Here is a 48,079-nt window from a genome sequence, read left to right as displayed (position 1 = left end):
CGCTGCCTATTTACTGCATTAATAGACGCATTGATAACACTACGGTACAAATAGGGTTTTAAAGAAATTATAGTAGGTAACAGGGCTTTATCTTCCCACAATTTAAGAAATACATCCTGCACAATTTCTTCGGCAATGGCTACGCTCTTAACATACTTATCAGCAGCCAGGATCAATTTTTGAAAATATTCCGAATAAAAATCAGTAAAAGCAGATTTGTCATTTTGCTCAATAAGGTCGAGCAAATCATTCCCTGATTCAATATGTGCTGCTGATTCTTGTGTTTGCATTAATCCCCCCTCCGAAACTATAGGAATAAAGCCTAATAAATTTAGAAAGACTAAAATAGCATTTAAGAATCAACTTTAAGCAAGATATTGTTAAGAATATTATATTCTTGATTTAAAAGTTATAATATGGGGAAATCATTAGATAAACAATAACTCCTGTTACCGCCACATACAACCATACTGGATAGGCCCAGCGTACAATTTTCTTGTGTCTTTCTACCTGCATGCTGAATCCTCTTAAAAAGCTGATCAGAATAAGGGGCAAAACCACAATGGCTAAAAGAATGTGCGTAAATAGGATAAAGAAATAAACATAACGTAAGCTCCCCACGGCAGCAAGTTCAACTGCTGAAAGTATGCCATTATGGTCAACATCACCAAATTTGGTGTCCTTCTCATAAAGATGAAAAAGGATATAGAAGATTAAGAACACTGCCGATAACATAAATGTAATGACATTGGTAACCTTATGGGCCTGGATTTTCTTTTGTTTAATGAAAACTAATGACAAAATGAGCAACAAGGAACACGTTGCATTGATACCACCAATAAGATGCGGCAGGAGATAGATAAATGAAGGTTTGTTGGCCGGAGGTGGAACCAGCTTCAGTATAATAACGACAACTAAAACTACTGCAGAAACGATCCAGATTAACCTGGAGAAAAATTTATCATTTAAAGTCATGGTGTATATTATCTACCGTCTGTATTGTTACGTAATTCTTCTACAATAAGGACTTTAATCTCCTCATCTAATTTGGTATAGTCTTCCTGAGCGGAAATATCATAAAAGCCTCTGATATGTTGACGGGGGTCTATCAGGACAAATAAATTATTATAAGCGAAAGTGGTTTTGCCATTTTCAATTTTTTGAACGGCATCAAGAAGTAGTCCTTTATAAATAAGGTTATAGACCTGGGTACTATCACCGGTTAACAAGTCCCACTTGCCCGGTACGGCTTGGTGTTTGGCAGCATATTTAGCTAAAACATCAGGGGTATCCCTTTTAGGGTCGATGCTTAAGCTAACGAAACTAATCACCTTATTTTTACCATAGGTTTTTTGCAAAACCTTCAGTGCATTATTGGCTGTAAGTGTAGCCTGGTTATCGCTGGTATAGAAAAGGTTTAATACCACAATCTCCTTATCGAAGTTTTTCCAGCTCACCGTATCTCCCTGCTGATTCAATAATTTAAAATCACTGATCTGGTGGAAATTTGTATCTGGTATTTTAGTGCCCTTTACAGAATGAAAAGTTGACGCAACAGTTTTCGGTCCAAAATAAGGAAGTGGCTTATACCGGTTCTTTCCTTTGTCTTGTAGCTGATAATATAAAAATCCTGGTACCGCTAATATGGTGACCAGGATTAATATTTTTTTAATAGGAAATAATTTCATGTATTTAAACAGCCATGTGCAAATGCAGGAAGTTTCCTTCAATAAGCATCAACACAATGAAGTAAATGATGAATATAAAGGTGACAGATAATGATAACTGTAAGCCTAGTTTCTCATACTTCAAGTGCATAAAATAAGCAACAATATAAAATGCTTTAAGTAATGTTAAAGCGATGTAAATAAAGTTACCAACTGCATGAGACATATAACCATGTGGAAGAACCCATAAGGCAATGATGAATTCGATAACTGTAATCAATAACAGGATACCGAAAACCTGCCATATTTTTTTCTTACTTAAACCAGCATGGTCATCGTGCGCGTGTCCTTCTGCTGTATGTATGTTATGTTCTGACATTATATTTTTTATAAAAAGATTAAACCAAATAAAAGAAAGTAAATACGAATACCCATACTAAATCAACAAAGTGCCAGTATAAGCCTACTTTTTCTACCATTAAATAAGAACCGCGTTTTTCAAAAACACCATTAATCGTCATACATAAGATGATGATGTTAATGATGACACCTGTAAATACGTGGAATCCGTGGAAACCAGTGATGGTGAAGAATAAGTTAGAGAACTGTAATGCAGCTACCGTAGATACAGGACCATTAAAATAATGTTGAAGTGCTGCGGGATCAGGGTAAGAGGCAAACCAAAAGCCTTCATGATGTAAGTGTGTCCATTCTAATGCCTGGCAACCTAAGAACATTAAACCACCAATGATGGTAGCAACCATCCACCAGATAACTTCTTTTTTAGCTCTTCTATGACCAGCTTCAACAGCAAGTACCATAGTTACTGAACTCATGATCAAAATAAAAGTCATGATACCTACAAACACCAGAGGTGCTCCTGAATCTGTAATGCCTGGAATTGACTGGAAAACTAAATCCGGATCTGGCCAGGTAAACTTAGTAAACCTTTGTGCACCATAATACACGAGTAATGAGGAGAATGTAAATGCATCAGAAAGCAAGAAAAACCACATCATTATTTTGCCATACTCTACGGACCATGGTGAACGTCCGCCGCTCCATGCAGTAGTTTTTACCTGATCTAATTGTGATAATGAATCCATTTTATTGATTGTAATAGTTTGTTAAAAAATCTAACTGTTCAAAAGTAAAAAAACATACAGATATATCCATAATATATCTATAAAATGCCAGAATATGGAAGATATTTCCATTCTAAATTGTAACCTATCCTCAGATATATGGCCGTAAGCACCAACTAAGGCACCAGCAATAATGGATAGCCCGGCAATAATGTGCAGCAAGTGAAATCCAGATACTATATAAATGATGGAAATTGCAGCATTATTATTCAACAATACTGCACCACTGTGGTATAAACTCGACCATGCTTCAATTTGAAGATAGCCAAAAGAAACACCCAATAAAAGCGTTAACCACAAAAATACTTTCTGCTGTTGAAATTGTTTATTTCTGAAAGCCCTTGAAGCAAGAAATAAAGCAACGCTACTGCATAAAAGTACGAGTGTGCTGTACATAAAAACATCTGGCAACACCAAACCATGTCCTTTGCCTTTTGATGCGGCAAAAACAATGTAATAACTCGTCCAGCCACCAAACATGATGGTTGAGGAAACTACAAATAACCAAATAATAAATTTCTTTGGCTTGAAATCAGACTTTTCGCGCTGCTCTCTATCCTTAACTGATTGATCCATTAATGGTATAATTATTTAGTTATAAAATCAAATAACAGTACTACCTGTACTATCGGTAAATAAAAGAAGGAACAAAACATCAACTTCTTGGCACTCGGCAAATCAAGGTTAAGGTATAGCTTTAAAGCATACCATGCAAAAACCAAACCTGCAATTAAGGAAATGCCTCCAATGTAATAACCACCGAAACCATAAAACGTAGGTAACAAGCTGATCGGAATTAAAATGATGGCACTTAATAAGGTTATCAATGCACTTATTTTATCTCTTTTAGTGGTTGGTAATAAGCGGAAACCTGCTTTTTTATAGTCATCATCTAGTACCCATGCAATAGCCCAAAAGTGAGGGAATTGCCATGCAAACTGTACTAAAAATAAAATAACAGCGATGGTATAGTCAATAGGATAAAAAGTAGTTGATTTACCTAATGCTGCAAGGTAACCAATAAGGGGTGGCAAGGCTCCTGGTATAGCCCCTATAAAAACAGCTATTGGAGATTTACGCTTCATTGGCGTATAAGCGAATGCATAAAGCAAAATAGAAAAAACAGATAATAAGCCTGTTTCCAGGTTAAGTTTTCCCAACAGCCATGTACCAAACATACCCATTACAAGGCCCATTACTAACCCCTGCCCGGTAGTCATTCTACCAGCAGGCATAGGCCTGTCTTTAGTTCTGGTCATGAGCTTATCTAAATCCTTTTCGATAATTTCATTAAAGCAATTGGCTGCTGCTGTAACAAAAAATCCGCCTGCAATTAAGATCAACCAGCCATTCCAGTCAATTCCAGGGATATCACCTCTGGAAACTTGCATCTTAGATCCCATCAAAAATGTAATAGACGCAGAAAATACAACTAGAAATGTAAGTCTGAATTTAATAAGTTTTGAAAAATCTGCTAAATATGGTTTCAAATTATAGTTTTTAATTAATGTTTATACGTACTTGTCCTATACACCAACAGATATAAATAAAATTGCAGCGTGAATAATACCATGGAGAACAATATGTGTATTGCTTGTGCATATGGAGGCAGAGCAAAGTTAGATAATAAAATGCCACTTAAGACCTGCACAATTAAAACAATTACAATAGAATTACCTACCCAAAGCTCCGTGGCTTTACCACCAAATTTATCCATCACCAACTTGTAGAGCATTACATTAGCCACTGCTACCAGTATGGCTAAATCTCTGTGGTAGACGAATATATTGCCAACGTTGCCTACCCAAGTTTCCCTCGCAGAATAAAACAAGTTTTTAGAAATTATATCAATAGCTTCCCTTACTTCTGTACCCAGAATAATTTGAATAATACTTAATATGATGGAAGAAATGACAACTACTTTTAACCATACCATCGAAGAGATCACGATTACCTTTTCTTTATGGAGTTGTTGTGCATATTCATAGGTGTACACTTGGATAGCTAAAATAACCAGGACTAACAACATATGAACCGTAACAACCCATTGTAATAAATTGGTGGAAACAACAATAGATCCTAACCAGGCTTGAAATGCGACAATAAAAAGATTAACGATGCTGAGTATTAAAATACGTTTAGCAATTTTACGATAAGCAAATGAGTAGGCAGCGACAGCCAGCATAAAGAAGCCTGTTAATGCACCGGCCAGCCTGTTGAGGTATTCTGTCCAGGTTTTTGCTACATTAAACTCTTCATGTTCTAAAATGGACTGATCATGGCGAATTTGATCTGCGAGGTGTTTTTTACCGAGTTTATCTAAGGAACGTGCAAAGCGCTCATTCTTAGCCATACGTTGTTCAACATATTTAGCCTTATAATCTGCGGGTAACTGATCCACCGAGGTTGGTGGTATATACTGACCAAAGCATTTAGGCCAATCCGGACATCCCATCCCTGAACCCGTGCTACGCACAATTCCCCCAGCAAGAACGACCAATAAAGTCACTGCAATGGTGATAAGATTAAGCCTGATAAATCTGGCCTGTGATTTAGGGATCATGGATGTTTTTTAAAAGAAATGAGGTACCTGTTGTAAGTATTTACTCACTGCAGATACCCCATCTTCTATATAAAACTAAAATTAGTCTTGTGTACTTTTTGCTTCAGCTTCTTGTTTCAAGAACCATTCTTTTTGAATACGCTCTGATTCGGCATTACCTTCAAAATCATGTGGCATGTTTGAATTCATTGTTTCAGAGAAAGGTACTGTTTGAGGAATGAAATCTTCTTCAGCACCTGGTTTGCTATAGTCATATGGCCAACGGTATACTGTTGGCAATTCTCCTGGCCAGTTACCATGTAGGTGTTCAACTGGAGCAGTCCATTCTAAAGTATTTGCACCCCAAGGATTCTGATCAGCTTTTTTACCTTTGAAAATCGAGTAAAAGAAGTTGAATAAGAAAGCAACCTGTGCTAATGCAGCTACAATTGCTGCCCAGGTAACGAATACGTTAACTGTAACCCATTTTTGCATGAACTCAAATTCAGTGAAGGCGTAATAACGACGCGGCACACCATCTAATCCCAAAAAGTGCAATGGGAAGAAAACAAGGTAAGCACAGATAAACGTTATCCAGAAGTGTAGGTAACCTAATTTAGCGTTCATCATTCTTCCGAACATTCTAGGGAACCAGTGATAAACCCCAGCCAGCATACCAAAGATGGCAGCAGAACCCATTACAAGGTGGAAGTGGGCAACAACGAAGTAAGTATCATGTAAGTTGATATCCAGGGAAGCATTACCCAAGAAGATACCTGTTAAACCGCCAGAGATAAAGAAAGATACTAAACCAATAGCAAATAACATACCTGGTGTAAACCTGATGTTACCTCTCCATAATGTAGCCAGGTAATTAAAGGTTTTTACAGCAGATGGTACCGCAATGATCAATGTAGTGATCATAAATACACCACCTAATAAAGGATTCATCCCCGTAACAAACATATGGTGACCCCATACGATAAATGACAATACGGTAATACCAATTAATGAATAAACCATGGCATGGTAACCGAAGATAGGTTTTCTAGAGTTAACAGAAATCACTTCAGAAGAGATACCTAAGGCTGGCATAATAACAATGTATACCTCAGGGTGACCTAAGAACCAGAATAAATGTTGCCATAAGATCGGCGATCCACCTTCGTTAGGAAGTACTTGAGTACCCATAACGATATCAGACAAGTAGAAACTTGTACCGAAACTTCTATCAAATATTAAAAGAACAACACCAGCAACTAATACAGGGAAAGATAACACACCTAGGATGGCAGTTAAAAAGAAAGCCCAGATAGTTAAAGGCATTTTCCACATATCCATACCTTTAGTACGCATGTTTAATACAGTACTTACATAGTTGATACCACCCATTAATTGAGAAGCAACAAAAAGAACCATACTGATTAACCACATCGTCATCCCTAAACCAGAACCTGAAATTGCCGTCGGCAATGCAGATAATGGAGGGTAAACTGTCCAACCAGCACTTGCCGGTCCGGTTTGTATAAAGAAAGAGCCCATCATCACGATACAAGCGATCAGGAAGAACCAGTAAGATAACATGTTCAGAAATGGCGAAGCCATATCTCTTGCACCGAGTTGCAAAGGAATAAGAAGGTTACTAAAAGTACCACTCAGTCCTGCTGTTAATACAAAGAATACCATGATGGTACCGTGAATGGTAACCAGGGCAAGGTAAAAATCGGGTTTAATTCTACCACCTTCAGCCCATTTACCTAAAAACGTCTCCAGAATCGGGAAACTTTTATCTGGCCAGGCTAACTGCAGACGAAAAAGAATAGACAAGCCCATGGCAATAACGGCCATGATAATCCCTGTTATCAAAAACTGCTTAGCGATCATTTTGTGATCTTGACTAAATACGTATTTTGACCAGAAAGACTGCTCGTGATGACCATGTGAATGATCCTCGTTGTGCGTATTGTGTAAAGTTATAGTTGACATAATGCTTTATTCCTGTATTTTTAATTTTTTAAAGCCAGTTGATTTGTTGTAACTGCAGCTGAATCTTTAACCGTTGTATCTGCAGGAGCAGTAACAGGCTCAGCTACTAAAGGCAGATTAAATTCTTTCCTTAAGTCGTTATTGATATAAACAGGCTGTTTTTTAATCCACTCATTATATTCTTCCTGAGAAACAACTCTTACTGTTTTTTGCATGTTAAAGTGACCTTGACCACAAATCTTAGCACATAATAAAACATATTTAAATGCAGGATCATTGACTTTGGTTTGCATCTCAGCCGTGGTGATGGTTGGCGTAAATTCAAAATACGAAGCCATACCTGGAACAGTATTCAATTGTACCCTGAAATGTGGCATGTAAAAACTGTGAAGCACATCCTTACTGGTTAAAGTGAACCTTACTGGTTTATTTACCGGAAGAACGATTTCATCTGCCATTTGATCATCCAGATTATTTTTATCTGTAAAATCCATTCCTAAACCATTCTGAGAAGTAATCAGTTTAAAGTTTTTACGACCAACAACACCATCAGCACCCGCATAACGAATAGCCCATGAGAATTGTGAACCTGTAACTTCAATACTTAATGGCTTATTGTTTGGATCTTCAACTTTGTAGAAAATTGATCTCCATGTTAAAAAGCCCATCAATACTAAAACTGTCAAAACCAATGCTGGTGTGATTGTCCAGATTTTCTCAATGGTATTGTTGTGAGGATAGTAGTAAGCTTTTCTATCACCTTTATGTCTGTAGATATAAGAGAAAGCGAATAAAAAGATGTGGGTAAGGATAAAGACAATAGTTGTGATAATTAAAGTGATGTTAAACATCTGATCAATTTTCTCACCATGTTCTGATGCTGCTTCCGGCAAGATCATCTTTCCATGAACTGTATATTCCCAATATACGCCATAAAGACCTACAATAAGGAATAAGGCAAACAGCACCGCATTGACCGCGTTCCAGTTAATGCCAATAGGTTTGTCTTGTGCTTCGCGGGTAAGTTCATAAACACGCATGGCCTTTCCTACTATCGCTATAAATAAGCACAGCAATAAAAAGAGCATCGCGTAAAAAATTGCCGATTTATAGATCGGCCCCATGTCTACAGGTTTTGCTGCAGCCGTGGCGGCAGCACCTGCGGCAGCTTCCTGAGCATAGGCGCTGGTACTTGCAAACGCAGTTACCATTACCGCTGAAACCGCCATTGTTTTATTACTTATAAATTTTCTTAAACTCATTTTCTTAAAGGTAGTACGCTGTACTTCTACACAATTAATTAATTCTTATTATAATCACCAGTTACAAATGGTGATTCAAACTCTCCTGTAAAAAAGGATGGTTTTTAGCTATTAATGGCTTCTTACTTAAAGCAGTTAACACGGCAAAGGTAAACAAACCTACGAAACCTACCGCTGTACCAACTTCAATAAATCCAAATCCATTATGTTCTTCTACGGCACCTGGCATAATCATTTGGTAATAATCAACCCAGTGACCTAACAATACAAGGATAGAAACGACTAATAATGAATTTTCTTTTCTCTTGTTATCACGGTCCATCAATAATAATACTGGTGCTAAGAAGTTCAATACCAGGTTTAACCAGAACCAGAACTTATAAAATTCAAAACGTTTATAGAAATAAACGGTTTCTTCCGGCATGTTAGCATAGTAGATCAATAAAAACTGAGCAAACCATACATAAGTCCAGAAAATAGAGAAACCAAAGATGAATTGACCAAGGTTATGCAAGTGACTGTTGTTAACCCATGGCATATAACCTGATTTTCTTAACAGAATCAAGATGATAGCGATGATTGCTAAACTGCTTACCCACATTGCTGCGAAGTTGTACCAACCAAACATGGTAGAGAACCAGTGTGCCTCTAAAGACATAATAGTATCAAAAGCAAAGATTGGTTGTGTAAAACCGTAGATCACTAAAAATATACAAGAGTATTTAAAGCTTTTGCGGTAAGAATTTAAACCACCTTCTAAATCTTCATTGTTAGACAACCTGCTTAATAAAACAGCGAAGAAGCTATAAAGCGCAAGGAAGATAATCTGACGGGCCATAAAGAATGGCGCGTTTAAAAAAGCAGACTTTCCCTGAATAAGTTTATCAAAATTAGGACTGTTCGGATCAGTTAATCCTGGAGCATACCAGTGGTGATAAAGATTGTGTGAATATAAACCTGAGCCTACAATAACAACTAAGATAACAGCTGCGATAGGCAGTGTCTTTGCCATTGCTTCTGGCACACGTAAAATAGAGGCAGACCATCCTGCCTGTGCAACAAATTGAATTGCTAAAAAGAAGGCCCCTGACATACATACGCATGCAAAGTAGTATCCCATTAGTAACAGGTTTGCAAAAGTCCGCTCATGAAGATCATGATTAGAAAAACCATATGCTATAGCCGCTATACCAATAACGATAGCGATTACACTCAAAGTTTTTGCTTTTCCTGTAAACTCAAACTGCTCAGTAAAATTATAATTATGAGTTCCCATTTATTCTTGCTTTTCTATTGTATTTTTTGTAATTGTTGAACATACATCACTACTTTCCATCTTTCTTCAGGAGTTAACTGGGATGCATGTGAACCCATGTTGTTTAATCCATACATAATGGTATGATAAATCTTTCCAGCAGATAAATCCTTCATTAGACCACCACGTGATGACGCTGCATCTCCATGGTATGACGGTACACCAGTGTATTTCTCAATCTGTACCAGGTGGCCTTTTCCATCACCATTATCACCATGACAAGGTGAGCAGAAAACAGTGTAGTAATGTTTACCTGAAACCAGGTTTTTTTCTGTTAAAGCCAATGGGTTAACCAAGGCTGCACCAGCAGCTTCATAACCTTCTTTGGTATTTGCATACTCATACTTTACAAAACCTATTGGATCCGTATTTGGAGGAGGTGTTTGTGCGGTCTGCCCGTTTGCAAAATTCTTGTTAGGCTGATCTGGATTATAAGCAAGAGGATCATACATATTTCTTGAATACTCCAATCCCGGACTGCTTTTATCGCTGCATGATGAAAAAGACACAGCTACAGTTAATGCAAATAATGCTACATATACTATTTTAGTCTTATTCATAGCTAATATATTTCCTTTCATTATATTTTACTTCTAAAGCCCCTGCGTCTTTTAACAGGTTGTCTATTTTGCTATGTTCAACATTTTCTTTCGCATCAATAGCGATGATAAACCTGTCGTCAGTAGCTCTTAAATCCATTACTCTTGGTGCTCTTCCTGGGAACAAATGTGTAGATGCATAATAAGAACCTACTAAACCAAAAGCACAAAATAAGATCGTTAACTCAAATGTGATTGGTATAAAATCTGCCAAAGGAAAGTGTGGCTTACCACCTATGTTTATAGGCCAGTCAACAGACGTTGCCCAGTATACAAACGAAAGCATGGTGATGGTACCGGTTATACCGAAGCAAAATGCTGCAATATCTAACCTTGAACGTTTCACTCCTAATTTGGCTTCGATGCCATGTATAGGCATAGGCGTATACACATCATGTATCTTAATGTTATTTTCCTGCAACTTGTCGATGCCATGCATCATTTCGTCAGGATCACCAAAACTGCCTAAGATATATTTGATATTACTCATGGTTATATTTTTGCGTATTCTTCTTGTTTAACACTATCGAACTTATCTAAAGACTCTACATATTCATCTACTTGTTCTTTATCAAGATGTCCTTCTTTAATCAACTCTAATTTTCTTTGCTCACTTGATGTTTTCAACAATAGTTTAACCTCTGCGATAGCGATTGAAGGAAGAACCCTTAGGAATAATAAAAACAAAGTAAAGAAAAGACCAATAGATCCAACAAATACAGCTACATCTACCCATGTTGGATAAAACATCGCCCAACTTGATGGTAAATAATCACGGTGAAGGGAAGTCACGATAATTACAAAACGCTCAAACCACATACCTATGTTTACAACAATAGATAGAATCCAGGTTGCAGGTATACTAGTACGGATTTTTTTGAACCAAAGTAATTGCGGTGAGATCACGTTACAGGTCATCATCATCCAGTATGCCCACCAGTAAGGACCAGTAGAACGGTTGATAAATGCGTATTGCTCATATTCAGAACCTGAATACCAGGCAATAAAGAACTCCGTTAAGTAAGCCACACCAACGATAGATCCTGTTAAGATGATGATTTTATTCATCGACTCAATGTGGAACATTGTGATGTAGTTTTCTAAGCCCATTACCTTACGTACAACCAATAACAGGGTTAATACCATGGCAAACCCAGAGAAAATAGCTCCGGCCACGAAATAAGGAGGGAAAATTGTAGTGTGCCATCCAGGAATTACAGATGTTGCAAAGTCCATGGATACAATAGTGTGTACTGAAAGTACAAGTGGAGTAGAGATACCGGCAAGGATTAAAGACACAGCTTCAAAACGTTGCCATGTTTTAACGTTACCATTCCATCCGAAGGAAAGAACTGTATATACTCTTTTCTTAAAGCCTTGTGCACGGTCACGAATGGTTGCAATATCCGGAAGTAAACCTGTGTACCAAAATAATAAGGATACAGAGAAGTAAGTGGAGATGGCAAACATATCCCAAACCAATGGGGAGTTAAAGTTAACCCATAAAGAGCCAAACTGGTTAGGTAAAGGTAAAACCCAATAAGCTAACCATGGTCTTCCCATGTGGGATACTACATATGTAGCGGCACAGATAACGGCAAAAATTGTCATTGCCTCTGCAGATCTGTTAATGGAGTTTCTCCAGTTTTGACGGAAGAGTAAGAGTACCGCTGAAATTAACGTTCCAGCATGTCCAATACCTACCCACCATACGAAACCGGTGATATCCCACGCCCATCCTACAGTTTTGTTTAATCCCCATGCACCAATACCGGTCCAGAAGGTGTAGCCCACAGCGAATACCCATAAAAGGGCACCCAATGCTGCTACAATAAATCCTATCCACCATGCCTTATTCGGCTTGTTTTCCACCGGTGTTAAAATATCATCCGTAATTTTTTTATACGTGATATTATTACCGGTGATTAGTGGTTCTCTTAATATTGATTCGTTATGTCCTGACATATCATTTTTTATTTAATATCAGCTTACGCTAGTATTGTATCTGTATTCCTAATTTTTGTCATATATCCGATACCCGGTTGTACGTTAATTTCTTCTAAAACGTAGTAAGTACGCTCACCACGTAATGCTTTAGAAACTTCCGAATCCGGATCGTTACCGTCACCAAATATAATTGCATTTGCTGAACAAGCTTGTTGACAAGCCATCTGGATATCACCATCTTTCAATGGACGTTTTTCCAATTTAGCTGCTAATTTACCACCTTGTATTCTCTGGATACACATAGAGCATTTTTCCATTACCCCTCTAGAACGAGCAGTAACGTCAGGATTAAGGACTAATTGTGTAAACTCGTTATTCAGGTAATTATCGAAACGAGAATCATTCCAGTAGTTGAACCAGTTAAAACGACGAACTTTATATGGACAGTTGTTTGCACAGTAACGAGTACCTACACAACGGTTATAAGCCATGTGGTTTAAACCGTCAGAAGAGTGAACCGTAGCTAAAACCGGACAAACAGTTTCACATGGAGCATGGTCACAGTGTTGACATAGCATCGGTTGGTGAACTACAGAAACAAGGTCAAGATTTTCAAGGTCTGCAATTTCTTTCTCTTCAGTCACTTGATCACTGCCATTTTCAAAGCTGTAATAGCGATCGATACGAATCCAGTGCATCTCTCTTCTTTTGCGAACCTCTTCACGGCCAACAACAGGAATGTTATTTTCAACGTTACAAGCAACAATACAAGAACCACAACCTGTACAAGCATTCAAATCGATTGCCATTACCCAGTTGTTACCTGGTTTCTCATATTTATCCCATAAATCGTATGATTTGTGTTTTGCACCGTGGTTACCAGAACCTGCAGCAGGGTCTTTTACGTATTCTTTAAATGAAGCTTCACGAATAATGTTTCTACCTTCAAAAGAGTGGTGTGTTTGTGTTTGTGCTAATTCATATGTTGAACCCGTACCAGACAAAGTAACCGTTGTAGCGTATTGTAATGTTCCGTTAGCAAAAGCAACAAATGGATAAGCATTCTTACCTACGTTATCACCAACCTTACCAACTTTGGTACGGCCATAACCTAAGGCAATAGATGCTGTTCCTTGTGCCTGACCTGGCTGGATTAAAACTGGCAAGTCAATAGTATAACCGTTAGCGCCTTTAACAGAAACAACGTCAAACTCTTTATAGCCTAATTGCTCAGCAAACTTAGGTGCGATAGCAATAAAGTTGTCCCAGGTTACCTTAGTAACAGGATCAGGTAGTTCTTGTAAAAATGCATTGTTAGCATGTTTACCATTACGCATTGGCACACTTTCGTAAACTTGCAATTCAATATCCTTAGCTAAAGCTTTGCTGCTTGTCACTATAGATTGTGCAACCGCATCTAACGATAAACTGAAGGTGTAAGCACCTGCAGCTTTCGGCGCTGCAGCGAAAGCACCTGTTTGCAACAATTCATTCCATGATTTGCCAATAACAGGTAGAATATTTTTCTCCCAGTTATTGCGCACATATTGATAGTAATCCTGAACTGGTGCATTAGACCATACCAATAAACTTTGCTCAGCCTGGCGTGAATTAAACACCGGGTTAATTGTTGGTTGGATAATGGAATAAGAATTTGCATAGCTATTTGCATCACCCCATGACTCTAAATAGTTTTGGTTAGTCGCAATAACATCACAAAGCGAAGAAGTTTCATCTTTACGATCAGAGAAAGAAACTTTTAAGGCAACCTTAGCTAAGGCATCAGTGAAAGTTTTAGTATCTATAGCATCATAAGCAGGATTGGCGTTTAAGAAGAAAACAGCACCAACTTCACCTCTGTTCATTTCATTGATCAATTCTTTAAACTCAGCATCGTTACCAGCGTAAAGCGTGCAAGGATTATCTAAGTCTATTGTAGTACCGTAGCTACCGATAGCGGAGTTAATGGCATTGACAAGAATTTGAGTAGAAACATCATTAGAACCACAAACCACTAAAGATTTGCCTTTATTCTGCAATAATTCTTTAGCTACTAGTTTAAGTGCTTTATCAGCTGTAGTATTGTTTGGCAATGCAGCACCTGCTAAAGAACTTCCTGTAATGGCATTGTATAATGCAATTAATGCAGGCCCTTGTTCAGATAACTTCAATGGTAAACGCGTATCAGCGTTAGTACCAGTGATGCTCATCCCAGCTTCAAACTGAAAATGTCTGGACATTTTCCCTTTAGCTAAAGATTTGTTATTTCTGTTAGTAACATATTGTGAAGTATATTCTTCACCATTAATCCATGTTCCAAGGAAATCAGCAGCAAAACTCACAATCAGGTCAGCCTGATCGAAGTTATATTTAGGCAATACAGCTTTACCAAAGCTATTTTCATTTGCCTTTAAGATACCAGTATAAGATACGGCATCATATTGTATATGTTTAGTATTTGGGTAAGCTGCTGTAAAGTCTGCAACAACACTTCTTGTTGAAGGACTGTTTACAGACGAGGAAACAATACGTAATTTCTTGCCCGAAGCCTGAACCTTACTTAATTCACCTTTTACAAACTCATCCACCTTAGCCCATGTAGTTTCCTCGTTTTTAACAACCGGAACTTTAAGCTTAGAAACATCGTACAAATCTAATACAGAAGCCTGCGCTTGTGCATCAGTACCTGTATTGAATTGTCCTGCACCTGGATTTGGTTCTATTTTAATTGGTCTTCCCTCTCTGGTTTTAACCAGAATACTTTGTCCATTAAATGTAGACACATAGTAGTTAGGTATACCCGGAACAACCTCTTCCGGTTTAATCAAATAAGGGATTGATTTATGAACCGGCGCTGGCTGACAAGCAGCCAGGGTTACTGCACCTAATCCAAAACCTAACGCCTTTAAAAAGTCGCGGCGAGGAGTTACGGTACTTAGTCCTGCTTCATTTAAAACATCTTCTATTGGAAGGGGCTCAGAAAATTCGTTTTTGTTGTTTTCAACAAAATCCGGAGTGTTTTTATACTCTTCTAAGCCTTTCCAGTATTTTTTATTGCTTTCCATTTAAGCTTTATTACTGTTTATCGAACGTTTCTTTTTATACTCTATTAATAGTGGCATTTACCACATTCTAAACCACCAAGGGCTGCAGGCGTAATTTTTTCGCCATTTTTGATTTTCTCATGAGCCTCAATGATTTTTGTGTAGAATGCATTATCCTTCACATCCAACTCTGTGCTCTTGTGACACTCGATACACCATTTCATGGTTAAAGGAGAGTACTGATAAATCTCTTCCATGGTATCTACCGGACCGTGACAAGCAAAACAAACTGGTTCGTTTGGCTTCAATCCTTTTTCTTTTCTAATTGCATCTTCTGCAACCACTACGTGTTGTGAGTGATTGAAATAAGCAAAGTCAGGAAGGTTGTGTACACGTACCCATTCAACAGGCTTTTCTTTAGTTTTATCATACGTCATTTTATCCGCATCATAACCCATTGCATTGTAGATCTTCTGAATTTCCGGAGAAATGTTTCCATCATGGTTATCTCTACCCTGAACCTGCTTGTGACAGTTCATACATACATTTAACGATGGAATTGAAGCATTTTTAGATTTAAACGCTCCTGAGTGACAGTATTGACAGTCAATCTGATTTACACCAGCGTGAAGCTCATGTGAGAATTTAATTGGCTGTACAGGTTGGTAACCAGTGTGAACACCAGTATTCCACATGCCCATCCATCCATAAGAACCTAAGGCTGCAACTAAACACAGGATAAAGAAGAATATAAATTTCTTATTCTTAAATAACCCGCCGATACCTTGCGTTAAGCTTACTTTTTCTGGCTCAACAACTTCAATACCTTGTTTCTGTAAAATTAAGCGCTCCAGCATTTTGATGGCTTTCGCTAAAACCACTAAAACAATAATAGAGATGATGATGATGGCGATCACACCGGCAATAGAGAAGTTAGAAACTTCATCCGTTGCAGTAGCACCAACAGCTTCACCTGCTTTCTTAGGTTCACCAGCTTTTACATAAGCAAGAATACTTTTAATTTGATCTGGAGTCAAATTCGGGAATGCTGTCATTTCTGCATTTGCATTCCATTTTGAAGCCTCGATAGCTTGTTTGTCTCCTGAAGCAACCATTGCTGGCGCATTGTTGATCCACTTTAACAAAAACTCTTCACTTGTTGACGCTACAATAGGCTGCAATGCAGGGCCTGTCATGTCGCGGTCTAAAGCATGACAAGAAGTACACTTTTCTTTAAAGATTGTTCTTCCCTCAGCTACATCTTGTGCCTTTGTACTAAAAACGATTAAAACAGATAGAGCCGATAACATGATTGCCGACTTCCAAACTCTTCTAATGACCAATGAGATATCCCTCATAATGAGTATTTTATTCAATTTATTAAAAAACTTAAAGTTATATTCGATTTCCAGCTTCCTAGCCATACATCAAAAACGTCCACAAAAGTAAAGTTTATAAAGTTATCAATGACAAATTAATGACATCAATTACAATTTATATTCATTCTAAACAATACGTATAAGTGCGTTAAAAGACGTTAAACTGCACAAAAATCAAATTTTATAAAAAAACGACTTCCAAAATACTGGAAGCCGTTTGCATATTTAAATTACATTTTTAATATCCACGCAAATATCAATGGAGCAACAATTGTAGCATCAGATTCTACAATAAATTTAGGTGTATTGATATCTAATTTACCCCAGGTAATTTTTTCATTTGGCACGGCGCCAGAATAAGAACCATAAGAAGTGGTAGAATCAGAAATCTGGCAGAAATAACTCCAGAAAGGAATATTCGGCATTTCCATATCCTGGTAAAGCATCGGCACAACGCAAATAGGGAAATCACCAGCGATACCTCCGCCAATTTGGAAAAATCCAATTCCTTTACCTTCGCTGTTCGCAATATACCAGTCGGCTAACCAACCCATATATTCAATTCCACTTTTCATGGTTGTTGCCTTCATTTCTTTTTTCATTACATAAGAAGCGAAGATATTACCCATAGTAGAATCTTCCCATCCTGGTACTACTATAGGAAGGTTTTTTTCTGCCGCAGCAAGCATCCATGAATTTTTAGGGTCAATTTCATAATATTGTTCTAACACACCGCTCAACAACATTTTGTACATGAACTCATGTGGAAAATAACGCTCACCTGCATCATCAGCATCTTTCCATAATTTATGGATATGTTTTTGCAACCTGCGGAAAGCCTCTTCTTCAGGAATACAAGTATCTGTAACACGGTTATAATGGTTTTCTAAAAGATCCCATTCATCCTGAGGACTAAGGTCTCTGTAATTAGGTACTCTTTTGTAGTGTGAATGCGCTACAAGGTTCATGATGTCTTCTTCAAGATTGGCACCAGTACATGAAATAATAGATACTTTATCCTGACGAATCATTTCCGCTAAAGAAATGCCCAACTCAGCAGTACTCATTGCTCCAGCAAGGGTAATCATCATTTTTCCACCCTCATCTAAATGGGTTTCATAACCTTTTGCTGCATCCATCATTGCTGCAGAATTAAAATGAAGGTAATTACCCTCCATAAATTGCGATATAGGTCCTCTTGTGCTCATTTGTTTTTTCTTCTAATGCGCAAAAGTAGACAATTATTCCTATTAATGGTATCCAGCTGTTTATTCTGCCAATCTTTTGGCTCATTATTTAATTCCTGTACATTTGACCACAGCTAGCATTGCGGCATCAAACAAACGACATCCTAATGAAATCTTATACCTTATTTATATTATGCATTTTTTTTACTGCCACAACCTTCGCCCAGAAAAAAATAATTTCCCGTCTTTTATCTAATGAAATCGACACCACCAGAAAATCCAGCTTTATACCCATTCCTGTTTTGGGCTATAGCCAGGAATCAGGATTTGAATTTGGTGTAGGAACGTTATATTCCACCTATATGGATCGTAGTGATTCGCTGAACCGCAGTTCCAACTTTTCTGCACTCGGCTCTGTATCCACCAAAAAGCAATACAACTTTACCTTACGAAGTGATATTTATACGGCCGCCAATAAATACCACCTCATTGGTGAGTTTAAAATTAAAAGAACACCTTTTAATTATTATGGCATTGGCAACGACACCAAGGAAAGTCAGGAGAACAAAGTGCTGGAAAATCAATTCAAGATTTTATTGGAAGGCGAGAAAAGCCTTTTGAAAAACACTTACACCGGTGTGTCTGTAGGCTTCGAACATTATAAATTTACAGACAGAACGCCAGGCGGAATTTTTTCTGCTGAGCCTTCACTTGCCGGTAAAGATGGAGGTCATGTACTTTTTGTGGGCCTATCTCAAAGTCTGGACACCAGAAACTCAAACAACTACCCTACCAAGGGTTTCTTTGGAAGGGTAACCTATCAATATGCACCAAATGTGTTTACTAAAAGTGATTTTAGTATAAGTCAGATCAAGGTGAAGGTGAGTAACTTTTTTCCACTGGCCAACAGATTGGTGTTAGGCGTAAATGGTATATTTCATACGGTGCAGGGTGAGAATACGCCATTCTATTTATTGCCACAAATGGGTAATGATGAAATGATGCGTGGTTATTACAGAGGGCGCTACCGCGATGAAAATCTGCTTACTGCACAAACAGAGTTACGCTACCGTTTTACCAATAGGTTCGGTGTGGTTGCTTTTGCCGGCGCAGGTAGGGTTTATCAAAATGGCGACTTCAATTTTAAAGGACTGAAGCCAAATTATGGTGCTGGTGCACGTTATTTCTACGACCCTGCAAAAGGCTTAAGCATTAGACTTGATTATGGCGTTGGCAAAAAAGAACCTTTTGAAAAGCGCCAGAGTGGATTTTACATCAGCCTGGCGGAAGCCTTTTAGTATTTAATTTTAAAATGCTCTTTCGCTTGTCCTTTTTTAAAGTAAACCAGTCCAATCCAAAATAAATCTATGGTAACGGTAACTTGCGGGTGTGCTTTAATTTCTTCCCATGCTTCTTTCATGCCCTTGCTCCAATAAATGTCATCAAAAATTAAAAGAGAATGCTCGCCCACTTTAGGCAAACACCATTTAAAATAATTTAAGGTTGCCTCCTTGCGGTGGTTGCCATCAATATATACAAAGTCAATTTGTGGCTGTGCCTCTATAATGACAGGTAATAATTCATCAAAGTTCCCCACCTGCAATTCCACATTCGATAATTGTAGCGCCTTAAAGTTTTGTGCAGCCACAGCAGCTGTCTGCGGACAACCTTCTACGGTAAGCACATGAGCCTGCGGACAAGCTTTAGCCAGATAGGCCGTTGTTAAACCTAAACATGTACCCAATTCAATAATGCTGGCCGGCTTGTTTGCTTTTGCCAAACGATAGATCAGCTGTGCTAAACGGGGGGTCTTCAGTGCATTCTTTGCAATCTGCCTCACCTTTTTTTCTCTGTTTTTATTTAAATGAGAGCCTGCACCCAAATCGGTAACTTGAATTACTGTATCGTCATGATAGAGTTTTTTTCGCTGTTCTTCTATGCCGATATAATCATTATTGGAGTTAAAATCGTAAATTACCTCATCTGTAAGCTGATAAACAAATGGAGAATGTGTACCATGTCTACTTTTAGCGGTAAAACGATGCTTCAGAAAATCAATAAAAAAACTAAAAACCATAACCGCAAAAATAGACAAACGGATAATTGTAATTGCATAGAATGGAAAATAGTACAGAAATAAATGCTTTGGTTAAACTTCTTGATGATCCAGATAAAGAAGTATACGCACATGTAGAACAGCGTTTGCTGGAACATGGTACTGCTGCAGTGGGCTTTTTAGAGAGCGCCTGGGAGGAATCTATGGACACGCTACTTCAGGGTCGCATTGAAGAGCTGGTCCATCGCATACAATTCAACAGCGTAAAAGAAGACTTAAACTTATGGCACCTTAGTGGGGCTTTCGACTTGCTGCAGGGGGCCCTTGTGGTAAACCGTTACCAATATCCGGATTTGGATGAAGTGAAAATAATCAGCCAAATTGAAGAGATCAAAACAGAAGTATGGATAGGCTTACACCAGGAAATGAGTTCGATAGAGAAAATCAAACTCTTTAACCATGTTTTTTATAACTACTTTGGTTTTTCGGGGAACACCAAAAACCACCATGACCCTCAAAATTCTTATATCAACAAGGTAATAGAAAGTAAAAAGGGCAACCAGATTTCCCTGGCCATTATTTATGCCACCATTGCACAAAAACTAGAGCTACCTGTATATGGCATTAACTTACCGCAGCATTTTATTTTAGGTTATGTTGACGAAACCAGAAAGCAAGAACAGGAATTCAGTGTTTTATTTTATATCAATGCCTTTAACAAAGGAGCTATATTTGGCAAACATGATGTGGACCAGTTTCTCAGACAACTGAACCTTGAACCGCAACCCGGCTTTTATGCCCCCTGCAGCAATGTGGAAATCATTCGTAGAGTGGTGAGGAACCTGATTTCCGCTTACGAAAATGCAGGTTCTGTAGATAAAGTTGCAGAACTCAAAGAATTGCAGGAGATTCTCAATAATGAAATCTTTTAAGCTTACAGCAGCTTATTCATCTTAAGCCAGTTCTCTAAACGCTCAAACCACTTGTCGTCGGTAGTTTTATTGTTCATGCCAAAACCATGTCCGCCGGCCTGGTAAAGATGCACCTCAGCCTTCACCTTATTTTTAGATAAAGCCTGAGCGTAAGCCATGCTATTTTGCACCGGCACACCACCATCATCCATGGCATGCACTATAAATGTAGGTGGCGTAGTAGGCGTTACATTTCTTTCATTAGAGAAATATTCATTCTGCTCTGCAGTTGGCGTAGTACCCACTAAATTTTTTGCGGAGCCTGCATGTGGAGATTCCAAAAAGGAGATTACCGGATAGATCAAAATGGAGAAATCCGGGCGAAGGTTAACATCCTTTTTATCTATTTTAACATCACCGTAATGTACAGACATGCTGGCTGCAAGGTGACCGCCGGCAGAAAAGCCCATTACACCAATTTTGTCGGCCTGTATTTTATATTCAGCGGCATTTTTCCTTACCACATACATGGCCTGCTGAATGTCTTGCAAAGGGCCGAAAGATTTATCCACCATCAGTTCCTCATTGGGTAGCCTGTACTTCAAAACAAAGGCAGCAATACCAAGCTTGTTAAAAGCTTCGGCCACGGCAAAACCTTCATGGTCCATGGATAAAAGGCCATAACCACCCCCCGGACAAATAATGACCGCCGTACCCGTTGGATTTTCTTTAGGCAGGTATACACTTAAAGTAGGGGTAACTGCCTTACTGATGCGTACCGATCCATCTGCCCTTTTCTCAACAACTTCTTTGAAATCTTTGGGCAAAGGTTTTGTCCCGGGTATTTTACCCGGGTAAATAGGAATTACAGTTTGTGCCATTGCAGCAGTAGAAAATACAGTAAAAAATAAAAGGGCAGCGGAAAGTTTTCTCATTAGAATTCCATTAAATAAGCTTTTAAAAAATCATTCAATTCACCGTCTAAAACGGCTTGGGCATTAGAGGTTTCATAGTTAGTTCTTAAATCTTTAACTAACTTATAAGGGTGCAGCACATAATTTCTGATTTGCGAGCCCCATTCAATTTTCTTCTTTGAGCCTTCAATGGCAGCTGTAGCTTCCATGCGTTTACGCATTTCTATTTCATATAACTGCGACTTTAACAAGCGCAAAGCATTTTCTTTATTCTGAAGCTGCGAACGTGACTCCTGGTTTTTGATCACAATACCCGAAGGTTTATGGTACAAACGAACCGCGGTTTCTACTTTGTTTACATTTTGTCCGCCGGCACCACCAGAACGGAAGGTCTCAAACTCAATGTCAGAATCTTTGATATCAATTTCTATGGTGTCATCCACTAAAGGATAAACATAAACCGAAGCAAAAGAAGTATGCCTGCGGGCATTAGAATCAAAAGGAGAAATTCTCACCAATCGGTGAACGCCATTCTCCCCTTTCAGGTAGCCATAAGAAAAAGCACCCGCAAACTGAAGGGTCACAGATTTCACACCCGTTACCTCCCCTTCCTGGAAATCCTGCTCGGTTACTTTATAGCCATTCTTCTCCCCCCACATGATGTACATGCGCATCAGCATTGCCGCCCAGTCACAACTTTCAGTACCACCCGCTCCTGCTGTAATCTGCATTACCGCATAAAGCTGATCTTCCTTGTTGCTGAGCATATTTTTCAACTCAAGGTTTTCTATATCCTGCAGGCATTTTTCATATTGCGCCTGCATTTCCTCCTTGGTTGCCTCTCCGGCAACCATGAAGTCAAACATCACTTCTGTATCTTCCAGTTCACTTTGTACAGCCTGCCAGGCATCAGTCCAAACTTTTTTTGAGTTCAGTTCTGCCAAATGCTTTTCTGCTTTTTTAGGATCATCCCAAAAGCCCGGCTGCAGCGTTAGTTGTTGTGCAATATATATATCTTCAAGTCGGGTTTCGACGTCAAAGATGCCTCCTCAGCGACGCTACTCTGTCCCTTAAATCTTGTATTTGTTCTTTAGTCATGATACAAATATATCATAAATTAAAAGTCTTGCTTACAACATTCCTTTTAATTTATCCATCAGGCCTCCTTGCTCACCATCGCCACCTTTATCATCTTTATTTCCGCCAAACATATTGGTCAGGTCAGAAATTTGAAATTTACCATCAGGACCAGAAATCTGTGTCAGCATATCTTTTATGTCAAATGACTTGTCATTAGGGTCATTTGTTTTGTGTACAAATTTGCTCAAGATCCCCGGAATAAAAGTAGATGCAATTTTCTTAGCCGATTCCAGGTTAATGCCTAAGCCGGCAAGTTTCTCTGTAAAGCCTGAAGTGGCCTGCTGTGCAAGTGCACTATTTTCTGCATTGCCACCTTTAAAAGTATCTGCCAGCTGACTTACATTGCCTGATGCCATTTGTTGCTTTAAAGCATCAAATATGGATCCTGAAGCCGCTTGCATAACCGCTTCATTTTTTTCGTTTGGAATTTCCGGATTACTTACAATAGCATCCTGTGCATTCTCTTTGACCAGTTGATTCAGTTTTTCTAACATCTTGCTTGTTTTTAATTGATTAACAAAGAGTACAACCATATGACTACTCAATTTGTTTATCAAATTTATACTGGCCATCCTTCTAGCTAAAATAAACTATTACATTTACGATAAAATAAGATCTTATGCTACCAACTATAAATTTTACAGAAACCGAAGCCTATAAATACCTGGCTGATCATTTTATTAACATCAATGAGAAAAGTCTGAAAACTCTTTTTACGGAAGACCCTGCTCGTTTTGATAAATTCTCGATACTTTTTGAAGACATTCTCTTAGACTATTCAAAGAACAGAATAGATGACACCACCATGGCTTTATTGATACAGCTGGCTAAAGAATGTAAACTAGACCAGGCCATTAAAGCCATGTTTGATGGAGAGAAAATTAACCAGACAGAAGGCCGTGAAGTATTACATATTGCCTTAAGAAACCAGGGTAACAGTCCTATTTTGGTAGAAGGCAAAAATGTAATGGACGAGGTTAATAACGTGTTGGCAAAAATGGAGAAATTCAGTGCTGCCATTATTTCTGGGGATTGGAAAGGTTATACTGGAAAAGCCATTACTGATGTGGTAAACATTGGTATTGGAGGTTCAGACTTAGGCCCGGTAATGGTTACTGAAGGACTAAAGGCTTATAAAAACCACTTAAACCTTCACTTTGTATCCAATATTGATGGCACGCATATCATGGAAACGGTGAAAGGCTTAGACCCTGAAACTACTTTATTTTTAATTGCCTCAAAAACTTTTACCACACAAGAAACCATGACCAATGCCAATACGGCAAGAGAGTGGTTTTTAAAGAGCGGTGCACAGCAAGCAGATATCGCCAAACACTTTGCGGCCCTTTCTACCAATGCTAAAGATGTAAAGGCTTTTGGTATAGACACTGAAAACATGTTCGAGTTTTGGGATTGGGTAGGCGGCCGTTATTCTTTATGGAGCGCTATTGGTTTACCTATTGCCCTGAGCGTTGGTTTTGATAACTTTAAAGAATTACTTGCCGGTGCCCATGCTGCTGATGAGCACTTTAAAAATACTCCTTTTGAAAGCAATATCCCTGTTATTTTAGCGCTGATAGGTGTATGGCACATCAATTTCTTCAATGCAGAAACACAGGCTATTTTACCTTACGACCAATACATGCACCGTTTTGCTGCTTATTTCCAGCAGGGAGATATGGAAAGCAATGGTAAACATGTTGACAGAAATGGTGAGGAAGTGAGCTATGAAACAGGACCTATTATTTGGGGCGAGCCAGGAACAAATGGTCAGCATGCCTTTTACCAGTTGATACACCAGGGTACCCGTTTAATTCCTTGCGATTTTATTGCGCCAGCACAAAGTTTAAATCCTGTTGGTGAGCACCACCCTATTTTGTTGTCGAACTTTTTTGCACAAACCGAAGCTTTAATGAATGGAAAAACACTAGAGCAGGTAGTAGCAGAATTGCAAAAAGACGGCAAAACTGAAGAAGAAATTCAAAAAATTGCACCTTTTAAAGTATTTGAAGGTAACAGACCTACCAACTCAATTTTACTAAAACGTGTAACACCACGCAGCTTAGGTAGTCTGATTGCTATATACGAACATAAAATATTTGTACAGGGTATTATATGGAACATCTTTAGCTTTGACCAATGGGGTGTTGAATTGGGTAAGCAACTGGCCAAAAGCATCCTACCAGAATTGAAAGACGATGAGCCGGTAAATACGCACGATGCATCAACCAATGGTTTAATCAATCAGTTTAAAAGCTGGAGATAACAACAAAGCAAATTCATAAAAAACAAATAAAGTAAAAAATCAATCCAAACAAATGAAACCAAAATTCATTTTATCACTGCTGCTATCAGGTTTTTACCTGGTGGCCACAGCACAGCAGGTGAAATTTACCGAGTTTGACCTTGACAATGGTCTTCATGTGATTTTACATGAAGACAAAACTGCTCCTGTAGTAGTTGTTTCGGTCATGTATCATGTAGGTTCAAAAGACGAACAACCTGAAAGAACAGGTTTTGCACATTTTTTTGAACATCTCTTGTTTGAGGGAAGTCCGAATATGAAACGCGGTGAATTTATGAAAATAGTGAGTAGTAACGGCGGAGATAACAACGCCAATACTTCTCAAGACAGGACTTATTATTATGAAAGTTTCCCTTCAAACCAGCTTGAATTAGGCTTATGGCTGGAAAGTGAGCGCATGTTACATCCAAAAATCGATGTGGCAGGGGTTAAAACCCAAAATGAAGTGGTTAAAGAAGAGAAAAGAATGCGTATGGATAACTCGCCATATGGAAAATTTACACAAAACATCTTTACTAATTTATTTGAAGGACATCCTTATCGCTGGCAGCCTATAGGTTCTATGGAGCACCTTGATGCAGCGACTTTACCTGAGTTTCTTGCTTTCTTTAAAAAGTATTATGCACCAAACAATGCTGTTTTAACTATTGCCGGTGATATTGACCCGGGTAAAACAAAAGAGCTCGTTAAAAAATATTTTGATGAAGTGCCTAAAGGTGCGCCTGTTGTTAAACAAAAGTTTGAGTTGAAACCGATCACCAAACAAATTATTGACACTGCTTATGATGCGAATATTCAAATTCCGGCAATTTTTGCTGCCTACCGTGTGCCGGGCATGCAAAGCCGCGATAATAAAGTATTGGGCCTCATTAGCACCTTGCTTTCTGGTGGAGGTAGCTCCAGACTAAGCACTAAATTAGTTGATGATAAAAAAACAGCACTGCAGGTAGCAGCCTTCAATTATAGCCTTGAAGATTACGGGGCTTACATTACCTTTGCTTTGCCCAATAACAACACGCCATTAAACGACCTGTTAAAGGATATTGATGCAGAAGTAGAGCGTTTAAAAACCGACCTGATCAGTGAAAGTGAATATACAAAACTGCAAAACCAATTTGAGAATGGCTTTATCAGTGCCAACAGTAAAATGTTAGGTGTTGCTGAAAATCTTGCCAGTGGTTATACCTTTCAGAATAAAAATACCAACGATATCAATGAGGAACTAAATGTGGTAAAATCTATTACCAGGGAAGAAATTAGAGAGGTAGCACGCAAGTACTTGAATCAAAACCAGCGTGTTGTACTTTATTATTTACCTCAAAAATAGACTATTTTCATTCAACTCACATTTAAATTAACATGACCTCATCAGCCTGGGCTATAGCAATTCTGACAAGCTGAAGATAGGTTCATTACCAATTAAAAACGATTATATACTTATGAAAAAAGTATTTCTATTTGCCTCTGCAGTTTTGTTTATTCAAGTGGCTGCAGCGCAAAAATTAGATAGAAGCCAAAGACCAAAACCAGGTCCGGCACCAACGATTACCTTTGCAGATCCTGCAATATTTAAATTACCTAACGGCATTACCGTTTTGGTGGTGGAAAACCATAAATTACCTAAAGTAACTGCTTCTTTCAGTATTGATGCAGGCCAGATTACTGAAGGTGCAAAAGCTGGTGTGATGAGCCTTATGGGTGGCATGCTCAATGAAGGTACAACCACCAAAACTAAAGTACAATTTGATGAGGCGGTAGACCAGTTGGGTGCCGAGGTTGGCCTCCGTGCTTCGGGAGGCAGCGTATCTGCCTTAACCCGCTATTTCAGCAATGCTTTTATGTTGATGACAGATGCCTTGCGCAATCCATCATTCCCTCAAGCTTCTTTCGATAAGTTGAAATCACAAACCTTAACCGGTTTAAAATCTAACGAGCGCAGTGCCAAGGCTATCTCTAGCCGTGTAGTGAGTGCTTTAAGTTTTGGCATTAATCACCCTGCAGGTGAGTTTGAAACCGAAGAAAGTGTGAAGGCTTTGGCTTTAGCTGATGTCAAAAACGCTTATCAGAAATACATTACCCCTTCAAGAGGTTACCTTACTTTTGTAGGTGACATTACCCCTGCAAAGGCACATGAGCTTGCTTTAAAAGCTTTAGGTGACTGGAAAGGCCGTACTTTAACCCTTCCTGTTACTCCTTTGGTTAATAACCCTGCAAAGACCGAAATTAACATAGTTGATCTTCCTGGTGCCGTGCAATCAGAAATTACAGTCACCAATTTAGTCAACATCCCTTTAAGCAGCCCTGACTACCATGCTGTTTTACTGGCGAATGAAATACTTGGCGGTGGTGCAGATTCTAAATTGTATAGAAACCTGCGTGAACAACGGGGTTTCACCTATGGTGCTTATTCTTCCATAGGAACTGGTCGCTTTCAAAATAGTTTCTCTGCCAGCGCTGCAGTAAGGAATGAAAAAGTAGACAGTGCGGTGGTTGAATTTTTGAAAGAGATCAACAACATGCGCACACAAAAGGTAACCGCCGAAGAGTTGCAGAATACCAAAAACTATTACAACGGTTCATTTGCATTAGGTTTAGAAAACCCTGCTCGTATGGCTGGCTTTGCAAGCAGTATTCTAATTAATAACCTGCCTATAGACTTTTACCGTACTTATTTACAAAAAATTAATGCCGTTACTGCTGATGATATTTTGCGCGTGAGCAAAAAGTATTTTAACCATGACAATACACGCGTTGTTATTGTAGGCAAGCAGGATGCTTTTCTTCCAGGGTTAATTAAACAAGGTTTTATAGTAAAAACCTATGATCCCTATGCTGTACCTGTTAAGGCTCCAGCCATGGCAACAGTAAAATAGCTAATAGATCTCTATCCGTCACCTATTATTTAACCTATTTTTTAGAGAGCCTTCAGAGAGCCTTGGCAGGGCTATTGTATATCCATTCGATATAGGAAGGCCCTACGAAGGCCCTGCCAACGCCCTCTGAACGCTATGGAAACTATAACTTATCGAATCGACAACAGCTGCTTATAGAGCAGTGCCGGCCAGCTTCATTTATCTGCCTTGTTATTAAACTTTTAACGATAAGATTTGTCTATATTTAAGTTAAAATACAAACTTATGAAAACGCTTAAAAACTATATGGTCGCTGTTATGTCCATACTTTGTATACCAGCATTTGCGCAAACTGATAAAGCAACAACCGAAAAAATTATAGAGAACCAGGATTTCGTTTTTGTAGCCACCACAGCCATGCCGCTTTCAAGTCAGGATGTATCTGCTATTTTATACAAGCTAAACAGCCCTAATTCATCTGGAGCCATCAACTTATCTGGCAGCCGCTACGACCTGGTGGTCAAAAAAGATAGCGTTGTTGCCTACCTCCCATTTTATGGAAGGTCTTATTCTGCTAATTTAGATCCTAATGAAGCAGGCATTAAATTCAACTCCAAATCTTTCAGCTACGAGAAAACCAAACGTAAAAAAGGAGGATGGAACATTGTTATTGTGCCTAAAGATGTTAAAGATCATCAAAAAATGACCTTATACGTTACAGAAAGTGGCTATGCTACCTTAAATGTAATGAACAACAACAGACAGCCCATATCTTTCAATGGCTATCTGATGGAGGCAAAAAAGAAACCTTAAGGGTTATGGTTAAGGCACCAGTTTAATTTCGAAGAGTTTATCAAAACGCTTTCCGGTTACAAAAAGCCTTTTGCCTTTGTTGTCCCAGGCAATGCCATTGAGAACGTCTGTGTTGGCAAATCTATCTTTTTCAGGCAAGAGGTTAGATAAATCTATATAACGCTCGATAGCGCCGCTTTGCGGGTTGATGATCACTATATTATCGGTCTGGTAGACGTTGGCATAAATTTTACCGTCAATGTATTCCAGTTCATTCAACTGGTCTACTTGTCCTTTGTTATCGTAAACCTCTATAAAGGACTCTTCTTTGTAGGTGTCTTTGTTGAGGAACCAGATTCTGTTGGTGCCATCAGACTTGATGAGCTGTTTGCCATCAAAGGTTAAACCCCAGCCTTCGCGACTGTTCTGGTAGGGGAAAGTTCCGGTTTGTTTCAACGATTTTGCATCATAAATGAACCCTAAATTGGCTTGCCAGGTCAGGAGTACTATTTTATCGCCAATAAGGGTGGACCCTTCAGCAAAGTATTTTTTATCTATGTCTATGCGCTGTAAAGCCTTGCCAGATTTCAGGTCTACCCATCTTAAGGTTGAAGAACCATACTCCCCTGTGCTCTCCAGGAATTTACCATCGTGGTATTCTAAACCTTGGGTGTAAGAGGTGGTATCGTGCGGAAAAACATTAATTACTTTATAACCATCAATTGGAGGCACAATAGCAGATTTCACTTCTATATTGACAGTGATGGTATCTTTCTGCTGGCCATTATCTACCACTGCTGAAATTAAACGGTAGCCCAAAGGCAGCTGTTTGGTATCAAGGTTAAAGGTGCTGGCATCATTTTTTGTGCCCACCACCTTGCCATCTACCAGGTAGGTGGCTTCTTTTACCGTTGTAGATGCTGGCACATCGAGTTCAATTTTCAACGCATCGCCCTGCTTGAGTTGCTGCCCCTGATCAGGATACTTAAAGCCAACATAGGCACTCTCTTTTTGCTGCTTACAGGAAAAGTTCATGGTGGTAGCGATTAGCATACCAAACACACAAAATGATAAAACGGTTTTCTGAATACTAGCTAGGCCAAAATGCATCTTTAATGTGGTTAATTTTATATTGGTTCTTATTTTCAAATACTATAGCAATGATGTCAAAACGAATTTCTCCATGGTGCTTCTTGCCCTCAATATACGCTAAAGAAGCAAACTCCAGTTGTTTTTCTTTTCTCCAGTTCACAGCTTCTTCGGGTTCGCCAAATTCTGTTGAACGCCGGGTTTTCACTTCTACAAAGATGATGATTCCATCTTTAAAAGCAATGAGGTCTATTTCTGCTCTGCCATAAATCCAGTTCTGCTCCATTATCCGGTAGCCCTTGTTTTCCAGAAATTGCCGGGCCAGGTTTTCTCCGGCGCGACCCAGTTCAAGGTGCAAGGCCATTATTTGATGACTACAGAGCCTAGAAATTTAGAGATTTCTTTTTCTACGTTCTTCACATGTGAGTAACGCTGCATCAAAATCTCCTGGTTTACCGCATCCTGTTCTTCCTTGATCTCCTTAAGCAAGTTTAACAAAATGCCGTCTACTTTTCTCTTTTTAAGGTGAAAAATACCCCCTAAAATGGTTGCCTTTAAGTTCATGCTTTCATCCCTCACATAGATCTGGTGTTTATTATACCAGTTTTCGCTCAGCGCATAAGGCGAGGTAGAAAGGGTTATGGCCAAGTCTGCAATCTGCCGGTCGGCATTTTTAATGAACTGATTTGCCGTAGGCAACTGTCCATTTTCAATTTCTTCTTTATAGTTGGCGATAATCCTTTTGCAGATTTCATCGCTGAAACTTACATCTGCCAGGTTCTGCATAATGAAAGAACCAATATACATGTTATCGATATTGTCCCAGCTCACCAGCTCATGGCCATAGGTAAGCAGCAACCTGATGATTTCCTGTTCCTGTAGCTCATCGCTAACCGGCGTACGGGCAACATCTTCACCAGCAACGGCATTATCGTCAAATAAGTTATCTGGTGGCCCATCCTGTTGTTGTGGGGCGTAAGTAGAAGGACCTGAAGCATTGCCTGCTTTTTTGAACTTGGCGACCCTCATTTTATTGAGTTCGGAAACCAGGATTCTTTCTTCTACCTGGAGCAGGTGACTACATTCCCTGATAAATACCGAAGCCTTAATGCCGTCGGGTATTTTGGCAATGCTCTCTACAATATCGCGGATAATACCGGCCCTTTTAATTGGGTCGGTGCCGGCTTCTTTTAATAAAGTTGTTGCCTTGTAAAGAATAAAATCTTTACGGTTATTTTCAATATAGGTCTTGAAAGTACCTGCACCCACTTTGTGCATGTATGAATCAGGGTCATGACCATCAGGGAAGTTAACGACTTTTACATTCAGTCCTTCCTCCAGAATCATGTCTAGTCCACGCAGCGATGCTTTTATACCGGCAGCATCACCATCATAAAGGATGGTTACATTTTGGGTAAAGCGACCAATGAGCCTGATTTGCTCCACTGTGAGGGAAGTACCAGAAGAGGCGACTACATTTTCTACCCCGGCCTGGTGTACAGAAAGCACATCAGCATAACCCTCTACAAGGTAACAGTTGTCGGTTTCGCGAATGGCTTTTTTGGCATGGAAAAGCCCATAGAGCACATTCGATTTATGGTAGATGTCACTCTCGGGAGAGTTGACATATTTGGGTACATTTTTATCTGTCTTTAAGGTTCTTCCACCAAAGCCAATTACCCTGCCGGTAAAGTTATGGATGGGAAACATGACCCGGCCCCTGAACCTGTCGTAAAGCTTTCCTTTATCGTTTCTGATGGAAAGACCTGTACGCTCCAGCTTTTCTTCTTTATAGCCGCTGTTGACGGCTTTCAGGGTCAAAGCATCCCATACATCAGGCGAATAACCAAGTTCAAACTTCCTGATGATGTCTTCACGGAAACCACGTTCTTTAAAATAGCTCAGGCCAATAGCACGACCATCAGCACCGGTCCACAATTCATTGGCAAAAAAGGCCGTCGCAAATTGAGACACGATGTATAAAGATTCCCTGGCATTCTGGGCTTCTACATCCTGGTTGCTTTGAACAGTTTCCTCAACTTCTATATTGTACTTCTGCGCCAGAAATTTTAGCGCTTCGGGATAAGAATATTTCTCATGGTCCATGATAAAATGGACCGCATCTCCGCCTTTGCCACAACCGAAACACTTATAGATCCCTTTAGTTACCGAAACATGGAATGAAGGGGTTTTCTCGTTATGGAAAGGACAGTTACCAATTAAACTGGTACCACGTTTTTTTAAAGCTACAAAATCACCTACTACCTCTTCAATTCGGGCAGTATCCATAATTTTGTTTATGGTATCGTGGTTAATCATTTTTATTTCTGTTATTTGATCAGAGGAAGCAGCTGGGCCGCTACCAATTGGTTTCCTTTGTCGTTCAAATGGACACCATCATTAGTTAAAACGCCTTTATCGGCATCAGTTGTATTGTTAGCTATATTATAATTGATAAATAAGCTCCTTAAATCTACCAGCGGCAGTTTATTAAGGTCGGCTAATTTACGAATTTCAGCAGCATATTTATCCAACTCCGGATCCATTTCATTGGCACCGTTTTTCTTTTCACCAATAACTGCAGGCGTACAGAGAATAACTTTAGCGCCATTGGCGGTAATTTTATTGATCAGTGCCTGGTAGAACTTAACGAATTTATTCTGATCTGTACCCGTTCTGGATGATAATTTATGCCATACATCATTGACGCCGATATAGATAACCACCATGTCGGGTTTTTTGTTCAGCACATCATCTTCAAGGCGAAGGTAAAGGTCGTATATTTTGTTCCCACCAACACCTGCGCCAATAATTTCATAACTGGTAGATGGAAGTATTTTTTTGATAAGGGAAACGTAGCCCCCGGATTTAACACCCATTTCAGTAATAGAATCACCAAAAAACAAGATTTTCTTAGGCTTAGGCCCCATGGAAGTAAATAAGATAACGATTAATAATGCAGGAAAAAATTTAAGGTAAGCGCTCATGGGTTTAAATTTATGGGTTAGGCTGCTGCTTCGCTGCAAATAGTACAGGATCAGCGGCCTTAAATTTAAACAAAAATTAATGCTAATTTACATGATAGGCTTTATGAAGGATAAGTACACTGGCTCTTTCTTCTTTTTTAAGGGGCACATTCCAATTCCCCTGGTAAGAAATTTTTGAAGGCAGCTTCTCTTCGCCAAAATAGCTCATTTCTATGTTCATCTGCACATCGAAATCAAACAGCATATTGCTATACTTCATGTCTACATAACGACCCAGAATTTCAAAGTTACGCTTGTCGAAAATGGTGACCAGTTCTTTGATCATCAGGCCATCTTTTGTCCAGTTGCTCAAGTCTGGCTTAATGGATACTTTAAACCGGTAGACGGGTATAGAATCTAGGTAAGTGGCACTGAAAAAGCTATAGTCGTAATACTGGCGCATGTTTGGCGAAAAGATCTCTGTTTTGTTTCCAATAAAAGGAAGTCCCTTTACTGGTCGCCCCGGCGAGAAGATTAAGGTTTTCAATTTATCTTTATAACCGGCATTGGAGCTACCATCACCCGAAGGCGTGCCAAAAGAAGTGGAAGAAAACTCAGATTTATAGGCATTCATGAAGATGTAATCAAACATCTCTACGGTATAAAGCTGGAATTTTCCGTTCTTTTTATAGATCCGGCCGTCATCCTTTTTAACCAGGTATTCCATCTTTGGCGCTTTGCTATTGTGCTTAATTTTACGGTAGATGCTGCCATTAACCTTGTTTTTCTTGTCGTAGGTATAGATGCTGTTTTCGGCAATGAAACCGTACTTTTTCATGTGTTGAAAAGCTTTATAAAAGCTGGTATCGGTTACTACAGCATCAATAAATGTTTGCACACTCAGGCGCTTCGCCGTAATATTTACAACAGTGTCAAGGGTAATGGTTTTAATGGTATCGGGGTTAAACCGGGGGATCTCCTGTGCATTGGCTTTAAAAGTAAAGGCAATGCATAAGAAAAACAATAATAATGATCTCATGAGCAGTGGATAAATTACAAGCTTAACAATTAAACACCCAATTGTTTTAAAGCTATATAGGCCATTAAACCCGTAGAAATTTGAAGTGCATCTTCATCAATGTCAAAATTAGGCGTATGGACAGAATTGGTGGTGCCTTTGGCTACATTACCTGTCCCTAGCCTGTAAAAACAAGCATCCGTTACCTGGCTATAATAGGCAAAATCTTCTGCCGCCATCCAGATATCAAGGTCTACCACATTATCTTCGCCTAAATATTCTACGGCAGCATTGCGGGCACTGGCCGTTAATACTGGTTCGTTGATTAAAAAAGGATAACCTTTACAAATGGTAAATTCGCAGCTGCCGCCCATGCTTTCAGCAATGCCTTCAGCCATCTTTTTCATGAGTCGCTTGGCTTCTAAACGCCATTCTTCATTTAAAGTCCTGAAGGTACCTTCCAATTTCACCTCTCCGGGAATGATGTTGGTGGCACCATTGGCGGTAACTTTGCCAAAAGATAATACCGACGGTAAACGCGGATCGGCATTACGACTTACAATTTGCTGTAAGGCAATAATGATATGGGATGCAATGACTACAGGGTCAATATTTTGGTGCGGCTGAGCGCCATGCCCCCCTTTACCAAATACGGTAACATACAATTCATCTGTAGAAGCCATGTAGATACCAGAGCGGAAACCTACCTTTCCGGCGTCAATAAATGGCATTACATGCTGACCTACAATATGTTGAGGTTTAGGGTTTTCTAACACCCCTTCCGCAATCATCATACTGGCGCCACCGGGTAAAAGTTCTTCACCAGGTTGAAATATGAGTTTAACAGTGCCGCCAAAATGCGCTTTAAGTTCTGAAAGAATAAAAGCAGTACCTAGCAGGGAAGAACTGTGTACATCATGGCCACAGGCGTGCATTACCCCGTTATTGAGGGATTTATAAGACTTGTCATTGGTTTCCTGAATGGGCAAAGCATCCATGTCAGCACGCAGGGCGATGACCTGGTCGGAAGGTAAATCGCCTTTGATGATCCCTACTACACCTGTATTGGCTAAAATGGTAAAAGGGATGCCCCAGGAAGTTAATTTATCCTGGATATATAAAGATGTTTGAAACTCTTTGAAGGAAAGTTCGGGGTTAGCATGAATATGGCGACGAAAAGCAAGAACCTGGTCAAAAATTTCAGCGGCTTTTTGTTTGATGAGCTCTTTAATCATAGTTTTCTTCTAAAATGGGTGCATTAATTTTCTCTCTAAAGATAAAGAGCGTAGGGAATAAGGGGCGCAACTCATTCATTAATCGCTGGGCTTCTAAACGCGTTCTGAAATCACCTACCCTAAGGTAATAGTTGGGCTCTTTATAAGTGATATAAGTATTCAATTTAGGGTAGTAAGATTTGAATCTAGCTTGTTCCTGAAAGGTTTCCTTTCTGTTAGATCCGTAAAAAATCTGCACCCTGAACCCTACCTGAGCTACAACAGGCCCACTGCGTTTTACTGTGGGAGCTACAACTTTTTTATTGAGTTCTAATCTTTTCCCGATAATACTATCAATCAGGGGATCTTTAATGATGGTTACCTTGCCGTGCTGTTGAGCAAAGGCAGCATAACTAAACACACATAGGAAGCAAGTAAAAATTAGTTTCATTGATATATATGCTTTAAAGGTGATGAGCCTACATCAGCTTGTTTGCAATGCTTATAGATTGAAAGCTCAAAGGATGATGGTTTCATGAAGGGCTTAAAAAAAGAATGCCGAGTTTTCTTTTACAAAAATCGGCATTCTATAGGTCTAATACAAATTACAATCCTGTACCGTGGCAGTTCTTATATTTTTTACCACTACCACAAGGGCAAGGTTCATTTCTACCAATGGTTACTTCTTTACGAATAGGTTGTTGCGGAACAGCCTCACGCGTATCTTCCATCAGCAACGGCGCCTCACCAGCATGTTGAAATTCTGGTTTAGACATTTGCAATTTGCTGGTCTCCACTCTTGGTGCTTCAGCAGCTTTTAAATCTTCTGCTTCCTGGTGAACAGGAATACCACCTTTATATAAAAAGCTTACTACTTCTTTATTTACGGCATTCAACATATTTTTGAACAAGTTAAAGGCTTCCATTTTATAAATAACCAATGGATCTTTTTGCTCATAAACTGCATTCTGTACAGATTGTTTTAGCTCATCCATTTCACGCAAATGCTCTTTCCAGCTTTCGTCGATCAGGCCTAAAACAATGGTTTTCTCGAATGATTTCGTTACCTCACGACCGTTATTTTCAATAGCTAATTTTAAGTTAACTGGCACCTGAATGCTGCGCATACCATCAGTAAATGGTATAACAATTTGTTCAATGTGTGCACCACGTTCTTCAAATACCTGGTGTAAAACCGGCATCGCCTGGTTAATGATCGCTTCACATTTTCTGGCATAGAAAGCTTCTGCTTCTTCAAACAACTTATCTGTTAAGGTATGGATGTTTTTAGAATTAAACTCCTGCTCAGAAATTGAACTGTTGATAGAAAAGTTCTTGATGACCTCTAATTTGAAGCCTTCATAATTAGCAGTCTCTTTATATTCTGTAACAATATCTTCAGCAACATCAAATACCATGTTGTTCATGTCTACATCCAGACGTTCACCAAATAAGGCATTTCTACGTTTAGCGTAAATTACTGAACGCTGAGAGTTCATAACATCATCATATTCCAGCAAACGCTTACGGATACCGAAGTTATTTTCTTCAACTTTCTTCTGTGCACGTTCGATAGATTTGGTAATCATAGAATGCTGAATCACTTCACCTTCTTCAATTCCCATTTTTACCATGATGTTTGAGATACGCTCAGAACCGAATAAACGCATCAGGTTATCTTCAAGAGATACGAAGAACTGTGAAGAACCCGGATCACCCTGACGACCAGCACGACCACGCAACTGTCTGTCAACACGACGAGATTCATGTCTTTCCGTACCTACAATAGCTAAACCACCAGCTTCTTTAACACCGGCACCAAGTTTAATATCCGTACCACGACCAGCCATATTGGTAGCGATGGTTACCTGACCTGCCTGACCAGCTTCAGCAACAATATCTGCCTCACGTTGGTGCATCTTGGCATTTAACACATTGTGTTTGATACCACGAAGTTTTAGCATACGGCTTAACAATTCAGAGATTTCTACTGAAGTGGTACCTACTAAAACTGGTCTGCCTGCTTCTGTTAATTTAACGATCTCTTCTGCTACTGCGTTATATTTTTCACGGATGGTGCGGTAAACATAATCCTGGTGATCTGTTCTTGAAATTGCCCTGTTGGTAGGGATTTCCACAACATCTAATTTATAGATAGACCAAAACTCACCTGCTTCAGTTGTTGCTGTACCCGTCATACCACAAAGCTTGTGGTACATTCTGAAGTAGTTTTGCAAAGTAACTGTTGCATAAGTTTGAGACGCATCTTCAACTTTTACATTTTCTTTAGCTTCAATAGCCTGGTGTAAACCATCAGAATAACGACGGCCATCCATGATACGGCCTGTTTGCTCATCTACAATTTTAATCTTACCCTCATCAATGATATATTCAACATCAATTTCGAATAAAGTATAAGCTTTAAGCAATTGGTTTACGGAGTGGATACGCTCAGCCTTGATAGAATAATCACGCATCAGTTCATCTTTTCTCGCAATTTTATCTTCACTGCTTAAAGAAGATTTTTCAATTTCAGCAATTTCAGTACCTACATCAGGCAATACGAAAAAGCTGGTATCCTCACCAGATTTAGTGATCAGCTCAATACCTTTCTCCGTTAATTCAACCTGGTTATTTTTCTCATCAATGTGGAAGAATAATTCAGAATCAACCTTTGGCATATTTTTACTCTGATCAGCCATGTAATGGTTTTCCGTTTTCAGTAAAATTTGCTTATTGCTACCTTCACTTAAAAACTTGATCAAAGCTTTGTTTTTTGGTAAACCACGGTGTGCACGTAAAAGTGCTAATCCACCTTCACCCTCTTCAGGTCCGGTTTTACCATCGTTTATTAATTTCTTAGCTTCATTTAAAGCTCTGGTTACGAAATCTCTTTGTGCATTAACCAAACGCTCGATCCTTGGTTTCAATTCATGAAACTCATGTTGGTCACCAAAAGGAACAGGACCAGAAATGATTAAAGGTGTACGGGCATCATCAATTAAAACTGAATCGACCTCATCCACCATGGCAAAGTGTAATTTACGTTGCACCAGTTGATCTGGCGCCTGCGTCATATTGTCACGCAGGTAGTCAAAACCAAATTCATTGTTGGTACCGTAAGTAATATCTGCTAAGTAAGCTTTTCTACGTTGTGGAGAGTTTGGCTCATGCTTATCGATACAATCCACAGAAATACCGTGGAATTCAAATAAAGGACCATTCCACTCAGAGTCACGACGAGCAAGGTAATCATTCACCGTAACGATGTGTACGCCTTGTCCGGCTAAAGCATTCAGGTAAGCTGGTAAAGTACTCACAAGGGTTTTACCCTCACCAGTAGCCATCTCAGCAATTTTACCATTGTGTAATACAATACCACCAATTAACTGCACATCGTAATGTACCATGTTCCATTTTACTTCAGAACCGGCAGCATCCCAATGGTTAGCCCAAAAAGCCTTATCACCCTTAATTTCAACATTTTTCTTTCTTGCAGCGTAATCTCTGTCGTAATCTGAAGCCGTAACTTCAAGGAATTCGTTTTCAGAAAAGCGTCTGGAGGTTTCTTTTACCACAGCGAAAGCTTCAGGTAAAATAGCCGATAAAGCCACTTCAAGTTCTTTGTCGCGGTCTTTTGTCATGGCATCTATCTGATCGTAGATAGCCGTTTTCTCATTTAAAGTAAGCTCTTGATTTTCTGCATCAGTTCTAAGGCTACTGATTTTTTGATCAATATCAGCTAATGCTTTAGCAATTACATCTTTAAAATAAACTGTTTTATGTCGAAGCTCATCATTAGATAAAGCAGAAAGCTTAGCGTATTCTTCATTAATTCTGATTACGATAGGCTGTATTACTTTAATATCTCTCTCTGATTTGCTGCCAAATACCTTGGTTAAAAATCCTAACATCTCGTTATGCTTGTGGTTATATATTAAAAATCATGAAATTACAACAATTACGCCATACGACGTAATAAGTCATATTGGCAGTTGTTTGGGCGCTAAAAATACAAAATATCCTGTACATTGCTTCGTCAATGGCGTTTTATTTTATCTTTGCGTGATATGAATATCTTACTATTAGGTTCTGGGGGAAGAGAAAGTGCTTTCGCCTGGAAGATGAGCCAGTCTTCCCTATGCGGAAAACTGTTTATTGCACCTGGAAACGGTGGTACTGCTGCTTATGGAAAAAACATCCTCATTGACCCCAATGATTTTGAAGCCGTAAAAGCTGTAGTACTTAAAGAAAACATCACATTGGTGGTCGTTGGACCTGAAGAACCTTTAGTGAATGGCATTCATGACTTTTTTCTAAAGGACCCTGCATTGGCTGGTGTGCCTGTTATAGGGCCAAAAAAAGAAGGCGCTATTTTAGAAGGCAGCAAAGATTTCTCGAAACAATTCATGGCACGTCATGGCATCCCTACAGCAGGCTCAAGGTCTTTTACCGCAGCAACGCTGCAAGAAGGATTAGTTTATTTAGAGAACCACCTTACCCCGATTGTATTAAAAGCAGATGGTTTAGCTGCTGGTAAAGGTGTATTGATATTAGATAATACGGCCGAAGCACAGGAAGAACTTAAATTAATGTTAAGTGGGAAATTCGGTGCTGCAGGTACAACTGTTGTTGTAGAAGAGTTTTTGAGCGGTATTGAGCTTTCCATGTTTGTTTTAACTGATGGCGATCATTATGTGATTTTGCCGGAAGCAAAAGATTATAAACGCATTGGACAGGCGGATACAGGTTTAAATACCGGTGGTATGGGTTCGGTTTCTCCCGTTCCATTTGCCCATGAAGCTTTCTTAAAAGAAGTTGAACAAGATATCATTATCCCTACCATTAATGGTTTAAAGAAGGATAATATTGACTACACAGGTTTTATTTTCTTTGGCTTAATCAAAGTTAATGAGAAACCATATGTGATAGAATACAATTGCAGAATGGGTGATCCGGAAACGGAAAGCGTTATTCCTCGTATAGAGAACGATTTGGTAGAACTTTTTGTAGCCACAGCACAAAAAAGACTGCACGAGGTAACACTTAACATCAGCCCTAAAAATGCTGCTACGGTAATGATTGTTGCAGGTGGTTATCCTGGAGAGTATGAAAAAGGTAAATCTATTACAGGCTTAGATAATTTACGTCAGTCGATGGCTTTTCATGCCGGCACTATTGCTGAAGGTGGTGTAATTAAATCTAATGGTGGCAGGGTTTTAGCCGTTACCAGTTTGCAAGACACCCAGTTTGATGCTTTGCAATGTGCTACTGCAGATGCAGCACGTATTTATTTTGACGGAAAGTATTTTAGAGAAGATATAGGTTTTGATTTGATGTAGGGAAAGCATTTTTAATGCACCTACAGATCACATTATTTTATGGCTTGTTTATTTCTTCAATTGGTATTCGTACTGTTGGTGGAAGTAAGCAAGCCATTTACTTTATATGAATTATTGCCAAGTGCTTCCTTACTCATGATATTACAAGTCATGGGTAACTTCTAAAGTTTTTTACACATGTAAGTAAGTCATGGGTATTTTTCTTGCATTTTTACCCATGAGATGCTAAACGTCTATATTATTTTAATTTAATCAGGTTGGATGCATGACGTAAAAAATCGTATAAAGCGACATTAATATAAAAATTGTCCTTACCTTTTTTATGCAACTGAATTAACCCTAAATCGATGAGTTGACCTAAATACTTTGCAGCGGTTTTTCTGGTAACACCCAAATCTTCTACTAAGAAATCAATTTTAGTATAAGGGTGCTTAAATAGATTATTAATCAAATCCTGGGAATATATATTCGGCAAATTATTTCGAATAATCTGCTTATATTCTTGCATTATTTTTTTTATTTCTCTAATGACACTTGTGGTTTGAATTGACGTCTGTTCCACTGCGTCCAACATAAACAATATCCATGGTTCCCAATTTTGACTTACCCTGGTTTCTTGTAATAGACTGTAATAATTAGCTTTGTTTTGATTAATATATCGACTTAAATATAGAATTGGCAAACGGAGCAAATCCTCCTTTATTAGATATAAAATATTAATAATTCTTCCGGTTCTGCCGTTACCATCATAAAATGGATGGATACTCTCAAATTGATGATGGATGATTGCCATTTTGATTAAGGGGTCAATATCACTCAAAGTATTATCATTAATGAACTTTTCTAAATTAGTCATCAATGCTATAATTTCGTCGTGGCTTTGTGGTGGGGTATAGACGACTTCACCGGTAAGATCATTCTTAAGTTCTGTACCGGGCAATTTTCTAAAACCTGCTTTTGTTTCCTCCAATATGCCTTGTATTTCAACAATCTGGTTGCTTGTTATTAACTGACTTTTTCGAACGCTCACAAAACCGTCCTTTAAAGCAGTTGCATAGTTATAAACCTCCTTTGCAGAAATACTGGCAAATTCTTGTGCTATACTGTCACTTCGGAATAATTCATCATGGGTAGTAATGATATTTTCAATAGCAGAGCTGTCCTTTGCTTCCTGTAAGGACAAAGTATTTAAAATAATGATTTCGTTAGGAATGCTTTCAGCAACCCCATTTAATTCAGCGAGGGCTCTATGTGTCAATGACAACTTTTTTAGCACCCTTTTACTTTCCAAATCGAACTTTAAAGGTAATAAGGGGAGTTTATATAAGCTCATTATTTATTCGGCTGAAAATTTCATAACAATATCGTGTTTAATTCTAATATAACTCTTTCTGTTTTTTTAAGATGTAAAATCACGTTAACAATTAACAAATATTTAATTAAGGAGATCTTAGCTTGCTAATTATCCCTTAGAAAATATATTTCCCCCTCCGTGCAACATATCCTTACCTATTACAGTCTTATGTAAAATCCATTCAATGAAAACTTTTTACTGTAGCCTGTACTTCTTTCTATTTTGCTCCTCCTCCATCTTTGCACAAAAAGCTGCTGAGCAAAAAACCCCTGAGCAAAAAGCCTTTGCCCAAAAGAAACTCCCTGCAGTAAGAACCTTAACAAGCCCTAAAATTGACGGTATCTTAGATGATGCCGAATGGAATAATGTACCCATCGCCACAGGTTTTATTGAAAACAACCCTACCCCGGGAAGGGTAGAAACAGAAGACAGGCGCACAGAAGTAAAGATAATTTACGACGACAAAGCCATTTATGTTGCCGCTCGCATGTATGCCAATCCGGATAGCGTAGCTCATGAAATCATGACCAGAGACCAAATAGGTAACTCTGATTACTTTGGAATCCTCTTTGACTCTTTTCTGGATGGCATTAATGGAAACGGATTTTACGTAACTGCGGCAGGTACACAATTTGATGCAAAATATTCACAAGGTGGTAATGAGGACGCCAACTGGAACGCCGTGTGGGAAAGTGAAGTAAAGCTAGACGACAAAGGTTGGACCTTAGAGCTTAAAATACCTTATGCGGCTTTGCGTTTTTCAAGTAAGGACATTCAAAACTGGGGCTTGAACTTGCTGCGTAGAAGAGCAATGGAAAACTCACAGACCTTCTGGAACTTTTTAGACCCTAAAATAAACGGCTTAATGAACCAGTCGGGCTTGTTAGAAGGCTTAAAGGATATTCAGGCACCCCTGCGTCTTTCCTTTTCACCGTATATTTCTTCTTATGTCAATCATTACCCAAACAATATTCCAGGCATCAAAAACACAACAACCTCCTTTAACGGTGGTATGGATGTTAAATATGGCATCAATAACAGTTTTACGCTAGACATGACACTCATCCCTGACTTCGGGCAAGTACAATCTGACAACCGCATTTTAAACCTCACACCTTTTGAAGTGAAGTTTGATGAAAACAGGTCTTTTTTCACAGAGGGTACGGAATTATTCAATAAAGGCGATCTTTTTTACTCCAGAAGAATTGGTGCATCGCCATCATTTTTTAAAGAAATAACCTTAAAAGAAGGCGAAAAGATCACTAAATCACCCCAGGAAAGCAAAGTATTAAATGCCACCAAAATCTCTGGTCGTACGGCAAAAGGCCTTGGGATTGGCATTTTCAATGCCATCACCAATACCATGTATGCAGAGGTGGAAGATGAACAGGGAAACAAACGAGAAATTGAAAGTCAGCCTTTAACAAATTACAATGTGTTGGTGTTGGATCAGTCGCTGAAAAACAACAGCTCTGTGAGTGTGATTAACACCAATGTATTGCGACAAGGATCAAGTGATGATGCCAATGTAAGTGCTTTTCTTTTTGTGTTGAACGACAAGAAGAACAAATATTACCTTAATGGTGCCGGTAAAATGAGTTACCTCACTAATCACAGTGCAGAAGGAAATGAAACGGGTTATTTCTATGAAGCAGAAACAGGAAAACAAAGTGGAAACTTTACCTGGAGCTACAACCAGAAATTTGCCGACCGTGTTTATGACCCTTCTGATATGGGCTTTTTTACCAACAATAATTTCCTTGACCAAACGGCTATTTTACATTACAACATTTACAAACCCGGAAAATGGTACAATACCTTTAGATCGTACATGTTGATCAACTATTCACGGAGGTATAAACCTGCAGCTTACCAAAATGTAGGCGTAGAGATAGGTCCGTATGTGCAATTTAAAAACCTCTGGTCAGCAGAATTAGAATTGAACTGGAAAGCTGAAGGAAATGATTTTTACGAATCCAGAAACGGGCAACTGTACAAGACTCCAGCGAGCTATGGAGCAACGTTATATGTGAACCCTAACAGGGCTAAAGCTTACAATTTCGGCGGTAATATTGGCTTCTCCAAACAAGACCTTTTTGATGGAAAAACCTATTACTTCTATTTTTTCCAGAACCTTCGTTTTAGCGATAAGTTAAGCATAGGTCTGGATCTATATTATGAGCCTAGTTATGCGCAGGTAGGATGGGTAGCCTTTAAAGAACAGCAAACCTTATTTTCTAAGTACAACCGTAATACTGTTGAGAATTCATTTGATGCCAAATACAGCTTCACCAATAAAATGGGGATCAATTTGCGCGCAAGACATTACTGGTCTGATCGCAGGAACGACAGCTTTTATGTCCTCAATTCAACAGGGACATTGAGTGATTATGCCGGTGCCACAGTTTCTGGTACCGACAGAAATTACAATGTATTTAATATTGACCTGATCTATACCTGGCAATTTGCGCCGGGTAGCGAGCTGAGCATGACCTATAAAAACATTTCAGAGAGTAGCGATAACTATTACACCAAACGTTATTCCAGCAATTTAGACCATATTTTATCAGGCCCTCAAAACAATAGTTTATCGGTTAAGATGCTCTATTACCTTGATTACCTGGATTTAAAAAAGAAAAGAAAACTTTAAAAAAGAAATTTAAAAAAACTACATTTAGTAGCCTACCGTACGCCATGAAGCGAAAGACAAAAGCTTCAAAATCAAACAAATAAGCATCACCAATCAACCATTAGAAACAAGCACCCTCGAGTGCATTATAAAACTTTAAAACCCCTAAACTGATGAAAAAAATTACGCTACTCCTTGCCCTCTTTTTATTAACCGTTAGCTCTGCTTACAGTCAGCAAACGGCAACGACCTACAAAGAAACCCTGGATAAAATGATGGAAGTTTCGGGTTCTAAGCCTACCTATAAAGCGGCAATTGTTCAAATTGTAAGTTCTTTTAAAGCGCAAAAGCCAGATGTGCCTGAAGATGTGTGGCTGGACTTTGAAAAAACCTTTATTAAAGCTGCTACCGATGACCTGTTGAATTTGCTTTTACCCATCTATCAAAAACATATCCCTGAGGCAGACCTGAAGAACATCATCGCTTTTTATGAAACCCCCACAGGTAAGAAGTTTGCAGCAAAATCACCGCTCATCATGCAGGAATCCATGCAGGTAGGTCAGGAATGGGGCATAAAGATTGGAAAAGATTTCAGTGAAAGATTGAAAGAAAAGGGGTTTTAAGGCGCAAACTTAATAGCCATAAGCATTTGACAGCACCTTAACCTCTTTACTGAAATCCACCAGAAAGCCATTGATCACCGCATAAACAGGCTTCTTACCATCAGACAAAATGAAATTAGCCGACTGACCCAGTCCTATCGCCTGCATATTTGCAGTGGAGCTGTTACTCAGGTTTAACAACCTGTTTTTAAGAGGCCCTGTCGGCGATTTCTGGTCGCTAAACTTTACAAATAAATAACCTTGCCCAGCTAAAGTCAGCTCTTCGGCAAGCGATAGTTGCTCCCAATCTGCTTTTTTCATTACCTTAATTTTACCAGGGACAGAAATTAAGGCACTGGCATCAGCTTCCTCATAGCCATAGCTTTTTTCCATATCACCCAGTTCTTCAATATAACCGCGGTAACTCATAGACCTGTTTGTCAAATCAGCAATTTGTGAACGATTGATTCCCACATGTGCCCTGAACCTGGAATTGCCTTTTGTAACCTCTGCATTCCTGATCACAAGGTCATATAAAGACCTGTTGTTATCAGGGATAGCCATATAAGCCTTGAGATCTTCGCTTTCATAAGCCTTTTGTGCAATGGCATGCAAGGAACTGAGGATCACATAAAAGTTAAGTTTCCTGATGTACTGCTTTTCAGGGTCATTGGGGTAACCACCAGATTCAATCAGAATGGTAGAAATGCCCTTCCCCTGAAAGGTATCCCCAAAACACCTTGGGTCGAAAGCATCATTGTATTTGGCCACTTTTTCTGGTGCATATTTCTGTAAAGTACGGTTCATCAGCACAATTAACTTGGTTGCATTCTGTCGCACCTCATTCATGTCTTTAACGTAATTATAGGCAGGTGCCAAAAATGAAATAGTTGCCTGGTTCTTTGTGGCCCCCGCAGCGTAAAGGGTACTCTGGTCATGTAAGTTAAAACCAAATGACGGTTTTATGCTGTCGGCCACATGAGTCAATACGCGGGCTTCAGGGGTATTTAATAAACGTGCATCCCTGTTGATGTCAATATCAAGGCCATTGCGCCTCTTCCACGCTTCTGCCCCATCAGGATTTAACATCGGCAGGAAATTGATCTCCAGGTTATCCGTCAGCATCTTTCTAAAAGCATCATTTTCATCACTTGCAGAGAGGAAATTGAAGATATCCATCAAAGCCATGGTAGCGGTAGACTCATCGCCATGCATTTGCGACCACAGTAAAACCTTCGTTTTCCCCTTGCCTATCGTTAATAAGTTAAGGGTTTTTCCCTGGACAGATTTCCCGACCACAGTGGAGTGAAAAACACCGGAGGCTATGTGTTTCTGTAGCAGGGGCATAATATCGCTATGCTTAAACATCCTGCTGCTAAGCGCAGCTTCTTTATAACGCTCATACTTTTGCCATATACTCGTGCTTTCAATTGCTATAGGACTAGCATTAGGCCTTCTTACAAGGCCAAAAACCAAAACGCTGATCAGGAATACCGGAATTAACAACAGCTTTTTGTGCATGGCGTAAATATTTAGTTCATTGCAATTTATAAAAAAGAATGAAACAAAAAACAGCCCTTATCCTGTTCAAGGATAAGGGCTGTTCTATCAAAGGAAAATTTGAAAATTATTTCTTTGCTTCTAGCAATTCAGCCAGTTTCGATTGCAATTCTTCACCTCTAACATTTTTAGCTACAATTTTTCCCGAAGGATCAATTAACACATTAGAAGGGATAGCTTGAATGCCATATAATTTAGCAGCCTCGTTGTCAAAATATTTTAAATCAGAAACATTTGTCCAGGCTAAACCATCATCCTGAATAGCTTTTAACCAGGCCTCTTTACCTGTTTCTCTATCAAGTGAAACGCCCAATACGGTAAAGTTTTTATCTTTATATTTGTTGAAGGCAGCCACTACGTTAGGGTTTTCTGCGCGACAAGGGCCACACCAGGAAGCCCAAAAATCAATCAGCACATATTTACCTTTAAAATCAGCTAGTTTCACTGGTTTGCCATTGGTATCATTTTGCGTAAACTGTGGTGCCATTACGCCTACTGCAGTAGATTTAGCCCCGCTGATAGCCGTACCGATACTTTTGCCAAGTTCCGTTGCTTTTAAGGCTGCAGAAAACTTGTTAAATTCAGGCTCCGCTTCTTTGGCATTAATGTCATAACCTAAATTACCTCTAAAAGCCGTTAAAGCCACAAAGGAGTTTCTGTTCTCATTGATAAACTTCTGGATCAAGGGCTTGCTTTCTTCCTGAATTACTTCAGCACGATCATCTAAAGTCTTGATATAAGCCTGGTCTTTTTGTTGCTCCGGGCTTTTCGACTGGTATTCTGCCCTTAAGGCATTCATTTTTTCTGTAGTAGGTTTAAGCATAGCCGCTAATTTGGCATTGTCATCATTTAAAGGCGATCCTTTGACAACAGCTTTTTTCAAAGAGTCGGCAGCAGTAAGTGTCATCGCTTTATTCTCCAAATAGATCACCAAGGCATCAGGGCCAGTTTTTTTGCTAGGATTCACTGCTGGTGCTGGGTGCTTTAAAATCAACTGTGCTGTAGTAGGGTCTGCTACCGTGCCCTTAAACTCAAAGCTTCCATTGGTAATGGCTGCAGAATCAAGTCGGATCGTAGCCATGTCGTTCTGTGAGCCAAGGAGTTGATAATATGCCTTGTCCTAAGACCGCTTGGCCTCCGACTTAGTCGAAAAGCCCGGAGCAACAAAAAGACCAGGCGTATATCAAGACTTTAGATGATCGTGCTGAGGCTATTCAGGAAGAAAGCAAGCCTATAATCCAGAAGTTCATCAACGAAAACAG

General features: G+C 39.1%; 41 protein-coding genes. 9 read left to right on the top strand and 32 right to left on the bottom strand.

Going from position 1 to position 48,079, the window contains the following annotated elements:
• The 17 genes from ACR2F7_RS02470 to ACR2F7_RS02390 form a co-directional block, all read right to left on the bottom strand.
• On the bottom strand, positions 1 to 290 hold a 290-nt coding region (locus ACR2F7_RS02470), incomplete at its 3' end, for a sigma factor (RefSeq protein WP_432712030.1).
• A gap of 112 nt (positions 291 to 402) precedes the next feature.
• Positions 403 to 975, bottom strand: a complete 573-nt coding sequence (locus ACR2F7_RS02465; protein WP_432712029.1) for a DUF420 domain-containing protein — start codon at positions 973 to 975, stop codon at positions 403 to 405.
• 8 nt (positions 976 to 983) lie between these two features.
• The gene (locus ACR2F7_RS02460) at positions 984 to 1,688 is read right to left on the bottom strand and encodes an SCO family protein (protein WP_432712028.1); all 705 of its coding nucleotides are present in this window, start codon (positions 1,686 to 1,688) and stop codon (positions 984 to 986) included.
• A 4-nt stretch (positions 1,689 to 1,692) separates the two neighbouring features.
• Entirely contained in the window at positions 1,693 to 2,046 is a 354-nt protein-coding gene (locus ACR2F7_RS02455) for a cytochrome C oxidase subunit IV family protein (RefSeq protein WP_432712027.1), read from the bottom strand.
• A gap of 19 nt (positions 2,047 to 2,065) precedes the next feature.
• Complete coding sequence (locus ACR2F7_RS02450) at positions 2,066 to 2,773, bottom strand: cytochrome c oxidase subunit 3 (protein ID WP_432712026.1); 708 nt, start codon at positions 2,771 to 2,773, stop codon at positions 2,066 to 2,068.
• Between the two features lie 30 nt (positions 2,774 to 2,803).
• On the bottom strand, positions 2,804 to 3,388 hold the full coding sequence (locus ACR2F7_RS02445; protein WP_432712025.1) for a cytochrome c oxidase subunit 3: 585 nt from the start codon (positions 3,386 to 3,388) through the stop codon (positions 2,804 to 2,806).
• A gap of 11 nt (positions 3,389 to 3,399) precedes the next feature.
• Positions 3,400 to 4,302 carry a heme o synthase gene (gene cyoE / locus ACR2F7_RS02440; protein ID WP_432712024.1) on the bottom strand — a complete coding sequence of 301 codons (903 nt, stop codon included), beginning with the start codon at positions 4,300 to 4,302 and terminating at the stop codon, positions 3,400 to 3,402.
• Positions 4,303 to 4,316: 14 nt separating this feature from the next.
• Complete coding sequence (locus ACR2F7_RS02435; protein ID WP_432712023.1) at positions 4,317 to 5,375, bottom strand: COX15/CtaA family protein; 1,059 nt, start codon at positions 5,373 to 5,375, stop codon at positions 4,317 to 4,319.
• An 81-nt stretch (positions 5,376 to 5,456) separates the two neighbouring features.
• On the bottom strand, positions 5,457 to 7,340 hold the full coding sequence (locus ACR2F7_RS02430) for a cytochrome c oxidase subunit I (protein WP_432712022.1): 1,884 nt from the start codon (positions 7,338 to 7,340) through the stop codon (positions 5,457 to 5,459).
• A gap of 20 nt (positions 7,341 to 7,360) precedes the next feature.
• Complete coding sequence (locus ACR2F7_RS02425; RefSeq protein ID WP_432712021.1) at positions 7,361 to 8,569, bottom strand: cytochrome c oxidase subunit II; 1,209 nt, start codon at positions 8,567 to 8,569, stop codon at positions 7,361 to 7,363.
• 94 nt (positions 8,570 to 8,663) lie between these two features.
• A complete protein-coding gene (locus tag ACR2F7_RS02420; protein WP_432712020.1) occupies positions 8,664 to 9,878 on the bottom strand; it encodes a quinol:cytochrome C oxidoreductase in 1,215 nt (404 codons plus the stop codon).
• 14 nt (positions 9,879 to 9,892) lie between these two features.
• Positions 9,893 to 10,477, bottom strand: a complete 585-nt coding sequence (locus ACR2F7_RS02415; protein WP_432712019.1) for a c-type cytochrome — start codon at positions 10,475 to 10,477, stop codon at positions 9,893 to 9,895.
• A complete protein-coding gene (locus tag ACR2F7_RS02410; RefSeq protein WP_432712018.1) occupies positions 10,470 to 11,006 on the bottom strand; it encodes a DUF3341 domain-containing protein in 537 nt (178 codons plus the stop codon). Before ACR2F7_RS02410 ends, ACR2F7_RS02415 begins: the two co-directional genes overlap by 8 nt.
• A gap of 2 nt (positions 11,007 to 11,008) precedes the next feature.
• A complete protein-coding gene (nrfD, locus tag ACR2F7_RS02405) occupies positions 11,009 to 12,481 on the bottom strand; it encodes an NrfD/PsrC family molybdoenzyme membrane anchor subunit (protein WP_432712017.1) in 1,473 nt (490 codons plus the stop codon).
• 23 nt (positions 12,482 to 12,504) lie between these two features.
• Positions 12,505 to 15,528, bottom strand: coding sequence for a TAT-variant-translocated molybdopterin oxidoreductase (locus ACR2F7_RS02400; RefSeq protein ID WP_432712016.1), 3,024 nt, complete (start codon positions 15,526 to 15,528; stop codon positions 12,505 to 12,507).
• A gap of 44 nt (positions 15,529 to 15,572) precedes the next feature.
• Positions 15,573 to 16,865, bottom strand: coding sequence for a c-type cytochrome (locus tag ACR2F7_RS02395; RefSeq protein WP_432712015.1), 1,293 nt, complete (start codon positions 16,863 to 16,865; stop codon positions 15,573 to 15,575).
• 251 nt (positions 16,866 to 17,116) lie between these two features.
• Positions 17,117 to 18,094 carry a deoxyhypusine synthase family protein gene (locus tag ACR2F7_RS02390; RefSeq protein ID WP_432712014.1) on the bottom strand — a complete coding sequence of 326 codons (978 nt, stop codon included), beginning with the start codon at positions 18,092 to 18,094 and terminating at the stop codon, positions 17,117 to 17,119.
• Positions 18,095 to 18,240: 146 nt separating this feature from the next.
• Between ACR2F7_RS02390 and ACR2F7_RS02385 the strand changes: the two genes are divergently transcribed.
• Complete coding sequence (locus ACR2F7_RS02385; protein WP_432712013.1) at positions 18,241 to 19,371, top strand: BamA/TamA family outer membrane protein; 1,131 nt, start codon at positions 18,241 to 18,243, stop codon at positions 19,369 to 19,371.
• Here ACR2F7_RS02385 and ACR2F7_RS02380 read toward each other — a convergent pair.
• Positions 19,368 to 20,150 carry an O-methyltransferase gene (locus ACR2F7_RS02380; protein ID WP_432712012.1) on the bottom strand — a complete coding sequence of 261 codons (783 nt, stop codon included), beginning with the start codon at positions 20,148 to 20,150 and terminating at the stop codon, positions 19,368 to 19,370. The genes ACR2F7_RS02385 and ACR2F7_RS02380 overlap by 4 nt on opposite strands.
• A gap of 41 nt (positions 20,151 to 20,191) precedes the next feature.
• On the opposite strand from ACR2F7_RS02380, the gene ACR2F7_RS02375 reads away from it, so the two are divergent.
• Positions 20,192 to 21,061, top strand: coding sequence for a transglutaminase-like domain-containing protein (locus ACR2F7_RS02375; protein WP_432712011.1), 870 nt, complete (start codon positions 20,192 to 20,194; stop codon positions 21,059 to 21,061).
• Between the two features lie 2 nt (positions 21,062 to 21,063).
• On the opposite strand, the gene ACR2F7_RS02370 is transcribed toward ACR2F7_RS02375, so the two are convergent.
• The 3 genes from ACR2F7_RS02370 to ACR2F7_RS02360 form a co-directional block, all read right to left on the bottom strand.
• Positions 21,064 to 21,975, bottom strand: a complete 912-nt coding sequence (locus tag ACR2F7_RS02370) for an alpha/beta hydrolase (RefSeq protein ID WP_432712010.1) — start codon at positions 21,973 to 21,975, stop codon at positions 21,064 to 21,066.
• Positions 21,975 to 23,052 (bottom strand): peptide chain release factor 2 gene (prfB, locus tag ACR2F7_RS02365; protein ID WP_432712009.1). Its coding sequence is split into 2 segments (ribosomal slippage): positions 21,975 to 22,991 and positions 22,993 to 23,052, totalling 1,077 coding nucleotides; the frame shifts between segments, so codons are not numbered across the junction. The genes ACR2F7_RS02370 and prfB overlap by 1 nt, the downstream gene beginning before the upstream one ends.
• 32 nt (positions 23,053 to 23,084) lie before the next feature.
• Positions 23,085 to 23,588: a hypothetical protein gene (locus tag ACR2F7_RS02360; RefSeq protein ID WP_432712008.1), complete on the bottom strand. Its 504-nt coding sequence runs from the start codon at positions 23,586 to 23,588 to the stop codon at positions 23,085 to 23,087.
• 125 nt (positions 23,589 to 23,713) lie between these two features.
• Between ACR2F7_RS02360 and pgi the strand changes: the two genes are divergently transcribed.
• From pgi to ACR2F7_RS02340, 4 genes are all read left to right on the top strand, one after another.
• Positions 23,714 to 25,360, top strand: coding sequence for a glucose-6-phosphate isomerase (pgi, locus tag ACR2F7_RS02355; RefSeq protein WP_432712007.1), 1,647 nt, complete (start codon positions 23,714 to 23,716; stop codon positions 25,358 to 25,360).
• 52 nt (positions 25,361 to 25,412) lie between these two features.
• A complete protein-coding gene (locus ACR2F7_RS02350) occupies positions 25,413 to 26,726 on the top strand; it encodes a M16 family metallopeptidase (protein WP_432712006.1) in 1,314 nt (437 codons plus the stop codon).
• A 112-nt stretch (positions 26,727 to 26,838) separates the two neighbouring features.
• Positions 26,839 to 28,272 carry a M16 family metallopeptidase gene (locus ACR2F7_RS02345; RefSeq protein ID WP_432712005.1) on the top strand — a complete coding sequence of 478 codons (1,434 nt, stop codon included), beginning with the start codon at positions 26,839 to 26,841 and terminating at the stop codon, positions 28,270 to 28,272.
• A 264-nt stretch (positions 28,273 to 28,536) separates the two neighbouring features.
• The gene (locus tag ACR2F7_RS02340; protein WP_432712004.1) at positions 28,537 to 29,064 is read left to right on the top strand and encodes a DUF4251 domain-containing protein; all 528 of its coding nucleotides are present in this window, start codon (positions 28,537 to 28,539) and stop codon (positions 29,062 to 29,064) included.
• 9 nt (positions 29,065 to 29,073) lie between these two features.
• Here the strand turns inward: ACR2F7_RS02340 and ACR2F7_RS02335 are convergent, their stop codons facing one another.
• From ACR2F7_RS02335 to secA, 8 genes are all read right to left on the bottom strand, one after another.
• Positions 29,074 to 30,078, bottom strand: a complete 1,005-nt coding sequence (locus tag ACR2F7_RS02335) for a glutaminyl-peptide cyclotransferase (RefSeq protein WP_432712003.1) — start codon at positions 30,076 to 30,078, stop codon at positions 29,074 to 29,076.
• 55 nt (positions 30,079 to 30,133) lie between these two features.
• Positions 30,134 to 30,496 (bottom strand): YraN family protein, encoded by a 363-nt coding sequence (locus ACR2F7_RS02330; protein ID WP_432712002.1) that lies wholly within the window; start codon positions 30,494 to 30,496, stop codon positions 30,134 to 30,136.
• Positions 30,496 to 32,451: a DNA primase gene (gene dnaG, locus ACR2F7_RS02325; protein WP_432712001.1), complete on the bottom strand. Its 1,956-nt coding sequence runs from the start codon at positions 32,449 to 32,451 to the stop codon at positions 30,496 to 30,498. Before dnaG ends, ACR2F7_RS02330 begins: the two co-directional genes overlap by 1 nt.
• Positions 32,452 to 32,462: 11 nt before the next feature.
• Positions 32,463 to 33,119: an SGNH/GDSL hydrolase family protein gene (locus ACR2F7_RS02320; RefSeq protein ID WP_432712000.1), complete on the bottom strand. Its 657-nt coding sequence runs from the start codon at positions 33,117 to 33,119 to the stop codon at positions 32,463 to 32,465.
• 82 nt (positions 33,120 to 33,201) lie between these two features.
• Positions 33,202 to 34,137 carry a hypothetical protein gene (locus ACR2F7_RS02315; RefSeq protein WP_432711999.1) on the bottom strand — a complete coding sequence of 312 codons (936 nt, stop codon included), beginning with the start codon at positions 34,135 to 34,137 and terminating at the stop codon, positions 33,202 to 33,204.
• Between the two features lie 29 nt (positions 34,138 to 34,166).
• Positions 34,167 to 35,351, bottom strand: a complete 1,185-nt coding sequence (locus ACR2F7_RS02310; RefSeq protein ID WP_432711998.1) for a M20 metallopeptidase family protein — start codon at positions 35,349 to 35,351, stop codon at positions 34,167 to 34,169.
• Complete coding sequence (locus ACR2F7_RS02305; protein ID WP_432711997.1) at positions 35,344 to 35,781, bottom strand: SPOR domain-containing protein; 438 nt, start codon at positions 35,779 to 35,781, stop codon at positions 35,344 to 35,346. Before ACR2F7_RS02305 ends, ACR2F7_RS02310 begins: the two co-directional genes overlap by 8 nt.
• A 154-nt stretch (positions 35,782 to 35,935) precedes the next feature.
• Positions 35,936 to 39,244 carry a preprotein translocase subunit SecA gene (gene secA / locus ACR2F7_RS02300; RefSeq protein WP_432711996.1) on the bottom strand — a complete coding sequence of 1,103 codons (3,309 nt, stop codon included), beginning with the start codon at positions 39,242 to 39,244 and terminating at the stop codon, positions 35,936 to 35,938.
• 156 nt (positions 39,245 to 39,400) lie between these two features.
• Here secA and purD point away from each other — a divergent pair, with 156 nt between their 5' ends.
• Positions 39,401 to 40,672, top strand: coding sequence for a phosphoribosylamine--glycine ligase (purD, locus tag ACR2F7_RS02295; RefSeq protein ID WP_432711995.1), 1,272 nt, complete (start codon positions 39,401 to 39,403; stop codon positions 40,670 to 40,672).
• A 238-nt stretch (positions 40,673 to 40,910) separates the two neighbouring features.
• Here the strand turns inward: purD and ACR2F7_RS02290 are convergent, their stop codons facing one another.
• Entirely contained in the window at positions 40,911 to 42,005 is a 1,095-nt protein-coding gene (locus tag ACR2F7_RS02290) for a Fic family protein (protein ID WP_432711994.1), read from the bottom strand.
• 205 nt (positions 42,006 to 42,210) lie between these two features.
• On the opposite strand from ACR2F7_RS02290, the gene ACR2F7_RS02285 reads away from it, so the two are divergent.
• Positions 42,211 to 44,676, top strand: a complete 2,466-nt coding sequence (locus ACR2F7_RS02285) for a DUF5916 domain-containing protein (protein WP_432711993.1) — start codon at positions 42,211 to 42,213, stop codon at positions 44,674 to 44,676.
• 152 nt (positions 44,677 to 44,828) lie between these two features.
• Positions 44,829 to 45,278: a DUF2059 domain-containing protein gene (locus ACR2F7_RS02280; RefSeq protein ID WP_432711992.1), complete on the top strand. Its 450-nt coding sequence runs from the start codon at positions 44,829 to 44,831 to the stop codon at positions 45,276 to 45,278.
• 9 nt (positions 45,279 to 45,287) lie between these two features.
• Here the strand turns inward: ACR2F7_RS02280 and ACR2F7_RS02275 are convergent, their stop codons facing one another.
• Positions 45,288 to 46,778 carry a M14 family zinc carboxypeptidase gene (locus ACR2F7_RS02275; protein WP_432711991.1) on the bottom strand — a complete coding sequence of 497 codons (1,491 nt, stop codon included), beginning with the start codon at positions 46,776 to 46,778 and terminating at the stop codon, positions 45,288 to 45,290.
• A 106-nt stretch (positions 46,779 to 46,884) separates the two neighbouring features.
• A complete protein-coding gene (locus ACR2F7_RS02270; protein ID WP_432711990.1) occupies positions 46,885 to 47,898 on the bottom strand; it encodes a redoxin domain-containing protein in 1,014 nt (337 codons plus the stop codon).
• Positions 47,899 to 48,079 lie beyond the last annotated feature (181 nt).

The organism is Pedobacter sp. (assembly GCF_045628745.1).
In the GTDB taxonomy this organism is placed as follows: Bacteria; Bacteroidota; Bacteroidia; order Sphingobacteriales; family Sphingobacteriaceae; genus Pedobacter.
This window is presented reverse-complemented; position numbering and strand designations above follow the sequence as displayed.

Bases quoted from the DNA above. Each gene is read 5' to 3' on its own strand.
- dnaG (WP_432712001.1), bottom strand. From the start codon at position 32,451: ATGATTAACCACGATACCATAAACAAAATTATGGATACTGCCCGAATT.
- purD (WP_432711995.1), top strand. From the start codon at position 39,401: ATGAATATCTTACTATTAGGTTCTGGGGGAAGAGAAAGTGCTTTCGCC.
- ACR2F7_RS02305 (WP_432711997.1), bottom strand. From the start codon at position 35,781: ATGAAACTAATTTTTACTTGCTTCCTATGTGTGTTTAGTTATGCTGCC.
- ACR2F7_RS02320 (WP_432712000.1), bottom strand. From the start codon at position 33,119: ATGAGCGCTTACCTTAAATTTTTTCCTGCATTATTAATCGTTATCTTA.
- ACR2F7_RS02455 (WP_432712027.1), bottom strand. From the start codon at position 2,046: ATGTCAGAACATAACATACATACAGCAGAAGGACACGCGCACGATGAC.
- ACR2F7_RS02390 (WP_432712014.1), bottom strand. From the start codon at position 18,094: ATGAGCACAAGAGGACCTATATCGCAATTTATGGAGGGTAATTACCTT.
- ACR2F7_RS02330 (WP_432712002.1), bottom strand. From the start codon at position 30,496: ATGGCCTTGCACCTTGAACTGGGTCGCGCCGGAGAAAACCTGGCCCGG.
- ACR2F7_RS02280 (WP_432711992.1), top strand. From the start codon at position 44,829: ATGAAAAAAATTACGCTACTCCTTGCCCTCTTTTTATTAACCGTTAGC.
- ACR2F7_RS02435 (WP_432712023.1), bottom strand. From the start codon at position 5,375: ATGATCCCTAAATCACAGGCCAGATTTATCAGGCTTAATCTTATCACC.
- ACR2F7_RS02370 (WP_432712010.1), bottom strand. From the start codon at position 21,975: ATGAGAAAACTTTCCGCTGCCCTTTTATTTTTTACTGTATTTTCTACT.
- ACR2F7_RS02375 (WP_432712011.1), top strand. From the start codon at position 20,192: ATGGAAAATAGTACAGAAATAAATGCTTTGGTTAAACTTCTTGATGAT.
- ACR2F7_RS02310 (WP_432711998.1), bottom strand. From the start codon at position 35,351: ATGATTAAAGAGCTCATCAAACAAAAAGCCGCTGAAATTTTTGACCAG.
- nrfD (WP_432712017.1), bottom strand. From the start codon at position 12,481: ATGTCAGGACATAACGAATCAATATTAAGAGAACCACTAATCACCGGT.
- ACR2F7_RS02460 (WP_432712028.1), bottom strand. From the start codon at position 1,688: ATGAAATTATTTCCTATTAAAAAAATATTAATCCTGGTCACCATATTA.
- ACR2F7_RS02345 (WP_432712005.1), top strand. From the start codon at position 26,839: ATGAAAAAAGTATTTCTATTTGCCTCTGCAGTTTTGTTTATTCAAGTG.
- ACR2F7_RS02445 (WP_432712025.1), bottom strand. From the start codon at position 3,388: ATGGATCAATCAGTTAAGGATAGAGAGCAGCGCGAAAAGTCTGATTTC.
- ACR2F7_RS02340 (WP_432712004.1), top strand. From the start codon at position 28,537: ATGAAAACGCTTAAAAACTATATGGTCGCTGTTATGTCCATACTTTGT.
- ACR2F7_RS02420 (WP_432712020.1), bottom strand. From the start codon at position 9,878: ATGGGAACTCATAATTATAATTTTACTGAGCAGTTTGAGTTTACAGGA.
- ACR2F7_RS02290 (WP_432711994.1), bottom strand. From the start codon at position 42,005: ATGAGCTTATATAAACTCCCCTTATTACCTTTAAAGTTCGATTTGGAA.
- ACR2F7_RS02425 (WP_432712021.1), bottom strand. From the start codon at position 8,569: ATGGCGGTTTCAGCGGTAATGGTAACTGCGTTTGCAAGTACCAGCGCC.
- ACR2F7_RS02415 (WP_432712019.1), bottom strand. From the start codon at position 10,477: ATGAATAAGACTAAAATAGTATATGTAGCATTATTTGCATTAACTGTA.
- secA (WP_432711996.1), bottom strand. From the start codon at position 39,244: ATGTTAGGATTTTTAACCAAGGTATTTGGCAGCAAATCAGAGAGAGAT.
- ACR2F7_RS02430 (WP_432712022.1), bottom strand. From the start codon at position 7,340: ATGTCAACTATAACTTTACACAATACGCACAACGAGGATCATTCACAT.
- ACR2F7_RS02285 (WP_432711993.1), top strand. From the start codon at position 42,211: ATGAAAACTTTTTACTGTAGCCTGTACTTCTTTCTATTTTGCTCCTCC.
- ACR2F7_RS02385 (WP_432712013.1), top strand. From the start codon at position 18,241: ATGAAATCTTATACCTTATTTATATTATGCATTTTTTTTACTGCCACA.
- ACR2F7_RS02270 (WP_432711990.1), bottom strand. From the start codon at position 47,898: ATGGCTACGATCCGACTTGATTCTGCAGCCATTACCAATGGAAGCTTT.
- ACR2F7_RS02380 (WP_432712012.1), bottom strand. From the start codon at position 20,150: ATGGTTTTTAGTTTTTTTATTGATTTTCTGAAGCATCGTTTTACCGCT.
- ACR2F7_RS02395 (WP_432712015.1), bottom strand. From the start codon at position 16,865: ATGAGGGATATCTCATTGGTCATTAGAAGAGTTTGGAAGTCGGCAATC.
- ACR2F7_RS02335 (WP_432712003.1), bottom strand. From the start codon at position 30,078: ATGAACTTTTCCTGTAAGCAGCAAAAAGAGAGTGCCTATGTTGGCTTT.
- ACR2F7_RS02465 (WP_432712029.1), bottom strand. From the start codon at position 975: ATGACTTTAAATGATAAATTTTTCTCCAGGTTAATCTGGATCGTTTCT.
- pgi (WP_432712007.1), top strand. From the start codon at position 23,714: ATGCTACCAACTATAAATTTTACAGAAACCGAAGCCTATAAATACCTG.
- ACR2F7_RS02315 (WP_432711999.1), bottom strand. From the start codon at position 34,137: ATGAGATCATTATTATTGTTTTTCTTATGCATTGCCTTTACTTTTAAA.
- ACR2F7_RS02350 (WP_432712006.1), top strand. From the start codon at position 25,413: ATGAAACCAAAATTCATTTTATCACTGCTGCTATCAGGTTTTTACCTG.
- ACR2F7_RS02360 (WP_432712008.1), bottom strand. From the start codon at position 23,588: ATGTTAGAAAAACTGAATCAACTGGTCAAAGAGAATGCACAGGATGCT.
- ACR2F7_RS02275 (WP_432711991.1), bottom strand. From the start codon at position 46,778: ATGCACAAAAAGCTGTTGTTAATTCCGGTATTCCTGATCAGCGTTTTG.
- ACR2F7_RS02450 (WP_432712026.1), bottom strand. From the start codon at position 2,773: ATGGATTCATTATCACAATTAGATCAGGTAAAAACTACTGCATGGAGC.
- ACR2F7_RS02400 (WP_432712016.1), bottom strand. From the start codon at position 15,528: ATGGAAAGCAATAAAAAATACTGGAAAGGCTTAGAAGAGTATAAAAAC.
- ACR2F7_RS02410 (WP_432712018.1), bottom strand. From the start codon at position 11,006: ATGAGTAATATCAAATATATCTTAGGCAGTTTTGGTGATCCTGACGAA.